Annotated in this window: 50 protein-coding genes, 1 pseudogene and 1 riboswitch (1 of these 52 cut by a window edge); of the genes and pseudogenes, 31 read left to right on the top strand and 20 right to left on the bottom strand. The window is 71.9% G+C overall.

Features of this window, described 5'->3' with window-relative positions; all coding sequences use genetic code 11:
- Positions 1–298: 298 nt before the first annotated feature.
- The 3 genes from ACZ7L5_RS34125 to ACZ7L5_RS34115 all read left to right on the top strand — a co-directional run bounded on the left by ACZ7L5_RS34125 (position 299) and on the right by ACZ7L5_RS34115 (position 5,143).
- Positions 299–2,758, top strand: coding sequence for a SpoIIE family protein phosphatase (locus ACZ7L5_RS34125; RefSeq protein ID WP_471521758.1), 2,460 nt, complete (start codon positions 299–301; stop codon positions 2,756–2,758).
- An 88-nt stretch (positions 2,759–2,846) separates the two neighbouring features.
- Entirely contained in the window at positions 2,847–4,079 is a 1,233-nt protein-coding gene (locus ACZ7L5_RS34120) for a PP2C family protein-serine/threonine phosphatase (protein ID WP_471521756.1), read from the top strand.
- Between the two features lie 323 nt (positions 4,080–4,402).
- The gene (locus ACZ7L5_RS34115) at positions 4,403–5,143 is read left to right on the top strand and encodes a lysophospholipid acyltransferase family protein (RefSeq protein WP_365054725.1); all 741 of its coding nucleotides are present in this window, start codon (positions 4,403–4,405) and stop codon (positions 5,141–5,143) included.
- A 15-nt stretch (positions 5,144–5,158) separates the two neighbouring features.
- Here ACZ7L5_RS34115 and ACZ7L5_RS34110 read toward each other — a convergent pair whose 3' ends face one another.
- From ACZ7L5_RS34110 to ACZ7L5_RS34080, 7 genes are all read right to left on the bottom strand, one after another.
- Positions 5,159–5,923 carry an urease accessory protein UreD gene (locus ACZ7L5_RS34110; RefSeq protein ID WP_471521754.1) on the bottom strand — a complete coding sequence of 255 codons (765 nt, stop codon included), beginning with the start codon at positions 5,921–5,923 and terminating at the stop codon, positions 5,159–5,161.
- The gene (gene ureG, locus ACZ7L5_RS34105; RefSeq protein ID WP_471521752.1) at positions 5,920–6,597 is read right to left on the bottom strand and encodes an urease accessory protein UreG; all 678 of its coding nucleotides are present in this window, start codon (positions 6,595–6,597) and stop codon (positions 5,920–5,922) included. The genes ACZ7L5_RS34110 and ureG overlap by 4 nt, the downstream gene beginning before the upstream one ends.
- 176 nt (positions 6,598–6,773) lie before the next feature.
- Entirely contained in the window at positions 6,774–7,448 is a 675-nt protein-coding gene (locus tag ACZ7L5_RS34100; RefSeq protein WP_471521750.1) for an urease accessory protein UreF, read from the bottom strand.
- Positions 7,449–7,534: 86 nt separating this feature from the next.
- Positions 7,535–9,256, bottom strand: coding sequence for an urease subunit alpha (locus tag ACZ7L5_RS34095; protein WP_471521749.1), 1,722 nt, complete (start codon positions 9,254–9,256; stop codon positions 7,535–7,537).
- The gene (locus ACZ7L5_RS34090; RefSeq protein WP_190050893.1) at positions 9,249–9,560 is read right to left on the bottom strand and encodes an urease subunit beta; all 312 of its coding nucleotides are present in this window, start codon (positions 9,558–9,560) and stop codon (positions 9,249–9,251) included. The genes ACZ7L5_RS34095 and ACZ7L5_RS34090 overlap by 8 nt, the downstream gene beginning before the upstream one ends.
- A gap of 10 nt (positions 9,561–9,570) precedes the next feature.
- Positions 9,571–9,873, bottom strand: a complete 303-nt coding sequence (locus ACZ7L5_RS34085; RefSeq protein ID WP_471521747.1) for an urease subunit gamma — start codon at positions 9,871–9,873, stop codon at positions 9,571–9,573.
- A 112-nt stretch (positions 9,874–9,985) separates the two neighbouring features.
- The gene (locus tag ACZ7L5_RS34080; protein WP_471521745.1) at positions 9,986–10,633 is read right to left on the bottom strand and encodes a TetR/AcrR family transcriptional regulator; all 648 of its coding nucleotides are present in this window, start codon (positions 10,631–10,633) and stop codon (positions 9,986–9,988) included.
- 108 nt (positions 10,634–10,741) lie between these two features.
- On the opposite strand from ACZ7L5_RS34080, the gene ACZ7L5_RS34075 reads away from it, so the two are divergent.
- Positions 10,742–11,758, top strand: coding sequence for an ABC transporter permease (locus tag ACZ7L5_RS34075; RefSeq protein WP_471521743.1), 1,017 nt, complete (start codon positions 10,742–10,744; stop codon positions 11,756–11,758).
- Between the two features lie 130 nt (positions 11,759–11,888).
- Here ACZ7L5_RS34075 and ACZ7L5_RS34070 read toward each other — a convergent pair whose 3' ends face one another.
- Positions 11,889–12,176, bottom strand: coding sequence for a type II toxin-antitoxin system Phd/YefM family antitoxin (locus tag ACZ7L5_RS34070; protein WP_328883121.1), 288 nt, complete (start codon positions 12,174–12,176; stop codon positions 11,889–11,891).
- A 67-nt stretch (positions 12,177–12,243) separates the two neighbouring features.
- Here ACZ7L5_RS34070 and ACZ7L5_RS34065 point away from each other — a divergent pair, with 67 nt between their 5' ends.
- The 3 genes from ACZ7L5_RS34065 (at position 12,244) to ACZ7L5_RS34055 (ending at position 14,225) form a co-directional block, all read left to right on the top strand.
- Positions 12,244–12,879 (top strand): ATP-dependent Clp protease proteolytic subunit, encoded by a 636-nt coding sequence (locus ACZ7L5_RS34065; protein ID WP_362378932.1) that lies wholly within the window; start codon positions 12,244–12,246, stop codon positions 12,877–12,879.
- Between the two features lie 7 nt (positions 12,880–12,886).
- Entirely contained in the window at positions 12,887–13,195 is a 309-nt protein-coding gene (locus ACZ7L5_RS34060) for a hypothetical protein (RefSeq protein WP_471521741.1), read from the top strand.
- 358 nt (positions 13,196–13,553) lie between these two features.
- A riboswitch (cyclic di-AMP (ydaO/yuaA leader) is annotated at positions 13,554–13,748 on the top strand.
- Between the two features lie 3 nt (positions 13,749–13,751).
- Entirely contained in the window at positions 13,752–14,225 is a 474-nt protein-coding gene (locus ACZ7L5_RS34055) for a C40 family peptidase (protein ID WP_471521739.1), read from the top strand.
- A 65-nt stretch (positions 14,226–14,290) separates the two neighbouring features.
- Here ACZ7L5_RS34055 and ACZ7L5_RS34050 read toward each other — a convergent pair whose 3' ends face one another.
- On the bottom strand, positions 14,291–14,905 hold the full coding sequence (locus ACZ7L5_RS34050; RefSeq protein WP_471521738.1) for a LysE family translocator: 615 nt from the start codon (positions 14,903–14,905) through the stop codon (positions 14,291–14,293).
- Between the two features lie 134 nt (positions 14,906–15,039).
- Here ACZ7L5_RS34050 and ACZ7L5_RS34045 point away from each other — a divergent pair, with 134 nt between their 5' ends.
- Complete coding sequence (locus tag ACZ7L5_RS34045) at positions 15,040–15,927, top strand: LysR family transcriptional regulator (RefSeq protein WP_471522096.1); 888 nt, start codon at positions 15,040–15,042, stop codon at positions 15,925–15,927.
- 15 nt (positions 15,928–15,942) lie between these two features.
- Here ACZ7L5_RS34045 and ACZ7L5_RS34040 read toward each other — a convergent pair whose 3' ends face one another.
- A complete protein-coding gene (locus ACZ7L5_RS34040; protein WP_328883115.1) occupies positions 15,943–16,401 on the bottom strand; it encodes an ATP-binding protein in 459 nt (152 codons plus the stop codon).
- Positions 16,402–16,614: 213 nt separating this feature from the next.
- Here ACZ7L5_RS34040 and ACZ7L5_RS34035 point away from each other — a divergent pair, with 213 nt between their 5' ends.
- Complete coding sequence (locus tag ACZ7L5_RS34035) at positions 16,615–17,484, top strand: helix-turn-helix domain-containing protein (RefSeq protein ID WP_365054696.1); 870 nt, start codon at positions 16,615–16,617, stop codon at positions 17,482–17,484.
- Positions 17,485–17,493: 9 nt separating this feature from the next.
- Positions 17,494–17,721, top strand: coding sequence for a DUF397 domain-containing protein (locus ACZ7L5_RS34030; protein WP_328429218.1), 228 nt, complete (start codon positions 17,494–17,496; stop codon positions 17,719–17,721).
- A gap of 82 nt (positions 17,722–17,803) precedes the next feature.
- Here the strand turns inward: ACZ7L5_RS34030 and ACZ7L5_RS34025 are convergent, their stop codons facing one another.
- Entirely contained in the window at positions 17,804–18,931 is a 1,128-nt protein-coding gene (locus tag ACZ7L5_RS34025; protein WP_471521737.1) for an 8-amino-7-oxononanoate synthase, read from the bottom strand.
- A gap of 146 nt (positions 18,932–19,077) precedes the next feature.
- On the opposite strand from ACZ7L5_RS34025, the gene bioB reads away from it, so the two are divergent.
- From bioB to ACZ7L5_RS34005, 4 genes are read left to right on the top strand one after another with little or no spacing between them, the layout of a single operon-like run.
- Positions 19,078–20,298, top strand: a complete 1,221-nt coding sequence (gene bioB, locus ACZ7L5_RS34020) for a biotin synthase BioB (RefSeq protein WP_328883112.1) — start codon at positions 19,078–19,080, stop codon at positions 20,296–20,298.
- Positions 20,291–21,589 carry an adenosylmethionine--8-amino-7-oxononanoate transaminase gene (locus ACZ7L5_RS34015; RefSeq protein WP_471521736.1) on the top strand — a complete coding sequence of 433 codons (1,299 nt, stop codon included), beginning with the start codon at positions 20,291–20,293 and terminating at the stop codon, positions 21,587–21,589. The genes bioB and ACZ7L5_RS34015 overlap by 8 nt, the downstream gene beginning before the upstream one ends.
- A gap of 2 nt (positions 21,590–21,591) precedes the next feature.
- Positions 21,592–22,308, top strand: coding sequence for a dethiobiotin synthase (gene bioD / locus ACZ7L5_RS34010; protein WP_471522094.1), 717 nt, complete (start codon positions 21,592–21,594; stop codon positions 22,306–22,308).
- Positions 22,305–22,805: a hypothetical protein gene (locus ACZ7L5_RS34005; protein WP_471521735.1), complete on the top strand. Its 501-nt coding sequence runs from the start codon at positions 22,305–22,307 to the stop codon at positions 22,803–22,805. Before bioD ends, ACZ7L5_RS34005 begins: the two co-directional genes overlap by 4 nt.
- Here the strand turns inward: ACZ7L5_RS34005 and ACZ7L5_RS34000 are convergent.
- Complete coding sequence (locus ACZ7L5_RS34000; RefSeq protein ID WP_471521733.1) at positions 22,802–25,720, bottom strand: helix-turn-helix transcriptional regulator; 2,919 nt, start codon at positions 25,718–25,720, stop codon at positions 22,802–22,804. The two genes, ACZ7L5_RS34005 and ACZ7L5_RS34000, sit on opposite strands and share 4 nt — an antisense overlap.
- A 108-nt stretch (positions 25,721–25,828) precedes the next feature.
- Between ACZ7L5_RS34000 and ACZ7L5_RS33995 the strand changes: the two genes are divergently transcribed.
- Positions 25,829–26,515, top strand: coding sequence for an esterase/lipase family protein (locus ACZ7L5_RS33995; protein ID WP_471521731.1), 687 nt, complete (start codon positions 25,829–25,831; stop codon positions 26,513–26,515).
- 96 nt (positions 26,516–26,611) lie between these two features.
- Positions 26,612–27,307: a class I SAM-dependent methyltransferase gene (locus ACZ7L5_RS33990; protein ID WP_471521729.1), complete on the top strand. Its 696-nt coding sequence runs from the start codon at positions 26,612–26,614 to the stop codon at positions 27,305–27,307.
- Here ACZ7L5_RS33990 and ACZ7L5_RS33985 read toward each other — a convergent pair whose 3' ends face one another.
- Both ACZ7L5_RS33985 and ACZ7L5_RS33980 read right to left on the bottom strand, forming a co-directional pair.
- Positions 27,308–27,682 (bottom strand): fic family toxin-antitoxin system, toxin component, encoded by a 375-nt coding sequence (locus ACZ7L5_RS33985; RefSeq protein ID WP_328429210.1) that lies wholly within the window; start codon positions 27,680–27,682, stop codon positions 27,308–27,310.
- 4 nt (positions 27,683–27,686) lie between these two features.
- The gene (locus ACZ7L5_RS33980) at positions 27,687–27,926 is read right to left on the bottom strand and encodes a toxin-antitoxin system HicB family antitoxin (protein WP_328883105.1); all 240 of its coding nucleotides are present in this window, start codon (positions 27,924–27,926) and stop codon (positions 27,687–27,689) included.
- A 240-nt stretch (positions 27,927–28,166) separates the two neighbouring features.
- Here ACZ7L5_RS33980 and ACZ7L5_RS33975 point away from each other — a divergent pair, with 240 nt between their 5' ends.
- The 9 genes from ACZ7L5_RS33975 to mug all read left to right on the top strand — a co-directional run bounded on the left by ACZ7L5_RS33975 (position 28,167) and on the right by mug (position 38,590).
- The gene (locus ACZ7L5_RS33975) at positions 28,167–29,048 is read left to right on the top strand and encodes an ABC transporter ATP-binding protein (protein ID WP_471521726.1); all 882 of its coding nucleotides are present in this window, start codon (positions 28,167–28,169) and stop codon (positions 29,046–29,048) included.
- A gap of 4 nt (positions 29,049–29,052) precedes the next feature.
- On the top strand, positions 29,053–31,626 hold the full coding sequence (locus tag ACZ7L5_RS33970) for an ABC transporter permease (protein WP_471521724.1): 2,574 nt from the start codon (positions 29,053–29,055) through the stop codon (positions 31,624–31,626).
- A 46-nt stretch (positions 31,627–31,672) separates the two neighbouring features.
- Positions 31,673–32,578: an LLM class F420-dependent oxidoreductase gene (locus tag ACZ7L5_RS33965; RefSeq protein WP_471521722.1), complete on the top strand. Its 906-nt coding sequence runs from the start codon at positions 31,673–31,675 to the stop codon at positions 32,576–32,578.
- Positions 32,579–32,634: 56 nt separating this feature from the next.
- Entirely contained in the window at positions 32,635–33,060 is a 426-nt protein-coding gene (locus tag ACZ7L5_RS33960) for a GNAT family N-acetyltransferase (RefSeq protein ID WP_362378904.1), read from the top strand.
- 183 nt (positions 33,061–33,243) lie between these two features.
- Positions 33,244–34,587: a hemolysin family protein gene (locus ACZ7L5_RS33955; protein ID WP_471521720.1), complete on the top strand. Its 1,344-nt coding sequence runs from the start codon at positions 33,244–33,246 to the stop codon at positions 34,585–34,587.
- Complete coding sequence (locus ACZ7L5_RS33950) at positions 34,584–35,597, top strand: hemolysin family protein (protein WP_471521718.1); 1,014 nt, start codon at positions 34,584–34,586, stop codon at positions 35,595–35,597. Before ACZ7L5_RS33955 ends, ACZ7L5_RS33950 begins: the two co-directional genes overlap by 4 nt.
- 60 nt (positions 35,598–35,657) lie before the next feature.
- Entirely contained in the window at positions 35,658–36,440 is a 783-nt protein-coding gene (locus ACZ7L5_RS33945) for an SGNH/GDSL hydrolase family protein (protein WP_363036891.1), read from the top strand.
- A gap of 145 nt (positions 36,441–36,585) precedes the next feature.
- Positions 36,586–38,028, top strand: a complete 1,443-nt coding sequence (gene purB, locus ACZ7L5_RS33940; RefSeq protein ID WP_471521716.1) for an adenylosuccinate lyase — start codon at positions 36,586–36,588, stop codon at positions 38,026–38,028.
- A gap of 13 nt (positions 38,029–38,041) precedes the next feature.
- Positions 38,042–38,590 (top strand): G/U mismatch-specific DNA glycosylase, encoded by a 549-nt coding sequence (gene mug / locus ACZ7L5_RS33935; protein WP_471521714.1) that lies wholly within the window; start codon positions 38,042–38,044, stop codon positions 38,588–38,590.
- Positions 38,591–38,610: 20 nt separating this feature from the next.
- On the opposite strand, the gene ACZ7L5_RS33930 is transcribed toward mug, so the two are convergent.
- The 3 genes from ACZ7L5_RS33930 to ACZ7L5_RS33920 are packed head-to-tail and all read right to left on the bottom strand — an operon-like array spanning position 38,611 to position 40,730.
- Positions 38,611–39,039 carry a hypothetical protein gene (locus ACZ7L5_RS33930; RefSeq protein WP_471521712.1) on the bottom strand — a complete coding sequence of 143 codons (429 nt, stop codon included), beginning with the start codon at positions 39,037–39,039 and terminating at the stop codon, positions 38,611–38,613.
- Between the two features lie 41 nt (positions 39,040–39,080).
- Positions 39,081–39,806 (bottom strand): ABC transporter permease, encoded by a 726-nt coding sequence (locus ACZ7L5_RS33925; protein ID WP_471521710.1) that lies wholly within the window; start codon positions 39,804–39,806, stop codon positions 39,081–39,083.
- 3 nt (positions 39,807–39,809) lie between these two features.
- Positions 39,810–40,730, bottom strand: coding sequence for an ABC transporter ATP-binding protein (locus tag ACZ7L5_RS33920; RefSeq protein WP_471521708.1), 921 nt, complete (start codon positions 40,728–40,730; stop codon positions 39,810–39,812).
- A gap of 109 nt (positions 40,731–40,839) precedes the next feature.
- Here ACZ7L5_RS33920 and ACZ7L5_RS33915 point away from each other — a divergent pair, with 109 nt between their 5' ends.
- The 3 genes from ACZ7L5_RS33915 (at position 40,840) to ACZ7L5_RS33905 (ending at position 43,976) form a co-directional block, all read left to right on the top strand.
- A complete protein-coding gene (locus tag ACZ7L5_RS33915) occupies positions 40,840–42,009 on the top strand; it encodes a sensor histidine kinase (protein WP_471521706.1) in 1,170 nt (389 codons plus the stop codon).
- A 14-nt stretch (positions 42,010–42,023) separates the two neighbouring features.
- A complete protein-coding gene (locus tag ACZ7L5_RS33910) occupies positions 42,024–42,686 on the top strand; it encodes a response regulator transcription factor (protein WP_328883091.1) in 663 nt (220 codons plus the stop codon).
- A 132-nt stretch (positions 42,687–42,818) separates the two neighbouring features.
- Positions 42,819–43,976: an ROK family protein gene (locus ACZ7L5_RS33905; RefSeq protein WP_328883090.1), complete on the top strand. Its 1,158-nt coding sequence runs from the start codon at positions 42,819–42,821 to the stop codon at positions 43,974–43,976.
- Positions 43,977–44,097: 121 nt separating this feature from the next.
- On the opposite strand, the gene ACZ7L5_RS33900 is transcribed toward ACZ7L5_RS33905, so the two are convergent.
- A complete protein-coding gene (locus ACZ7L5_RS33900; RefSeq protein WP_471521703.1) occupies positions 44,098–44,859 on the bottom strand; it encodes a GntR family transcriptional regulator in 762 nt (253 codons plus the stop codon).
- Between the two features lie 170 nt (positions 44,860–45,029).
- The gene (locus ACZ7L5_RS33895) at positions 45,030–45,914 is read right to left on the bottom strand and encodes an RNA polymerase sigma-70 factor (RefSeq protein WP_471521701.1); all 885 of its coding nucleotides are present in this window, start codon (positions 45,912–45,914) and stop codon (positions 45,030–45,032) included.
- 205 nt (positions 45,915–46,119) lie between these two features.
- Here ACZ7L5_RS33895 and ACZ7L5_RS33890 point away from each other — a divergent pair, with 205 nt between their 5' ends.
- Complete coding sequence (locus ACZ7L5_RS33890; RefSeq protein ID WP_467478394.1) at positions 46,120–46,950, top strand: alpha/beta fold hydrolase; 831 nt, start codon at positions 46,120–46,122, stop codon at positions 46,948–46,950.
- A 93-nt stretch (positions 46,951–47,043) separates the two neighbouring features.
- Here ACZ7L5_RS33890 and ACZ7L5_RS33885 read toward each other — a convergent pair.
- Positions 47,044–47,832, bottom strand: a pseudogene (locus ACZ7L5_RS33885) (EamA family transporter); the annotation flags it as partial.
- Between the two features lie 202 nt (positions 47,833–48,034).
- Here ACZ7L5_RS33885 and pdxR point away from each other — a divergent pair.
- Together pdxR and ACZ7L5_RS33875 are read left to right on the top strand one after the other, a co-directional pair.
- The gene (gene pdxR / locus ACZ7L5_RS33880; protein ID WP_471521699.1) at positions 48,035–49,450 is read left to right on the top strand and encodes a MocR-like pyridoxine biosynthesis transcription factor PdxR; all 1,416 of its coding nucleotides are present in this window, start codon (positions 48,035–48,037) and stop codon (positions 49,448–49,450) included.
- A gap of 154 nt (positions 49,451–49,604) precedes the next feature.
- Positions 49,605–49,624, top strand: the 5' end (the start) of a protein-coding gene (locus ACZ7L5_RS33875; protein ID WP_471521697.1) for an alkaline phosphatase D family protein. 1,555 nt of this gene lie beyond the right edge of the window; the window shows 20 of its 1,575 coding nt (coding positions 1–20); it begins with the start codon at positions 49,605–49,607; the stop codon falls past the right edge of the window.

Raw genomic sequence — 49,624 nt, 5'->3', positions numbered from 1 at the left:
CAAGTACACCCAACACCCGGCACCTCACGCGACTCCCGCCAACCGGCCCCACCCGGCCCGGCAACCGGGTTCCCGAAGGGGGGCAGGGCTACCGGCATCCCGGCCGAGCCCCTGGGGTTTCCGACCGAAAGGCACGCCGCGCAAGTGCCCCCAACACCGGCACAGGCACCGGCACACGGCCCCGCCAACCGGCCCCACCTCGCCCCCACCCGGCCCCCGCAAAGAGGCAACGCCCACCGGAAGGGTGAAGATGGGGACAAGAGGTGGTAGACCGCTCTAAGCGACAGAGAGGTCGGCCGTGGGCACACACGAGGAGCGGGGCGTTGCCCGGCAGTGGTTCGACGTGGCGGACGCCGCGCCTGTGCTGCTCGATGCGCAGGGTCGGGTGACGGGGTGGACCAGAGAGGCACAGCGGCTGCTGGCGTACGAGGCCGACGTGGCGGTGGGGCGGAACGTCGCCGAGCTGCTGAGCGCCGAGGACGCTGCACGGGTGCCGGAGGTGATGGAGCGGTGCCGCGCGGACGGCGGGTGGGTGGGGTTGCTGACGGGTCTGCGCGGGGACGGACAGACGGCCGGGATCATGGTGCGGATCACCGCGGCCCTCGACACGGAAAGCCCCTCGCGGTGGCTCGCCCTCCTGTCGGAGCTGGACGAGGCACCCGGCTGGGACATGAGCCGGGCGGTGCTGGAGCAGATGGTCGCCCGCTCCCCCGTCGGGATAGCGATCGTCGACACGGACCTGCGCTACGTCTGGTCGAACGCTGCCCTCGCCCAGTACGGAGGCGGCCCGCCCAGCCGCCGGCTCGGGCTGCGGCTCGCCGACATACAGCCCGGACTGGACTCCGAGTCCATCGAGGCGCAGATGCGCAGTGCCCTGACGACCGGCGAACCGATCGTCGGCTACGAGCACGTGGGCCACGCCCGTTCCGCGCCGCTGCGCGAGACCGCGCACATGATGTCGTTCACCCGGCTGGACGACGGCCACGGCCACCCCATGGGCGTGTACTACACGGTGGAGGACATCTCCGACCGGCACCAGGCCCGCCAGCGCCTGGCCCTGCTGGACCGGGCGGGCGAGCACATCGGCCGGACCCTGGACATCAACCGCACCGCCCAGGAGCTGGCGGACGTGGCCGTACCGGGCCTGGCCGACCTCGTCACCGTGGACCTGCTGGAGTCGGTGCTGCGGGGCGGTGAGCCCGCCGCCGGGCCGTTCGGCGACACGGAGCCGGTGACGCTGCGCCGCGCGGGGCATCGTTCGGTCACCGAGCAGGTGCCGGAGGCCGTCGTGGGCATCGGCGACCTGGTCACCTATCCGGCGGGCTCGCCGCCCATCCGCTCCCTCAGGACGGCCAAGTCCTGGCGCGAGGAGAGACTCGACCCGCTCGGTGAGGCCTGGACCGAGCACGCGCGCGGCGGAGAAGCCGCCATCTTCGTCGAACTGGGCCTGCACAGCGTGATGATCGTGCCGATCCGCGCGCGGGGCGTCACCCTTGGCGTCACCTCCTTCTTCAGGCGCCGTCGCCAGGAGGTCTTCGAGGAGGACGACCTGAACCTGGCCGAGGACCTCGTCTCACGGGCGGCCGTCTGTGTCGACAACGCCCGGCGCTACACGCGCGAACGCGACGCGGCGCTGGTCCTGCAGCGCAGCCTGCTGCCGCACGTCCTGCCCGACCAGGCCGCGCTGGAGGTGTCCGCCTGCTACCGGCCCGCCGACGAGCTGACCGGCCTCGGCGGTGACTGGTACGACGTCATCCCGCTGTCGGGGGCCCGCGTCGCCCTGGTGGTGGGCGAGGTGCCGGGCCACGGCATCGACGCCGCCGCGGCGATGGGGCGGCTGCGGACCGCCGTACGCACCCTCGCCCTGCTGGATCTGCCGCCCGAGGAGGTGCTGGCCCATCTCGACGACCTGGTCGCGAGGTCGGCCCGCGAGGAGGGCGTCCAGACGAGCGAGGGGGAGGCCGCCGTCGCCCAGTCCGTGGGGTCCGGGTGCGTGTACGTCGTCTACGACCCGGTCGACGGGCAGTGCACCATGGCGGCCGCGGGCCATCCGGCGCCCGCCGTCGTCATGCCCGACGGCGGCGTGGCCTTCGTCGATCTTCCGCAGGGTCCGCCGCTGGGCGTGGGCGGTCCCCCCTTCGAGTCGGTCGAGCTGGCCCTGGCGGAGGGCAGCACACTCGCGCTGCACACCGACGGGCTGCTTGCGCGCGGGGACGACTGGGCCGTGGACGCCGACCGGGACCGGCTGCGGCAGGCGCTGGAGCAGCGGGCGGCCTCGGTCGAACTGCTCTGCCGGACCGTGGTCGACGCCCTGACGCCGGACCGCCCGCACGACGACGTGGCCCTGCTGATGGCCCGCACCCGCCTCCTGGGCGCCGAGCAGGTCGCCGACTGGGATCTGCCCTCCGACCCCGCCGCCGTCGCGGACGCCCGCAAGACGGCCTCCCGGATGCTGTCGGAGTGGGGCCTGGAGGAGCTGGTCTTCACGACGGAACTGGTCGTCAGCGAGCTGGTCACCAATGCGATCCGGTACTCCGACGGCCCCATCCGGCTGCGTCTGATCAAGGAGCGCGCTCTGGTCTGCGAGGTCTTCGACGGCGGCGCCACGGCCCCACATCTGCGACATCCGCGCACCACGGACGAAGGCGGCCGCGGGCTGCTGCTGGTCTCCCAGGTCACGCAGCGCTGGGGCACCCGCTTCGTCCCCGACGGGAAGATCATCTGGGCCGAGCAGTCGCTGACGGATCCGGCGCCCTGAACTGTGGAATCTCGACAGATGTAGCACATCGGTACATACGACGCGCAGCATGGGAAACTGGTGTGATCCCGGTGGTGAGGCGGGAGCCATGAACGAGAAGCCGATCGACTACGAGGCGGTGTTCCAGAGCCTGCCCGGAATGGTGGCCCTGCTGACCCCGGAGCTGGTCTACGCCGACGCCAACGAGGACTTCCAGCGCCTGTCCGGGCGCGCCCGCGCAGAGCTGGTGGGCCGGTACATCTTCGACGTCTTCCCCGACAACCCCAACGACCCCGCCGCCACCGGCATGCGCGACGTCCGGGCGTCGATGCTGCGCGTGGTGGCCACCGGCGAGCGCGACACGATGGCGCTGCAGCGCTACGACGTCGAGGACGCCTCCCTGCCCGGCCACTGGGAGGAGCGCTACTGGAGCCCGATCAACGCGCCCGTCTTCGGCCCCGACGGGCAGGTGGCCTTCGTCGCGCACCGGGTCGAGGAGGTCACCGAACTCATCCGCCTGCGCGGCGGCACGAGCGGCGACAGCCGGGTGAGGGTCCTGGAGGCCGAGCTGTACACCCGAGCCCGGGAGCTTCAGGAGCTCAACGAACGGCTGCGGCAGTCCCACGCCCGCGAACGCGAGGTGGCGCTGGCCCTGCAGGAGGCGATGCTGCCGGCCCGCCGGCAGGTGGGCAACCACCGGGCCGCCGTGCGCTACCGGCCCGCGATGGGCGCGCTGAACGTGTGCGGCGACTGGTACGACCTGATCGACCTGGTGGGCGGCAACCGCATCGGCGTCTCCGTGGGCGACGTGGTCGGCCACGGCCTGGAGGCGGCCGGCGTGATGGGGCAGCTGCGCAGCGCGCTCAGCGCCACCTCACGGGTCGCCGACGGCCCGGCGCAGGCGCTCGACGTGCTGGGGAGGTATGCCCATGTCGTCGACGGCGCCGAGTCGGCCACCGCGGTCACGACGTTCATCGACTTCGACGCCCGCACCATCACGTACAGCAGCGCCGGCCATCCGCCGCCGGTACTGGTGCACACCGACGGCCGGGTGGAGTTCCTGGACCTGGCCACGGATCCGCCCCTGGACGCCCGCCCCGACCCGAAGCCGAGGCCCCAGGCCGTCACCACCTACTCCGAAGGTGCCACGCTCGCGCTGTACACCGACGGACTGATCGAGCGCCGCCGCGAGGACATCGACACGGGCCTGGGCCGTCTCGCCGACGCGCTCGTGCGCCATCGCACCTCCGCCCCCGAGTCCCTCGCCGACTCCGTCCTGCTGGAGCTGCTGCCGCCCGGGGGCGCGACGGACGACACGGCGCTCGTCATCGTGCGGCTGTGATGAACGAGCAGACCCGACGGCTCCCCGCAAGGGCGGGCCACCTGCCACGCGGCGATCGTGATCACGCCAAACCCCGCCATCGAGTTGCCGCACACCGACCCCGGACACCAGGCTGGTCCCGCGGTCCTCCCCACCCGCAAACCCCGCCGCCCGCCCACTACCTGACATCCACTCAGAACGGTCTTCGTCGGCCGGCATCCGCCCGTCCCGGCCCGGTTCCGGCCTGTCACCCCTGCGCCTACACTGGCAGCCCCACGGCACGCTGGTTGACCTGCCAGAACACGGCGGCCCAAGCTGAACCGCCGGAGTGAGGAGCGCCCCCCTTGTTCTACTACGTACTGAAATACGTATTGTTGGGACCTCTGCTGAGACTGGTCTTCCGGCCCCGAATAGAGGGCCTCGAACACGTACCGGCCACGGGTGCGGCCATCGTCGCGGGCAACCACCTGTCGTTCTCCGACCACTTCCTGATGCCGGCGATACTCAAGCGGCGCATCACCTTCCTCGCGAAGAAGGAGTACTTCACTGGCCCCGGCATCAAGGGCCGTCTGACCGCGGCCTTCTTCCGCAGCGCCGGCCAGATCCCGGTCGACCGCACCGGCAAGGAGGCGGGCCAGGCCGCGATCCGCGAAGGACTCGGGGTCCTGACCAAGGACGAACTCCTCGGCATCTACCCGGAAGGCACCCGCTCGCACGACGGCCGGCTCTACAAGGGCAAGGTCGGGGTCGCGGTGATGGCTCTCAAGGCGCGCGTCCCGGTCATCCCCTGCGCGATGATCGGCACCTTCGAGGCGCAGCCGCCCGGCAAGGTCATCCCGAACGTCCACCCGGTGAAGATCCGTTTCGGCGAGCCCCTCGACTTCTCCCGGTACGAGGGCATGGAGAACGAGAAGGCGATCCTGCGCGCCGTGACCGACGAGATCATGTACGCGATCCTGGCGCTGTCCGAGCAGGAGTACGTCGACCAGTACGCGGCCGTCGCCAAGGCGGAGCAGGAAGCCGCAGCCAAAGCCAAGGCCAAGGCGGGGAAAGACCGCAAGCTGCCGCGGCTGCCCATAAGCTGACGCGCCCCGGGGTACTCAGCCGAGCCGGTCGAGCGCCTCGTCGAGCACCCGGCGCAGCCGCAACGCGTCCGCCGCCACGGCACTCACCAGCGCGGCGGGCCCGGCGAGGGGCATGACAGCAGCGTTCTCCCCCAGCACCCGAGCCACCACCGGAGTCTGCGCGAACTCCGGCCGTACGACCACGAGTTGACCGACCGCCCGGAACCTGCCGAGCCCTGCGGGCCCGTCCCACCCACCCGGCGCGCCGGGCCCGCAGGCAAGCTCCTGATCAAGAACGACCCGCCCGGCAACACTCACCCGGATCCGGCTCCCGAGCCGCCCGGGCTCCTCCCCCACCCGCCCGAGCACCTGCTCCTCACGCAGCACGAGCCGACCGGTCGCGCCGACATCGACGCGGGTGGTCACACGCAGATCACTCCCCCGGGCGGAGATCAACTGCTCGGGAAGCCACCGCAGTTCACCCCCGTCGGCCACGGAAAGCCGTACATCGTAACGGGCCTCGCCCTTGCTCTGTCCCGGCAGCGCGATGGTGGCCGCGGCGGACCCGACACGCAGCCGGGCGCCGGCCTCCACGTCGGCCTCAATGGCGAACCGATCACCCCCGAGCGGCCCGCTCATCGCCCCGACGAGCACGACCCGCGCCTCGGCGCCGCTGCCCCGCGTCCGCCGGAGCGCCAGGGGCCCGTCGCCGTCGAGCACGGGCAGCGAGGTGCCGCCCCGCCCGTCGTCCCGGGCGACGATCCGCGCACGTGCCCGCACCTCACCGGTGGTGGCCGTCATGCCGTCCACGCCACGAGCCGCGCCCGCACCCAGTCGGCGACGTCGTTCACCCCGGGCTCGCTCCTCAGCGACTGGAACACGACCGGCAGTTCGGCCCGCTGCGCCTTGGCGTCGGCCGCCATCCGCGCCAGGTCGGAGCCGACGTACGGCGCGAGGTCGGTCTTGTTGACGACGAGCAGATCGGCGGTCGTCACCCCCGGCCCGCCCTTGCGCGGAATGTCGTCCCCACCGGCGACATCGATCACGAAGATCTGCGCGTCGACGAGCCCCTTGGAGAAGGTGGCGGTGAGGTTGTCCCCACCGGACTCCACGAGAATGAGCTGAAGCGGCCCGACCGCGTCCTCCAGATCCTCGACGGCTTCGAGGTTCGCGGAGATGTCGTCCCGGATCGCGGTGTGCGGACAGGCTCCCGTCTCCACCGCGGTGATCCGCTCGGGCGGCAGTACGGCCTCCCGCAACAGAAACTCGGCATCCTCGCGCGTGTAGATGTCGTTCGTGACAACGGCCAGGGCCAGCTCGTCACGCAGAGCACGGCAGAGCGCGGCGACAGTGGCCGTCTTACCGGACCCCACGGGCCCACCGAGCCCGATCCGCAGGGCACGCCGCGACCCGTCGGGACGGCGGGCGTCGGCACTGACGGCGGAGGGGCCGGGGCGGGAGTGGTCGAGGTGCATGGGGCGGCTCCTTCTTAGGCTTGGCTTCTCAGCTTTGAGGCTTGGCTTCTCAGCGCCGGTCCAGGCATTCCAGCCCGTCCGGCGTTTGAGGACGAGGCCGTACAGGCCGAAAGCGGGGGTCTGGGGGCGGCAGCCCCCAGGTACGGGACGGGTAGAGGCGGCGGGGGCGAAAACACTCAGGACGCAAACAACCGCACGCCCCAACCCGCGTGCACCTCCGCCCCCACCTCCAACAGCGGAGCAGAAGCGGCAGGCAACGCATCGACCCCGTCACCGACAGCACACCGCCCCGCCTCCACCGCCCGATCCACCACCCGGTCCACCTCAGGCGCCAACCGAGCCAGCACCCCCGTGGCGTCAAAGGGATCAAGACTCAGCAACCGCACCGTCGCGCTCGCCGGCCCACTCACACACTCGTAGGCCGCGCAGTAGGCCGCCTCCACGGCCCCCAACCCCGCGGCCCGAGCCACAACCCCCAGCACAACCGGCTGATGAGCCCCCTTGGGAAACCACCGAGCCAGCTCATCCAGCTCCCCGGACGGCCAAGTGGCCCGAGCGGCCCGCATCAACTGCCGCCCCAGCTTCCGGGCTGCGAGCCGCAATGCAGGCGAAGGCGTACGGGCGTCGGCAGCAGCGTCCAGGGCCACCGCATCACCCCCGAGCGCCGCCGCCGCGGCGAGCGAGCCCGCGACCAGCCCCGCCGTGTGCAACCGCCCCCGGCAGAAGTCCTCCAGGCTCGCGGCCCCGGTGATCCGCCCCGCCTTGACGGCGGCCTCGGCCCCACCGGAGTGCGCGTGGCCCCCGGCGGGAAATCGGCCGTCGGCAAGGAGGAGGAGTGCAGCTCGTGACATAAGAACCCAACCATCAGAACCCGAAAAACCTCAGAACCCGACCCGCAGAACCCGTCTCTCAGAACCTGACTCTCAGAACTCGACCCTCAGAACAGGAAGTACCGCTGAGCCATGGGCAGTTCGGTGGCAGCCGTGGCCTCGACCAGTTCCCCGTCGATGTGCACGGCGAAGCTGTCGGGATCGACCCGCACCTCCGGCCGCGCGTCGTTCTCCCGCATGTCGGCCTTGGTGACCCCACGCGTCGACTCGATGGCCACGAACCGCTTCCCGAGCTGGAGCCGCTCCGGCAGCCCGTCCTCGATCGCGAGCGGGGCGACGAAGTTGACCGAGTTCGACGCCGGCGCCCGTCCGATCGCACCGAACATCGGGCGGGGCAGGATCGGCTGCGGCGTCGGGATGGAGGCGTTGGCGTCGCCCATCTGCGCGTATGCGATCTGCCCGCCCTTGATGACGAGTTGGGGCTTGACTCCGAAGAACGCCGGTTCCCACAGCACCAGGTCGGCGAGCTTGCCGGTCTCCACGGAGCCGATCTCGCGGCCGAGGCCCTGTGCGAGCGCCGGGTTGATCGTGTACTTGGCCACGTACCGCCGCACCCGCAGGTTGTCGGCCCGCCCGTCCCCCGGCAGCGCGCCCCGCCGCCGCTTCATCACATGGGCGGTCTGCCAGGTCCGCATGACGACCTCGCCCACCCGCCCCATGGCCTGCGAGTCGGACGAGATGATCGAGATCGCGCCGAGGTCGTGCAGTATGTCCTCCGCCCCGATGGTCGACGGCCGGATCCGCGACTCGGCGAAGGCGAGGTCCTCCGGCACCGCCGCATTGAGGTGGTGGCACACCATCAGCATGTCGAGGTGTTCCTCGGCGGTGTTGACGGTGAACGGGCGGGTCGGGTTCGTCGAACTCGGCAGCACGCGCGGCTCGGATACGACGGTCATGATGTCCGGCGCGTGCCCGCCGCCCGCGCCCTCGGTGTGGTACGCGTGGATGCCCCGGCCGGCGATGGCGGCGAGCGTGTCACCGACGAAACCGGCCTCGTTCAACGTGTCCGTGTGGATGGCGACCTGGATGCCGGTCCGGTCGGCGACGGTCAGCGAGGCGTCGATGACGGCCGGGGTGGTGCCCCAGTCCTCGTGCAGCTTGAGGCCGAGCGCGCCACCGCGGATCTGGGACAGCATCGCCTCGTGGGAGACGGTGTTGCCCTTGCCCAGCAGGCCGAAGTTGACGGGGTGGCCCTCCATCGCCTCCAGCATCCGGGCCAGATGCCAGGGCCCGGGTGTCACGGTGGTCGCCTTAGAGCCCTCGGCCGGTCCGGTACCACCGCCGATCAGGGTCGTGATCCCCGACGCGAGAGCCTCGTCGGCGATCTGCGGGCAGATGAAGTGGACGTGCGCGTCGATGGCGCCGGCCGTCAGGATCCGTCCGTTGCCCGCGATGATCTCGGTCTCGGGCCCGATGACGAGGTCCGGGTGCACCCCGTCCATCGTGTCGGGGTTGCCCGCCTTGCCGATGCCGGTGATCCGGCCGTCGCGGATGCCGAGGTCGGCCTTGACGATGCCCCAGTGGTCGATGATCACGACGCCCGTGATGACGGTGTCCGGGGTGCCCTCCGCGCGGGTGGCCCGCGACTGGCCCATGGACTCGCGGATGACCTTGCCGCCACCGAACACCGCCTCGTCACCGGCGAGTCCGGGACCGCCGGAACGGTCCTCCTCGATCTCGACCAGCAGATCGGTGTCGGCGAGCCGGATGCGGTCACCGGTGGTCGGGCCGAACAGGTCGGCGTACGCGGCACGGGAGATCTCAGGCATCGAGGGCACCTCCGGTCTCCCCGCGCAGGCCGGGCACCACGCGGGCGCCGGTGAGCGGGACGAGTTCGACGTCGACGGGGATGCCGGGTTCGAAGCGCACGGCGGTGCCGGCGGCGACGTTGAGCCGCTTGCCGCGGGCCGCGGCGCGGTCGAACTCCAGACCGGGGTTGGCCTCGGCGAAGTGGTAGTGGGAGCCGACCTGGACGGGCCGGTCGGCGGCGTTGAGGACGGTCAGCCGGGTGACCTCACGGCCCTCGTTGTATGCGATCGGGCCATCGGCGAACAGGATCTCTCCGGGGATCATCGAGGCCCCCTCACACGATCGGGTCGTGGACGGTGACGAGCTTGGTGCCGTCCGGGAAGGTCGCCTCGACCTGGACGTCGTGGATCATCTCGGGGATGCCCTGCATGACGTCGTCCCGCGTGAGCAGCTTGCGTCCGGAGGACATGAGCTCGGCGACCGTACGGCCGTCGCGGGCGCCTTCGAGGATGTGCGAGGTGATGAGGGCCACCGTCTCGGGGTGGTTGAGCTTCAGCCCGCGGGCCCTGCGCTTCTCGGCGACGTCGGCCGCCACGTGGATGAGCAGCCGCTCTTGCTCGTGCGGGGTCAGTTGCACGTCCCACCTCAAGTCCTCGCTCCGGACCGTGCGGGGTCCGGTTGCCGCAGCCACGGGGCAAAGTGCCAGGTGGCGTGGATCGGCAGGCTAGTTGGACCGAGTTTCGGGCACGTTAACCAAGCTGTGATCCATCGGTCGCCCCGTGGTCGTCCCGCATGCTCATCAGTGCCCGCAGCCCGTCCCGGAGTACGTCGACGGGGGCGGGCCCGAAGAGGGACTGCTGGGCGATGAATCCCAGTACCGCGGCGATCATCGTGCGGGCCACATGGTCCGGCGCCGCGTCGGCCGGCATCATCCCGGCCTCCTGGTAGCCCTCGACGATCCGGGCCCAGGCCGTGCGCACCGAGCCGTAGCCCTCCCGCAGGATCGCCGCCAGTTCCTCGTTGCGCAGTGTCTCCGTCCACACCTGGATGACCAGCCGCGGAAACGCGGGCCTGCCGTCGACGACCAGGGACTCGCGGGCGGCGAGGGTCCTGCCGAGGACCGAGGCGACCAGTTCGTCCGGCGGCGGGGGCGGGCTCTGCCGTGCCGCCTCCTCGAAGGCACCGCGGACCGACCCGAGCACCTCGGCGACGATCGCGGCGATCAGCGCCTCCTTGCCGCTGAAGTAGCGGTAGACCGCCCCCGCCGAGAGGTCGACCTCCTTCAGCACGTCCTGCATGGACGTGGCGTGGAAGCCGTTGCGGGCGAAGCAGATCGCGGCGCCGTCGAGGATCTGCCGGCGGCGGGCGTCGAGGTGTTCCTGGGATACGCGGGCCATGGTCACAAAGTAAAACGAACATTCCTTCTTGACAAGGAGCGGCATCGGCAGGACGGTGGGAGCGTCATCAAAAACGAACGATCCTTCTTTTTAGCCGGGAGACCCCCAATGCCCACCCCGTCCGCTACGCCGCCCAGGTCCGCCGCACCCAGGCGCCTGATCGCGGTCGTCGTCCTCGTCCCCGTCCTCGCCGCCCTCGCCCTCTGGGCGTTCGCCTGGCCCGCCGCCCGCACCGCTCCCCGCGACCTGCCACTCGGGGTGGCGGGACCGGCCGCCGCCACGGCCCAGATGAAGAAGGAACTCGGCCGGCACGAGGGCGCGTTCGAGATCCACCGCTACGCGGACGCGTCCGCCGCCCGGGACGCGATCGAGGACCGGACCGTCTACGGCGCTGTCGTCGTGACCCCCCAGGGCCCCGAACTGCTCACCGCGTCAGCGGCGGGCCCGGCGGTCGCCCAGCTGCTGCAACAGGCCGTGACCCAACAGGCCGCCGCCGAGGGCACCCAGGTCAAGGCCGTCGACGTCGTCCCCACACCCGACAACGACCCGCGCGGTGCGGCCCTCGGCGCGAGCGTCCTGCCGCTCGCCCTCGCCGGCATGGCGGCGGGAGCCGCCGTGACCCTGCTCGGGCTGCGCGGCATCCGGGCCGTGAGCGCCCTTACCGGCGCCGCCGCCCTGATCGGCGTGGTCGCGGCCACGCTCGCGCACAGCTGGCTGGGGATCCTCACCGGCGCCTGGTGGGCGGAGGCAGGGGTGTTCGCGCTGACGACGCTGGCCGTGAGTGCGGCCGTCGCCGGGCTCGCCGCGCTGATCGGCAACGCGGGCATCGGCATCGTGTCGTTCACGGTGATGTTCCTCGGCAACCCCTTCTCCGGGGCGGCCTCGGCGCCGCAGATGCTGCCCGAGCCGGTCGGCGTCATCGGCCAGTGGCTGCCGCCGGGCGCGGGCACGACCCTGCTGCGCTCGGTGTCCTTCTTCGACGGCGCGGCGGCGATCGGTCCCGCCATGACGCTGACCTGGTGGGCCGCACTGGGACTGGGCGCCGTTCTGCTCGGGAACGCCCTGAGGTCCCGCACGCCGAGCACCGAGCCCGCGGCCGAGAGGGAGCTCGCCCCCGTCGGCTGAGCGGCCGCCCGACCACACCGAACCGACCGTGCACCCCCGCTGTAGCGGACGGGGGTGCATGGTCCTGTCGTTCCGGGGCGCGGCGGAGGGAAGTCCGAACGCCGGCTCGGCGTCCGGAGAGGCGGCAACCCTACGAGGGGCTCGACCCGCGGTGCTCCGCGGCGATACCGAAGCGCTGTCGTTCGCGGGGAGCGGACGCGACCTCGCGGACGCTGGAGACCGCGCTGATCACCTGCTCCTCGGTGAGCTCCGCCGGCTCCCCGAGTTTCTCCAGTCGTTCGAGGTCAGAGGCGGAGACAAGGGCGACGAGGGGCTTTCCGTGGCGCGTCACGACGACGCGCTCACCGCCGTACACCACGCGATTGATCAGTTCGGCGAGCTCAGCCCTGGCTTGCGTCACCGGAATCTCGTAGGCCATGCTCCCTACATTACGTCATGTACGTCCTGTACATTTTTTACAGGCACCCGACGAGGGAGCGTGAGCCATGACCCGACCGTCAGCCCGCTATGTACTGCCCGAGTTCACCGAGCGCACGAGTTCAGGCACCAGGACGCAGGATCCGTACTCGAAGCTGCTGGAGGAGCGGATCGTCTTTCTCGGCACGCAGATCGACGACATCTCGGCGAACGACGTGATGGCCCAGTTCATGTATCTGGAGCACAAGGACCCCGACCAGGACATCTCGCTGTACATCAATTCACCCGGCGGCTCGTTCAGCTCGATGTCGGCGATCTACGACACGATGCAGTACGTCACCTGCGACGTGGAGACGATCTGCCTGGGCCAGGCCGGCGCGTCCGGCGCGGTGCTGCTCGCCGCGGGCACGCCGGGGAAGCGGTTCGCCCTGCCCGGGGCCCGGGTGGTGATCCATCAGCCGGGGCTGCCCGAGCCGGTCGAGGGCCAGGCCAGCGATCTGGCCATCCAGGCCGACGAACTGACGAGGATTCGGGCCCGCCTGGAGGAGATGCTCGCCCGGCACACCGGGCGCAGCCGCGAGCAGGTGTCCAAGGACATCGAGCGGGACAAGATCCTGAACGCCCAGGAGGCGCTGGAGTACGGACTGGTGGACCGGATCATCCCCAGCCGCAAGGCGACCCTCGCGCCACCCACGGGGCGGTGATCGGCCGGTGCTGCCACCCGAGTTGCCGCCGCTGCCCGCGCTGACCCGTGCGGAGGGCGAGTTGATCGACCGTTATCTCGATGTGGTGGACCTGCTCGGCCGGATCAACCCGGCGCAGGACGGCGACACCTACCGCGGACTGCGTGCCGCCCAGGCGCTCGTCCGCAGAGCGGCCGAGCTGCGGGACGCGCTGGCGCTGATGCACCAGCGGGGCGAGACGGAGCTGCACGCTCCCACGCTCGCGCGTGCGCTGCGCGTGCTGGACGGGGAGCGCCGCACGGCTCGCGTCACGCTGCCGCCGCGCTCCGACAGTTGACGACGTGTACAGGACGGTCCCGGACGTCTCGATCCCACTGACGAGGCGTCCGGACCAAGGCTGAAACGGACCAAACGGCGTACCCCCTTTCGGCGTATCCGTGGCTCCTTTTGCGGGCCCGTCAGGGTTGCGCATCGGGCATGAGTCCAAGGCGGAACAAGGCGCTCCATCGCTGGTCCGGGACGCCTTCACCCTCTGGACACCCTCTCGAACACACGGGTACCCACCCGAACGGGTGAGTGGTGACTAACACCACAAATCACCGGTTCCGCTGGGTATTTCGCTCATCCGTGCACCAAGATCCCTGTCTGACGACAAGCCCCCGCCGCAGCGGCGGGGCGGTCCGGGCGGACGCCGAGTCCTGCCGCCGCCTGGATGACCGGTCGACAGGAGTGGATCGGCAGGAGTGGAGGACCCGAGCAAGACGGGTCGCCGGAGCGGACGTTCGTTCGATCCGAGCAGCCCTTGGGGTGAAGCCGCAGCAATGCGGCCGGGCAACTTCGCCAGCCCGAATCCGACAGGTCATCCTTCACAGGCGGCTGACGAAGGGTTGCGCATGACTGCGCTCAATCGTGTCCCGTCGCTCATGGCCCGGGCCGGTACGGCCTCGGCTCTCACCATCGCCGCGGTGGGCGGCTCGATAATGGCGCCCGGCTTCACGTCCGAAGCGGAGGCAGCCACACCGGCGACGAAGGCACTTCAGATCGCGGCCTCCAAGAAGGGCTCCCCGTACAGGTGGGGCGCCACGGGGCCGAACCGGTTCGACTGCTCCGGGCTGACGCTCTACTCGTTCAAGAAGGCGGGCAAGAAGCTGCCCCGTACGGCGGCCCAGCAGTACAACAAGACCCGCCACATCTCCGCCAAGAGCCGCAAGGCCGGAGACCTGGTGTTCTTCCACTCGGGGTCGTACGTCTACCACGTCGGCATCTACGCCGGGAAGGGAAAGATCTGGCACTCCCCCAAGAGCGGGGACGTGGTAAGGCTGCAGAAGATCTGGACCAGGAGCGTCTGGTACGGCCGGGTCAAGTGACCCACCCGGGGGTGATGGCGGCGGCCTGACACGCCGTCATCGCCCTCGGGGCACGAGAAGGGCCGTCAGACGGCCATCAGCGGCCCGGCGAGGAGCCCGACGCCGAAGGCCGTCAGCGCGACGCCGGTGACGGTCGTGACCGCCCGGGCGGCGCGCGGCCGGCGCAGCCACCGCCCGAGCCGGTCCACCAGCAGGGCGACCACCTGGAACCACACCAGTGCGATCGCGAGCACGATCAGTGCGAGCAGCAGCGTCCGGGGCAGCGCGGGAGCGCCCGCGGGCACGAACTGGGGCAGCACGCTGAGGAAGGTCAGGGACGCCTTCGGGTTGAGGGCGTTGGTGACGAAGCCCTGCCGCAGCGGTCGCCCGGTGGAGTCCTCGCCCGTGTCCGCCACTTCACTGCGCCGCTGCCGCAGGGTCTGGACGCCCAGATACAACACATAGACCCCGCCGACCACTTGGAGCGCGCGGAACAGCGCCGGTACGGCGGCCAGGACCGCGGCGACCCCCAGCACGGCCAGCGTCACATGCACCAGCAGCCCGGCCCCGATCCCGAGCGCGCACGCGATACCGGCCCGGCGGGAGACGAGGGCGTTGCGCACGACGACCGTGAAGTCGGCGCCGGGCATGGCGACGAGGCCGGCGGAAACCCCGGCGAAGGCGATGAGCTGAGCGTCCATGGCACCCAGCGTGCCGCGGGGAAGCCTTCAGCAGGTATGTCGAATATCCTGGGTCTGCCTAAAGCATTGCTTTAGGCAGACAGGCTTGGACGGACGAGGAGCCCGGCATGTAAGACCCGACCAGGCTCGCCGCCCTGGTGGCGGTCGCCGAGGCGGGCTCGATCACCCGGGCGGCGGAGCGGCTCGGCTACACCACACCTGCGCTCTCCCAGCAGCTGGCCAAGCTGGAGCGCGAGGCGGGCACCGCCCTTCTGGTACGGCATCACCGCGGGGCGCGGCTGACGGGTGCGGGCGAGCTGCTGGTGGCGCGGGCGCGGCGAGTACTCGACGAGCTGGAGCGGGCCCGGCACGAGCTGGCCCGGCTGACCGGCCTGTCGGGCGGCACGCTCCGGCTCGGCACCTTCCAGACCGCGGGCATCCATCTGCTGCCGCCGGCCCTCAGCGCCTTCCGGCGGGCCCATCCGGACGTGGAGCTGACGGTCGCCGACTACGAACCGTCGGCGGGTGTCGCCGCCGTGGCGGCCGGGGAGGTGGATCTGGCGCTGACGCACGCGTATGAGCCGGGCGACCCGATTCCGCTCGCGTCCTCGGTCCGCGTCGAGCCGATCCTCGTCGAGGAACTGGTCCTGGTGTCCGCTCCGGGCCACGCCCTCACCACCGGGACCGCACGGCTGCCGCTGGCCGAGCTCGCCGGGCAGCCGCTGATCAGCATGGCGCCGGACGCTCCGGCCCGGCGAGGGGTGGAGGCGGTGCTGGCCCGGGCGGGGGCCTGGCCCTCGGTGCTGGTGCCGACGCCGGGCTATCTCCTGGTGTGCGCGCTGGCCAGTGCGGGGCTCGGGGTCGCGGTCGTACCGGAGATGGTGGCGCGTACGTCGGTCACGCCGGTCGGGGTGCGCGCGCTGGAGGGCGCTGAGCTGCGCCGTACGATCTCGGTCGCCTTCCGGAGCGAGGAGGCGGCCCCGGCCGCGGATGCCTTCCGGGCTCTGCTGCGCGGCTCGTTCGGCCGGTCACGGCAGACCTGAGGGGCGGGCCTGCGGCTACGGTTCCTGGGGCCCTGCAGTCGGCACGGGTTCCGCGGGCACCGTCCACGGCAGTTCGATGGAGATGGTCTTGCCGCCCTCGCGGGTCGGGCGCACTCTCAGCTTGCCGCCGCATTCCGCGGTCAGCCAGCGGATGATGACCAGGCCACGGCCGTTGTCCTGCTGGACGGCTGCGGGCAGCCGCTTGGGGAAGCGCGGGTGGCTGTCGGTGACCCCGATGCGCAGGTGTTCGTCACGGTCGAGCACGAGGTCCACCGTGAAGGTGGGTGACTGGCCGAGGGTGTGCTGTACGGCGTTGGTGGTGAGTTCGGAGACGATCAGGCGGATGGTGTCGGCCACTTCCGTGTCCGGTGGCAGTCCCCACTCCGCAAGGGTGGTGACCACATAGGTCCGGGCCGCGGAGACCGAGGCGGGATCGCTCGGCAGAGTGACGGATGCTTCCAAATGGTCTGCCATGGCGATGTCGTCCCTTTCCCAACGGGACCGCAGTCCGACACAGAGCGGAGGGTTCGAGTACGGTCCCGGACTGGTGCTTCGTCGCCAGACTGCCATTACCAGGGCCGTCACGGTGCCGATCCCCCGAGATATGCATATATCTGTCGCTCGAAGCGGTGAACTCTGCGACGGCAGACCGTATTTGGACGGCTCGGTTGGAGTAAGGAGTTACGCATGCAGCACGGTCCCGCGGTGCGCCGCCGGAAACTGGGCGCGGAACTGCGTGCGTTGCGCACCGGGGCCGGGCTCACCAGTGGTGAGGCGGCCCGGCTGGTGGGCTGGCACCAGTCCAAGGTGAGCCGGATCGAGACGGGCGCCAGCGGGGTGAAACCGGCCGATGTGCGGTTACTGCTCGACGTCTACGGCGTACAGGATGCCCAACTACGCCAGTTGATGCTGGCGTTGGCGGGCTCCGACGAGGGTGACGGCCGGGATCACTGGTGGCACGCGTACCGCGGAGTGCTGCCGACGACGTACCGCGACTTCATCAGCCTGGAGTCCCAGGCGAGCGCGATGCGCACGCTGGAGACCTCCGTGGTGCCCGGGCTGCTGCAGACGCCCGAGTACGCCCGCGCGGTGACCCGGGCGGCGGTGGGCGGGCTCGACGACGACGCCGACGAACGTCTGGACGCGCTGGTCGCGGTCCGTCTGGCCAGGCAGGACGTGCTGCGCGCCGAGCCGCCGCTGGAGCTGAGCGCGGTGCTGGACGAGGCGGTACTGCGCCGGGAGATCGGCGGGCCCGAGGTGATGGAGCGGCAGCTGAGGCGACTGGTGGAGGCGGCGCGACTGCCGCAAGTCCGGCTGCAGGTCCTGCCGTTCGCGGCCGGCGAGCATATCGGCATCACCGGGCCTTTCGTTATCTTCTCATTTTCGCGCACTTCTGATCTGGATGTGGTTGTTCTCGACCACTTGACGAGTAGCCTCTACCTCGAACGGAAAGAAGACCTCCAGGCCTACACGGAGGCCTTCAACGCCCTTCGGATCCACGCCCTTTCGCCCGAGGAATCGATGGATTACATCGCCGCACTGGCTGGCGGCGCGTAAGGAGGCACCATGACCACCCTGCCTCGGAAGGTGAGTTCAAGCACCGAACTACCTGGTGCACGGTGGCTGCGCAGCAGCTACAGCACCGGAGCCAACAACTGCGTCGAGACGGCGCGGCCGCACTCGGGTCCCTGGACCGGGCTGCTCGCCGTGCGCGACTCCAAGGACCCGGCCGGACCCGCGCTGCTCTTCTCCCCCGAGAGCTGGGCGGGCTTCACGGCGGCGCTCCAGTCCTGACAGTTTCCCGATCAGCCTGACCGATTCCGATCATTTCTGATCGGTGCCGCCGGGCGCGACGGCAGGGCCGTGTCACGCCGACTCATGGTCGTGTCTCGCCGATGACCCGTACAGCGCGTTCGATCTGCCCCTCGGAGAGGTCCGCGCGGGCGGTCAGCCTCAGCCGTGAGATGCCGTCGGGGACGGAAGGAGGTCGGAAGCAGCCCACGGCCAGGCCCGCCGCACGGCACTCGGCCGCCCAGCGCACGGCCTCCTCCGGGGACGGCGCGCGCACGGAGACGACCGCCGCGTCCGGCCGTACGGCTTGATGGCCCGCCGCGGTCAGGCGTGCGTGCAGTTCGCTCGCCACCTCGCGGGCCCGTGCCGCGCGCTCCGGCTCGCGGCGCAGCAGTCTCAGTGCCGCCAGGGCCGCGCCTGCCGCCGCGGGGGCGAGGCCCGTGTCGAAGATGAAGGTCCGGGCCGCGTTGACCAGGTGGTCGATCACCCGGGCGGGGCCGAGCACGGCGCCGCCCTGACTGCCGAGCGACTTGGACAGCGTGACCGTGACGACGACGTCGTCGGCGCCCGCGAGCCCCGCCGCGTGCGGGGCCCCGCGGCCGCCGGCCCCGAGCACGCCCAGGCCGTGGGCGTCGTCGACGACCAGCCCGGCGCCGTGGTCCCGGCAGGCCTCGGCGAACCGGGCCAGCGGGGCCGCGTCGCCGTCGACCGAGAAGACGGTGTCGGCCACGACGACGGCAGGCCCGTCGTGCGTCTGGAGCGCCTTGCGCACGGCATCCGGGTCGGAGTGCGCCACGACCTGTGTCGTGCCGCGCGCCAGCCGGCAGCCGTCGATCAGCGAGGCGTGGTTGCCCGCGTCGGAGACGATCAGCGAGCCGTGCGGTGCCAGCGCGGTGACCGCGGCGAGGTTGGCCGCGTAGCCGGACGAGAAGACCAGGGCCGCCTCGACGCCGCAGAAGTCGGCCAGCTCGCGCTCCAGCTCGGCGTGCAGCTCCGTCGTGCCCGTCACGAGCCGGGAGCCGGTCGCGCCGCCGCCCCACGCCCGGGCGGCCCGCGCCGCACCCTCGGTGACCTCGGGGTGGCGGGCCAGGCCCAGGTAGTCGTTGCTCGCGAGGTCGAGAAGCGGCGATTCGGCGGGGCGGGGGCGCAGCGTCCGTACGAGTCCGGCGCGGCGGCGCAGCTCCGCCTGCTCGTCGATCCAGCCGAACGCCATGACTCCTCCGGGCTTTTGTAGGCAGTGGACAGACACTAGCCGCAGCGGCGGGCCCCCACGGTGTGGCAATACCCACACATCGAATGGACAGCGTTGTGCAAACTCTCCTTGGCTCGGAGCCCCTCCGTACGTCAGGATCAGCTCCCATGGACCTGCTGAACACGCTGGTGGACAAGGGGCTTCGGCGCGAGCTGCCGACCCGCGAGGAAGCCTTGGCCGTCCTCGCCACTTCCGACGACGACCTGCTCGATGTGGTGGCCGCGGCCGGGAAGGTGCGCCGGCAGTGGTTCGGCCGACGGGTGAAACTCAACTATCTCGTCAACCTCAAATCGGGCCTGTGTCCGGAGGACTGCAACTACTGCTCCCAGCGGCTCGGCTCGACCACCGGCATCCTCAAGTACACCTGGCTCAAGCCCGACGAGGCCTCCCAGGCCGCGGCCGCCGGTTTGGCGGGAGGCGCCAAGCGCGTCTGCCTGGTGGCGTCCGGGCGCGGCCCCACCGACCGTGACGTGGACCGGGTCTCCAAGACCATCAAGGCGATCAAGGACGAGAACGAGGGCGTCGAGGTGTGCGCCTGCCTCGGCCTCCTCTCCGACGGCCAGGCCGAGCGGCTGCGCGAGGCGGGCGCGGACGCCTACAACCACAACCTCAACACCTCCGAGAGCACCTACGCGGACATCACGACCACGCACACCTACGCCGACCGCGTCGACACCGTGAACAAGGCGCACGCGGCGGGCCTCTCCGCCTGCTCGGGTCTGATCGCGGGCATGGGCGAGAGCGACGAGGACCTGGTTGACGTCGTCTACTCACTGCGCGAGCTGGACCCGGACTCGGTCCCGGTCAACTTCCTGATCCCGGTCGAGGGCACCCCGCTCGCCAAGGAGTGGAACCTCACCCCGCAGCGGTGCCTGCGCATCCTGGCGATGGTGCGGTTCGTCTGCCCCGACGTCGAGGTCCGGATCGCCGGTGGCCGCGAGGTCCATCTGCGCACGATGCAGCCCCTCGCCCTGCACCTGGCCAACTCGATCTTCCTCGGCGACTACCTGACCACCGAGGGCCAGGCGGGCAAGGCCGACCTGGAGATGATCGCGGACGCCGGCTTCGAGGTGGAGGGCACCGACCAGGTGACGCTGCCGGAGCACCGGGCGACGGCCGGGGGCGGGTGCGGCTCGCACGAGAGCGCGGGGTGCGGATCGCACGAGGGTGCCGGATGCGGATCGCATGAGAGCGCCGGGTGCGGGTCGCACGACGGTGGCGGTGTGTGCGGCACGGCCGACCCCGCCGCTCCGGTCGGCGAGCCGCGCACCGACCTGGTCGCCGTGCGCCGCCGGGGTGCCGGAACGGACCTCGCACCCAATGCCTGACCCGCGCCCCGTGGCCGACCTGACCGTGCCCGAGCTGCTGGAGCTGGACCGACGGCACGTCTGGCATCCGTACGGCCCCATGCCCGGCCGTGTCGAGCCGCTCGTCGTGGAGTCGGCGAGCGGGGTGCGGCTGACCTTGGCCGACGGCTCGGGCGAACTGATCGACGGCATGTCGTCCTGGTGGTCGGCGATCCACGGCTACAACCACCCGGTGCTCAACGAGGCCGTGCGCGAGCAGCTGTCGAGGATGAGCCATGTGATGTTCGGCGGGCTCACCCACGAGCCCGCCGTACGCCTGGCGAAGCTCCTTGTCGACATATCGCCCGAGGGCCTGGAGCATGTCTTCCTCGCGGACTCCGGGTCGGTGTCGGTCGAGGTCGCGGTCAAGATGTGCCTGCAGTACTGGCGTTCGCTGGGCCGCCCCGGCAAGCAGCGGCTGCTGACCTGGCGCGGCGGCTACCACGGCGACACCTGGCAGCCGATGTCGGTGTGCGACCCCGAGGGCGGGATGCACGAGCTGTGGACCGGGGTGCTCCAGCGCCAGGTGTTCGCGGATCCGCCGCCGGCGGAGTACGAGGAGTCCTACGCCGATCAACTGCGCTCGCTCGTCGAACAGCACGCCGACGAACTGGCGGCGGTGATCGTCGAGCCGGTCGTGCAGGGCGCGGGCGGGATGCGGTTCCACTCCCCCGCGTATCTGCGGGTGCTGCGGGAGGCGTGCGACGCGCACGACGTGCTGCTGGTGTTCGACGAGATCGCGACCGGGTTCGGGCGTACGGGTGCGCTGTTCGCGGCGGATCACGCGGCGGTGACGCCGGATGTGATGTGCGTGGGCAAGGCGCTGACGGGCGGCTACCTGACGATGGCCGCGACGCTGTGCACGTCCCGCGTCGCCGACGGGATCTCGCGGGGCGAGGTACCGGTGCTGGCCCACGGCCCGACGTTCATGGGCAACCCGCTCGCCGCCGCGGTCGCCTGCGCCTCGATCGAGCTGCTGCTCGGCCAGGACTGGCCGGCCGAGGTCAAGCGGATCGAGGCGGGGCTGCGTGAGGGGCTCGCCCCCGCGGCGGATATTCCGGGCGTGAAGGACGTACGGGTCCTCGGTGCGATCGGGGTCGTGCAACTCGACCACGCCGTCGACATGGAGGCGGCGACGGCGGCGGCCGTGCGCGAGGGCGTGTGGCTGCGGCCGTTCCGGGACCTCGTCTACACGATGCCGCCGTACGTCACGGGCGACGTGGACGTGGCACGGATCGGTCGCGCGGTGTGCGCGGCAGTGCGGGAGGGATGAACGTGCCGATCCTGGTGATCACGGGGACGGGCACGGAGGTCGGCAAGACGGTCACGACCGCCGCGGTCGCCGCGACGGCGCTGGGCGCGGGCCGGTCGGTGGCGGTGCTCAAGGCCGCGCAGACCGGCGTCGGGCCGGACGAGTGCGGGGACGCGGAGGAGACGGCGCGGCTGGCGGGCGCCGTGACGACCGCCGAACTCGCCCGCTATCCCGACCCGTTGGCTCCGGCGACGGCGGCGCGACGGGCCGGCCTGCCTCCGGTGCGCCCGCAGGAGATCGCCGAGGCGGCCGCCAAGCTGGCCACCGAGCACGACCTGGTGCTGGTGGAGGGGGCGGGCGGGCTGCTCGTCCGCTTCGACGAGACGGGCGGCACGCTGGCGGACGCGGCCGAGCTGATGGCGGCGCCGGTTCTCGTGGTGGCGTCGGCCGGCCTGGGCACGTTGAACACGACGGAGCTGACGGCGCGTGAACTGCGCTCACGCCGAGTGGACCTGCTGGGCGTGGTGATCGGCAGCTGGCCCACGGCACCCGATCTGGCGTCGCGCTGCAACGTCGCGGACCTGCCCGAGGTGGCGGGGGCGCCCCTGCTGGGTGCGGTGCCGGCCGGTGCGGGGGCGCTGGCACCGGCCGACTTCCGTGCTGCGGCGCCGGGTTGGCTGGCGCCACGGTTGTACGGGACCTGGGACGCGGAGGGGTTCCGAGGGCGGGAGACGCCGTGACGCCTGCCGCTTCCGCCGAGTGGGACGACTTGTTCGACACGTGGGACGAGATCCGCGAGGGCTACTACCTCGGCGATGCGCCGGAGGCGGTACTGGCATGCGCGAGAAACCTTGAGGCGAGCGTCCGGGCCGACAGTCCGGACACCGCTCTGTGGACCCTCGGACTGGTGCTGACAGGGCCTTACGTGATCTACGCCCGCCCGGATGCGGCGGCCGAGGCCCGTGTGCTGCGGGCGATGGGCGCCGTCGAGCAGGCTCTCGGAGGGGCGAGCTGCGCCCATGACGAGCATCCGTGTGACGCCATGCCGCTCGACGACGAGCTGGACGGCCTTCGCGGTGTCCTGGACATGCTGGCCCACCCGGAGCGGGACGGTGCAGCCGACGATCCCTCTCCCGACGACGAGTCGGACAACTGGTTCGAACACCGGATGACGCGGGAGATCTGGGCCTGCCCGCGCAACCTCGCCGGGCTCGCCCGGGCCTTCGTCGGCGCCTAGCCGGTCGTACCTCCCTCACCCTCGTCGACCTCGGCAATGAGCCGCACCAGCTCGATACGGGAGCGGATCCCCAGCCGACTGAAGACGCCCCGCAGGTGGTGGTCGATCGTGCGCGGGCTGAGGGCGAGGCGATCGGCGATCTCGCGGTTGGTGGCTCCCTCGGCGGCCATACGGGCGACCAGGAGCTGCTGGGCCGTGAGGCGGCCGGTCGGAGTGTCGGGGCCGGTCCGCTTGGGCCCGGCCGGGGTGCCCAGGGCGCGCAGTTCGGAACGGGCCTGGGCCGCGCAGTGCGGAGCGCCGAAGGAGCCGAACGCCTCCAGGGCGCTGTGCAGGCGGTCGCGTGCCTCCGTACGGCGGCGCAGTCGGCGCAGGGTGCTGCCGAACAGCAGCTCCGTGCGGGCCCGTTCGAAGTCGCGGGTGCCGTGGGAGTGCAGGTCGAGGGCCACGCGGTAGTGGTCCACGGCCTCCGCGCCGGGCGCGAGGAGGGCTCGGCAGCGGGCGCTGAGGGCGAGGTCGTCGGGGCTGCGCACGGCGCTTGCCCACCGGTGGTAGTCGGCGTGCGCGACGCGGGCGACCCGGGTGTCCCCGGCGCGGACGGCGGCCTCGACGTAGTGCGGGGCGGCCAGGTGGCGGATGGCCCGGTGGCCGTGCCCGGGGCCGAACCCGGCCAGGGCGCGCAATCGGGCGGCTGCGGCGGCGAAGCGGCCGCTGCTCAGGTCGAGGTAGGCCAGCGCCCACTGGGCGAGGGCGGCGGGCAGGCCCAGGCCACGGGCGAGGGCGTACGACCGTGCGCTCGCGGCGCGTTCGTGGCAGAGGTCCGCGTCTCCGGTGAGCGCCGAGAACATGGCCAGGGCCGCCTGCAGATGACAGGCGCCGTTGTCCTGGCCGGTGGCGTGGGCCTGCAACAGCGCGTCCGCCGCGGCGGCCTCGCCGACCCGGGGGCGTCCGGTCCAGAAGTCGGCGTACGCACGGAACTCCATCGCCTGCGGCACGGTCACCGGTGTGCCGCGAGCCCGGGCGGAGGCGGCCGCGCGGAGGGTCGCGGTGACGGCACGGGTGTGGTCGCCGAGGAGCAGGGCGGCGATTCCGGCGTGGATCAGAACGGTGGGATCACCCCCTGGCCCGCACCGCCCGGCCGCCGCCTCCAGCAGCTCCCGCGCATCCTCGTACCGCCCCTCGAACGCCGCCACGAGCCCGCCCAGCGTCCCTGGCGAATCGACCCCGAGCCGATCGGCCACCCGCGCGGCCTCGCGCAGGCGACGCAGGTCTCCGGTGTAGATGGCGGCTTCGGTGGCTCGGGCGAGGAGGTGGGCGGCGGGGGCCGGGGGGCGTGGGGCGACGGTGGCTGACGTGGTGGGCGCGGGGGCGACGGTGACTGATGTGGTGGGGGCAAGGGCGACAACGGGGGGTGTGGGGGCGGGGGTGGCGACAGCGGCTCGGGGCGCTGAAGCCGGGCTGACGACGGCAGCCGCGGGCGCCGAGGGCGTGGCCTTGGCGCCCGAGGGCGCGGAGGCCGGGATGGCGACGACGGCCGACGGCGGGGCGGGAGGGGCGGTGAGAGCAGCCGACGGCGCAGGGGCACGGGCAGAGGCAGGGGCAGGGGCAGGGGCGACAACGGCAGCCGACGCGACCGGTGCTGGGCCGGCAGGAGCCGCCGCGGCCCCGGGAGGAGTGCGAACCCTGGACAGGGAAGCCCTGTTGGCGGCGACTCCCGTCGGCCGCGAGCGGCCCTCGCCCTCGCCCTCGCCAACGGGACTCGCCGGGAGGACGCCCGCCGAGTCGGCGGCGCCCGGCGGAGTGCCCCCACCGGGCACAGCTACCGTCGGCCGCGGACCCGCCCCGGGATCGGCCTCCGCCGACACCGCGGCCGACCCCGCACCAGCATCCGTGGTCGGCGAACCCGGCCCCGGACCACCCTCCCCAGGCACCGGGCCGGCCCCCGCACCACCCGCCGCAGACTCCCCACCCTCCACGGCACCGATCCCTGCACCCCCCGAGGCAAAGGACCACGCCCCGCCCGCCCCGGCACCAGCGGCCCCCACTCGCACCACCGCCGACACCAACGCGTCGAACGCCTCTCCCGCATTCCCCGCCCGCAGAGCAAGCACCCCCGTCAGGGCGTCCTCGGAGCCGGCTGCCGCCAGTCGCCGTGCCCGTTCCCCGTCGCCGGCTCGCCAGGCGTACCCGGCTGCCCGGCTCAGCAGGCGGGCCTGCTCGGACGGTTCGGGGCACAGGGCGGCGGCCCGTTCCGTCAGCGCCCGCGCCAAGGGGAGCCGCCCCGCGGTTGCTGCCTTGCGCGCGGCGGTGCCGAGTTCCGCCGCGAGTCGGCCGCTGGGGCCGGGCGCGCCGGCGCCCCGGTGCCACGAGCGCCATGGTGTCTCGCCCGCGCCGCCCAGCACGCGGGCCAGCAGGCGGTGGACGTCGCGGCGGTCGGCCGGTGAGCCCGTTTCGTAGGCCGCGATCCGCGTCCACGCGTCGCGGAACACCACCCCGCCCGCACCCGCGTGTGCGATCCCGGCAGCCTCGGCGGCATCCAGGGACCCGGTGTCGAGGCGGGCGGCCATGACGGCGCGCAGGAACGCGTCGGTGGGGACCGGGTACTGATCGGCCGCGGCGAGGAGCAGGAGCAGGCGGGTGCTGTCCGGCAGCGCCCGTATCTGTGCGCGGCGTTCACGCAGCAGGGACGGGGCCAGCTCGGCGGGGTCCGTGGGCAGCGGGTCCAGGCCCGTCGCCTGGCGGCCGGTCAGGCGCGGGACCAGTTCGGCGGCGGCGCGCGGATCGCCGTACACGGCGCGCAGCACCCGTACGCGGACACCGTCCGCAAGGGTGGCGGCCAGCTCTCGCCACGCGTTTGTGAGCTGCGGTGGCGAAGTGCGGTCAAGAGGTGGGGGGTTCACCGGTGTCACCACACACATGACGTTACTGGCGAGTTATTTGAACCGTAAAGACCGGCGATTTCACCGATGCGGCGCGCGTAGACCCGGCTGACACTCCTGACAACCCCACACGCTTCAGGAGGCATCATGCAGCGCCACAAGCGTCGCATCGCCACGGCCGCCTCGGCCTTGGCCGCATCGCTCCTGCTGTCACTGTCCCTCTCCCCCACAGCCGCGCACGCCGCGGCCCACGACCCCGTCGTCTTCGTGCACGGCCTGAGCAGCTCGGCGAGCAGCTGGGACGACTGGGCCGGCTACTTCCGGGCCGACGGCTACACGGCCGCCGAACTGGACGCCTGGTCCTACGACTGGGCCCAGTCGAACGCCACCACCGCCCAGCAGCTCGGGACCGAGATCAGAAACGTGCTCGCCCGGACCGGCGCCTCGAAGGTCGACCTGGTCGTCCACTCGCTCGGCGCGCTCAGTTCCCGCTACTACCTCAAGAACCTCGGCGGGACGTCGTACGTCGACGACTTCGTCTCCACCGCCGGGGTGAACCACGGCACGTCCACCGCCTCGTGGTGCTCATGGCTGTACACCTCCTGCGCGGAGATGAACACCGGCAGCTCGTTCCTGACCGCCCTGAACTCCGGCGACGAGACCCCGGGCAGTGTGTCGTACGCCAGCTACTGGTCGAACTGCGACGAGGCACTCACCCCCGACACCACGGCGATCCTGAGCGGCGCGACGAACGTCGAGGTCGGCTGTGTCTCGCACACCGACATGAACAACGACCACGGCGTGTACGAGCAGGTCCGGGACTTCATCGGCTGAGCCGGCCCGGAACGACAGCCACCGCAACGGCGGGGGGTGCGTCGGGCCCGTACGGGGGACAATCAGGGTGAGCCCCGTCCCGCCCGGGAGGTCCCCATGGCCCTACGGTCCCCACGGTCCGCCGCCTCAGGCAAGGTGCCACGGGATGCCGTGCACCACCCGCTGTTCGCCCGCTTCTACGCCCGGACCAGCGTCACCGCCGAGACCCGGATGGGCATGGGCGGCGTCCGCGAGCGGCTGCTGGCCGGGCTCTCCGGCCGGGTGATCGAGATCGGCGCGGGCAACGGCCTGAACTTCGCCCACTATCCGAGTGCCGTCTCGGAGGTCGTCGCCATCGAACCGGAACGTCTGCTGCGGCAGTTGGCGGTGGAGTCGGCGCTGCGGGCGGGCGTGCCCGTGGACGTCGTGCCGGGCGCGGCGGAGGCGCTGCCGGTCAAGAGCGAGGCCTTCGACGCGGTCGTGCTCTCGCTGGTGCTGTGCAGCGTGCGGGACGTTCCGCGGGCGCTCGGTGAAGTGCGGCGGGTGCTGCGGCCCGGCGGCGAGGTGCGGTTCTTCGAGCACGGCCGGGGCGGCGGACGCGCCATGCTCCTCACTCAGCGCGCCCTGGACCGGTCGGTGTGGCCCTTGGTGAGTGGCGGCTGCCATGTCTCCCGCGACCCGGTCGGGGCGCTGCGCGGGGCCGGCTTCGAACTCGGCCCCGTTCGGCGGGTGATGATGCCGGAGAAGGGGCCGGCGTTCCCTTCGTCGTACTGCGCGCTGGGGACGGCGTGGCGACCGCGGATCAGCGACTAGTCACAGGCTCCACTGGCGCAGTTCCCTCGCGATGTCGTGCACGGTGGCCTCGCCGCTCTTCACGAGCCGGGCCAGGTCGCGTACCTGCTCGGGCGAGGTGACGACCTTGAGGCCGCTGGCGACGAGATAGGCGTAGGCGACGGCGGAGGCGAACAAGGCGTTGGAGCGCTCCAACGCGGGGACGTGGATGAGGAGTTGGAGCAGGGAGGCGGCTCTGGTCTGCGGGCTGTCGTAGACCGGGACGTCGAATATCTCGGCCTCATGGCGTGCGACGGCGGCGACGAGGGCTCCCCAGTCGGTGACCTGGGGGTCCCCCGGCGTGTTCTGTTCGGCGAGCATGAGCAGCCAGGCGAGGTCGATGTTCAGATGGCTCAACGGATCAGTGGCGACCTTCGCGCGTGCCCTCGCGGTCCGCGCCGAACTCCTCGGCGAACACCGACTCGTACTGCTTCATGAAATCGGCGGCGGCCTCCACGAAGGTGTTGCCGACCTCACCGGTGTCCTGCTGGACCAGTTCCTCGATGTAGCGGTTGACGCTCACGCCTCGGGCCAGCGCGCGTTCGCGGGCGGCGCGGGCCGTGCCCTCGTCCACTCTCACGTTCAACTGGGTCTTCGCCATACTTCGAAGCTAGCGCGATCGCGCTAGCACGGCAAGGGTCCGCCCCCCGGGGATCAGCCGGGGATCGAGGGCCGCCCCGGATCGGCGAGTGCCCCTTACATCGATATCAGGGACCCGACCTGGGGCGGAGACCGACCGGGACCTCGGGGGGATACCAGGTGTGCGGTGGATCACATTAGTCTCGGCGGTGACGACAGTCGTTCCGTCGAGTCGTCCCGTCCGTTCCGTGAGGAGGCGGTCTTGTCCACAGCAGCTGCCCGGTACGCCCCGGGGCCCGCGTCGGCCGACGGCATCGCGGCCCGCGCGCGCGGTCTGACCAAGGCGTACGGCTCGGGTGAGACCACGGTGCTCGCCCTCGACTCGGTGGACGTGAACATCGCGCGCGGGCGCTTCACCGCGGTCATGGGGCCGTCGGGTTCCGGGAAGTCCACGCTGATGCACTGTCTGGCGGGCCTCGACAACGTCTCGGCGGGGCAGGTGTGGCTCGGTGACACCGAGATCACCGGGCTGAAGGACCGGGAGCTGACCCGCCTGCGGCGGGACCGGATCGGGTTCATGTTCCAGTCGTTCAACCTGATCCCGACCCTGAACGCGGCCGAGAACATCACCCTGCCCATGGACATCGCGGGCAAGAAGCCCGACGAGAAGTGGCTGAACCAGGTCATCGACACCCTCGGGCTGCGGGACCGCCTCAAGCACCGGCCGTCCCAGCTCTCGGGCGGCCAGCAGCAGCGCGTCGCCTGCGCCCGCGCGCTGGCCTCCCGGCCGGAGCTGATCTTCGCGGACGAGCCGACCGGAAACCTCGACTCGCGAGCAGGCCTGGAGGTGCTCGGCTTCCTGCGGGAGGCCGTCGACCAGCTGGGGCAGACCGTCGTGATGGTCACCCACGACCCGGGCGCCGCCGCCCACTCCGACCTGGTGCTGTTCCTGGGCGACGGGCGGATCGTCGACGAGATGGAACGGCCGACGGCGGAAGCCGTACTGGAGCGCTTGAAGCGTTTCGACGTGACCCGCGGCCCGTTCGACGGCGGCGGCCCGGCGCCGGGGGCGGTACCGGACGACCGGCCGTCGTCAGCCTCGCCCGCACCGTCCGAGTGGCCCGCCCCGCCCGAGGAGCGCTGACCCGGTGCTCAAGGCGACGCTCAGGAGATTCCTCGCCCACAAGGGACGGCTGCTGCTCTCCGCCCTGGCGGTGATCCTGTCCGTCGCGTTCGTCACGGGCAGCCTGATCTTCTCGGACACCGTCAGCCGCACCTTCGACCGGCTCTTCGCCTCGACCGCCGCGGACGTCACCGTCACCCCGAAGGAAACCCTCGACGAAACGATCCCCTCCGGGCAGACCTTGACCCTCCCGGCCTCGCTGGCCGACCGGCTGGCGCAGATCGACGGAGTCGCGGCGGCCCGCCCTGACGTGGACGTCGAGGGCCTCACCGTCGCCGACAAGAACCGCAAGTCGGTGGGCCCGACGACCGGCGCCCCGACCATCGGCACCGCCTGGAACCCGACCGAGCGCAGCCCCGTGGAGCTCACCTCCGGACACGCGCCCAAGGGCGATGCGCAGGTGCTGGTCGACGCGGAGACCGCCGACAGCAAGGACGTGGGGATCGGCGACCGGCTCACGGTCATCGGGCAGGAAGGCTCCTTCCCGGTCGAGGTCGTCGGCATCGCCACGTTCACCACCACCAACCCCGGCGCCGCACTGGTCTTCTTCGACACCGAGGCCGCGCAGACGAAGCTCCTGGGCGATCCGAAGGCGGCCACCAGCATCTCGCTCGACGCCGCCGAGGGCGTCAGCGACGCGGACCTCAAGCGGCGCGTGGCCGACGCGCTCGGCGGCGACACGGGCGCCTACGAGCTGCGTACCGCGGACGAGCAGGCCGAGTCGGACGTCGAACAGCTGGGCGGGTTCCTCGACATCATCAAGTACGTCATGCTCGGCTTCGCCGGCATCGCCGTGCTCGTCGGCGTCTTCCTGATCGTCAACACCTTCTCCATGCTGATCGCCCAGCGCACCCGTGAGCTGGGCCTCCTGCGGGCCCTCGGCGCGGACCGGCGCCAGGTGCGGCGCTCGGTCCTCACCGAGGCGCTGCTGCTCGGTCTGGTCGGCTCGACGCTGGGCCTCGCGGCCGGCATCGGGCTGGCCGTCGCGCTCATCGAGCTGATGGGCCTGCTGGGCATGAACATCCGGGCCGCCGAGATGGTCATCGGCTGGGGGACGCCGGTGGTCGCCTACGTCGTCGGCCTCGGTGTCACCTTCGTCGCGGCCTACCTCCCGGCCCGGCGCGCGGCGGGCGTCTCGCCGATGGCGGCCCTCGCGGACGCCGAGATCGCCGACATCGGACGGCCGCTGCGGCTGCGGGCCGTCGTGGGCGCGGTGGTCGGGGCGGGCGGTGCGGCGGCGCTCGTGGGCTGTGCCATGTCGTCGAAGACGTCGACGGCGGCCTCCCTCCTGGGCCTCGGCGTCATCCTGACGCTCATCGCGACCGTGATCGCCGGACCCCTGCTCGTACGGCCCGTGATCCGGGTCCTCGGCGGGGCCTTCCCTGCGGTGTTCGGTTCGATCGGCCGGATGAGCCAGCGCAACGCCCTGCGCAATCCGCGCCGCACCGGTGCCACGGCCGCCGCCCTGATGGTGGGCCTCGCCCTGGTCGGCGGGATGTCGGTGGCGAGTGCCTCGATGACCAAGTCGTTCGACCAGCAGATCGACAAGACGCTGGGCGCCGACTTCGTCGTGCAGAACAGCAACTTCGTGCCGTTCCCGCGGGAGATCACCGACCGGATCCGGGACACCGAGGGCGTGGGGCTCGTCGTGCGCTCGCAGTTCACCACGATCGCGGTACGCCTGCCCGACGGCGACCGGGTGCAGACGACCGCCGCGGCGTACGAACCGCAGCTCGACGAGGTCGCCAACATCACCTACGCCCGGGGCGACAGCGCGGCGGCCCTCGCGGACGGGCGCCTCGCCATGGACAAGGACTTCGCCGAGGACCACGGCGTACGCGTCGGCAGCACCCTCCCCGTCGAGTTCCAGGGCGACCGGCGGGCCGAGCTGACGGTGGGCGCACTGACCGACCAGGAGTCCGCCGACGGGTTCGGCTCCCAGGGCGGGATCTACTTCGGCCTGGCGACGCTGGAGAAGTACGCCCCCGGTGGGCAGGACGCCGCCGTGTACGTCAACGCCGCCTCCGGCACGAGCGCGGGCGACCTGCGGGCCGGCCTGGAGAAGACGCTGGACCCGTATCCGCAGGTGCAGGTCCGGGACATCGCCGACTACAAGCAGCTGGTGCACGACCAGATCGCCGTGCTGCTCTACCTCGTGTACGCCCTGCTCGGCCTCGCGATCATCATCGCGGTGCTCGGCGTGGTCAACACCCTCGCGCTGTCGGTCGTCGAGCGCACCCGGGAGATCGGGCTGCTCAGGGCCATCGGGCTCGCCCGCCGGCAGCTGCGCCGGATGATCCGCCTGGAGTCGGTGGTGATCGCCGTGTTCGGCGCGGTCCTCGGGCTCGCGCTGGGGCTGGTGTGGGGTGTGTGCACGCAGCAGGTGCTGGCGTTGCAGGGCATGACGGCGCTGGCGATCCCCTGGGGCACGATCGTCGCGGTGGTGATCGGGTCGGCGGTGGTGGGTGTCGTGGCGGCACTGCTGCCCGCGTTGCGTGCATCGCGCATGAATGTGCTGGCGGCCATCGCGCACGAGTGATGGAATCGCGGCAGGCACTCAAGTCCCCTGAAGGTGAGGAGAGTTCATGTCGCGACCGGTGGGCCCGCGTCCGTTCCGTTTCGGCGTCAACCTGATGACCTCCGCCCCTGCCGACGAGTGGCGCGCCAAGTGCCGCCGGGCCGAGGAGCTCGGCTACGACGTGATCCTGGTCCCCGACCATCTGGGCATGCCGGCGCCGTTCCCGGCCCTGGTAGCGGCGGCCGAGGCGACCGAGCGGCCACGCCTGGGCACGTTCGTGCTCAACGCGGGGTTCTGGAATCCGGCCCTGCTCGCCCGGGAGGTGGCGACGACCGACGCACTGACGGGCGGGCGGCTGGAACTGGGGCTGGGCGCGGGCTATGTGCAGGCGGAGCACGATTCGGCGGGTCTGCCGTTCGGCACTCCTCGACAACGCGTGGACCATCTGCGTCGCACGGTCGAGGAGCTCGATCGGCTGCTCGGGAATGAGAGTTACCAGCCGCAGCCGACGCAGCAGCCGCGAGTGCCGCTGCTGGTCGGCGGCAACGGCGACCGCGTGCTGCGGCTGACCGCCGAGCACGCCGACATCGCGGCGTTCGGGGGCGCCTACCCGGACCCGAAGAGCTCGACCGGGCGACTGCTCCCCGTCACGGCCGAGCAGCTCGACGAACGGGTGGCCCGCTACCGGAAGTTCGCAGCGGGCCGGCCGGAACCCGCCGAGCTGAACCTGCTCCTCCAGATGGTGACCGTCACGGAGGACCGCGAGGCCGTGCTCCAGCCGCTCCTCGACCGGGTACCGGAGCTGACCCTGGAGCAGGCCCTGGAGCTGCCCATCGTCCTGACCGGCAGCCTGGACCAGATCACCGCGCAGGTGCTCGCCCAGCGCGAGCGGTACGGGTTCTCGTATCTGACGGTCCTGGAGCCATACATGGAGGCATTCGCTCCGGTAATGGCGCGGCTGCGCGACAAGTAGCCGTCCGGATACTGGAATTCCGCTTCCTGTTCCGCCGCCCGTGATGGGATCACGGCATGACTGATCTGCGGATACGGCCCGCGACGGCCGACGACCTCGACAGTGCGCTGGCCTTCTGGAAGACGGCCGCCGAGGGCACGAGCATCAGCGACGACCGGGACGGCGTGGAGCGGCTGGTCGCCCGCGATCCCGAGGCGCTGATCCTGGCGGAGCTGGACGGCGAGCTGGTCGGCACGGTGATAGCGGGCTTCGACGGCTGGCGCTGCCATCTGTACCGGCTGGCGGTGCACCCGCAGCGCCGTCGCCGGGGCATCGGCTCGGCGCTGCTGGCCGCCGCGGAGGAACGGTTCGTACGGCTGGGAGGGCGCCGCGGCGACGCGATGGTGCTTCAGCGCAACGAGAACGCGCACCATGCCTGGCGCGCGGCCGGGTACTCGCCGGAGGATCACTGGCGGCGGTGGGTGAAGCCGCTGAACGACTGATTCACCTCGGACAGGGATCACACACGGATCACATACCGAATCACTTTGCCCGTCCTTTACTATTGCTGGACCACTTCGGTCCTCCAAGGAAAGGTGTGAGCGTCCGCCCATGGGCGAGCCTCCCAGTACCCGACATCGCGCGATCCTCCCCACCCTGTCCGACCATGGGACGGAGGTGACCCGATGACCGAAGTGCTCCTCCTGCTGGTGGCGATCCTGCTGTCGCTCGCCTGCGGTGCCTTCGTCGCGGCGGAATTCTCGCTGACCACGGTCGAACGCAGCGAGCTGGAGCGCGCCGTGGAACGCGGCGAGCGGGGCGCGTCCGGTGCCCTGAAGGCCGTACGGAACCTGACGTTCCAGCTCTCCGGCGCACAGCTCGGCATCACGGTCACCAACCTGGTCGTCGGCATGCTCGCCGAGCCGTCGATCGCGCGGCTCATCGCGGGCCCGCTCGAATCGCTCGGCATCTCCCACTCGGCGTCCAGCTCGATCGCGCTGGTGATCGGTACGGCGCTGTCGACGATCGTCCTGATGGTCGTCGGCGAGCTGGTGCCCAAGAACTGGGCGATCTCCTCGCCCCTGGCCGTGGCCAAGCGGGTCGGAAACGCGCAGCGCTGGTTCAGCGCGATCTTCCGCCCCTTCATCACCCACCTGAACAACACGGCGAACCGCATCGTGCGCCTCTTCGGTGTGGAACCCACCGAGGAGCTGGCCGCCGCGCGCGGCCCCCAGGAGCTGGCCGCCCTGGCCAGGCACTCCGCCCGTGAAGGCGCCCTGGAGGCGGACACCGCCGAGCTCTTCGTGCGGACGCTGAACCTGGCCGACCTGACCGCGGAGAACGTCATGACCCCGCGCGTCCAGGTCGTCGCCCTCGACGCCCAGGCGACCTGCGAGGACGTGGCGAACGCGACCCGGGCGACCGGGCTGTCCAGGTTCCCCGTCTACCGCGGCAGCCTCGACTCGGTCGTGGGCACCGCGCACATCAAGGACATCCTGGCGGTGCCCGCCGAGAGCCGTCCGCGCGTCTCCGTCGCCGAGCTGATGCGCGAGCCGCTCCTCGTCCCCGAGACACTCACCGTCGACCGGCTCATGGACCGCCTGTCGGGCAAGCGCACCATGGCCGTGGTGATCGACGAGTACGGCGGTACGGCGGGCGTGGCGACTCTGGAGGACATCGTCGAGGAGGTCGTCGGCGAGGTGCGGGACGAGCACGACCCGCACGAGACACCCGACCTCGCCCAGGCGGGCAAGGACGACGACGGCCGGACCCTGTACTCGGCCGACGGCTCGGCGCGCGTGGACCAGCTCGCGCGCGTGGGGCTGAGAGCGCCCGACGGGCCGTACGAGACCCTGGCCGGTCTCGTCGCGACGGAGCTCGGCCGCATCCCCGCGGTCGGGGACTGCGTCGAGGTCGCCGGCTGGCGCCTCGACGTCGTGGACGCCGCGGGGCGCAGGGCCGCGCGTGTGCTGATGCACGCGCCGTCGGCCGACGAGGCGGACCAGGACAAGAAGGAGGGCGAGCGATGACCGCCGTACAGCTGCTCATCGGTTTCGCGACGCTGGTCGTGAACGCCTTCTTCGTGGGCGCCGAGTTCGCGCTCATCTCCGTACGACGCTCGCAGATCGAGCCGTACGCCGACCAGGGCGACCGGCGCGCCAAGAGCGTGCTGTGGGGCCTGCAGCACGTGTCCGCGCTGATGGCCGCGGCGCAACTCGGCATCACGCTGTGCACGCTGGTGCTCGGTGTGGTCGCGGAGCCCGCCATCGAGCACCTGCTGGAGCCTTTGTTCCACGCGGTGGGCGTGCCGGAGGGCGCGGGGCACGTGGTGTCCTTCGTGATCGCGCTGGCGCTGGCCACGTATCTGCACATGCTGCTCGGCGAGATGGTGCCGAAGAACATCGCGCTGGCCGAGCCGGTGCGCAGCGCCCTGGTCCTCGGCCCGCCGCTGGTCACCCTGTCGCGGGCGCTGCGGCCGGTGATCTTCACGATCAACGCCTTCGCCAACGCGCTCCTGAAACTGATGCGGGTCGAGACCAAGGACGAGGTCACCGCCACCTTCTCGGACGCCGAACTGGCTCGCCTGGTGCGCGACTCCGGCGAGGCCGGCCTCATCGACGAACGCGCGCGGGAGCGGCTGCACGACGCCCTGGAACTGGGCCGCCGGCCGGTGCGCGACGTGGTCCTCCCGCTGGAACATGTCGTCTACGCGCGCGTGGGCGTCACTCCGGAGGAGCTGGAGGGCCTGTCGGCCGAGTCGGGCTTCTCCCGCTTCCCGGTCGTCGACTCCGGCCGCCACATCGTCGGATATCTGCATGTGAAGGACGCGCTGGACGCCTCCCCGCGGGACGTGCCCTTCCAGGTGGACGACATGCGGCCCATCGCGCGTGTCCGGGAGAGCACGCCGCTGGACGACGTGCTCACCGCCATGCGCGGCAGCCGTACGCATCTGGCGGCCGTGCTGGGGAGCGACGGACGACTGGGCGGGGTGGTGACCATGGAGGACGTGCTGCGGGAGCTGTTCGGACAGCGGGCGTAGGTCCGGCGAGGGAGGCCGACCGACCGACGGGTATGTGCACGGGATACTATTTCTGTCGCCATGCAGAAGAACCCCACCTACAGCAGCCTGGTCGCGGTCGGCGACTCCTTCACCGAGGGCATGTCGGACCTGCTCCCGGACGGCTCCTACCGGGGCTGGGCCGACCTCCTCGCCGGCCGGATGGCCGCTCAGACGCCCGGCTTCCGGTACGCCAATCTCGCGGTGCGCGGGAAGCTGATCGGCCAGATAGTCGACGAGCAGGTCGAGGTCGCCGCGGCCATGCAGGCCGACGTGATCACCCTGGTCGGCGGGCTCAACGACACCCTGCGCCCCAAGTGCGACATGGTGCGCGTGCGCGCTTTGCTGACCGAGGCCGTGGAGCGGCTGGCCCCGTCCTGCAAGCAGCTGGTCCTGATGCGCAGTCCCGGCCGCCAGGGCCCCGTGCTGGAGCGGTTCCGGCCGCGTATGGAGGAGCTGTTCGCCCACGTGGACGAGCTGGCGGCGAAGCACGGAGCCGTCGTCGCCGACCTGTACGGCGCCCCGTCCCTCAGGGACCCGCGACTGTGGGACGTGGACCGGCTGCACCTCTCGGCCGAGGGACACCGCAGGGTCGCGGAGGCCGTGTGGCAGACGCTCGGGTACGACCCCGAGGACACCGAGTGGCGCACGCCGCTGCCGGCCACGCTGCCGCCGGGGTGGACCTCGCGGCGGGTCGCCGACGCACGGTTCGCCCGGCAGCACCTGCTGCCGTGGATCGGCCGCCGTCTGACCGGCCGCTCCTCCGGCGACGGCCGCCCGGCCAAGCGGCCGGATCTGCTGCCGTACGAGGAGACTGCGGAGTAGCCCCGGCTCTGGTTGCGGGAGGCCGCTCACCCACCCTCTCCGGCTGACGGGGCACGACTCGTCGGGACGTGACGCACGTCTCGTACATTCAACCGAACCGGGCCGCGGCGCTGGCCTGCACAAACCGCCAGTAGAATCTGGACACGTGACTTCTGCGCCCGCCAAGCCCCGCATCCCGAACGTCCTCGCCGGACGCTACGCCTCCACCGAGCTCGCCACGCTCTGGTCCCCCGAGCAGAAGGTGAAGCTGGAGCGGCAGCTCTGGCTCGCCGTGCTGCGGGCCCAGAAGGACCTCGGCATCGAGGTGCCGGACGAGGCGCTCGCCGACTACGAGCGTGTCCTCGACACCGTCGACCTGGCCTCCATCGCCGAGCGCGAGAAGGTCACGCGGCACGACGTGAAGGCGCGGATCGAGGAGTTCAACGACCTCGCCGGGCACGAGCACGTCCACAAGGGCATGACCTCGCGCGACCTCACCGAGAACGTGGAGCAGCTGCAGATCCGGCTCTCGCTGGAGCTGATGCGCGACCGCACGGTGGCCGTGCTGGCGCGCCTGGGCAAGCTGGCCGGCGAGTACGGCGAGCTGGTCATGGCCGGCCGCTCCCACAACGTCGCCGCCCAGGCCACGACGCTCGGCAAGCGGTTCGCGACCGCTGCCGACGAGCTGCTCGTCGCGTACGGCCGGGTCGAGGAACTCCTCGGCCGCTACCCGCTGCGCGGCATCAAGGGCCCGGTCGGCACCGCGCAGGACATGCTGGACCTGCTCGGCGGCGACGCGGCGAAGCTGGCGGAGCTGGAGAACCGGATCGCCGGGCACCTCGGCTTCGCGCAGGCGTTCACCTCGGTCGGCCAGGTCTACCCGCGCTCCCTGGACTACGAAGTCGTGACCGCGCTGGTGCAGCTGGCGGCGGCGCCGTCGTCGACGGCGAAGACGATCCGGCTGATGGCCGGGCACGAGCTGGTGACCGAGGGCTTCAAGCCGGGTCAGGTCGGCTCGTCCGCGATGCCGCACAAGATGAACACCCGCTCCTGCGAGCGCGTCAACGGCCTGATGGTCATCCTGCGCGGCTACGCCTCGATGACCGGCGAGCTGGCGGGCGACCAGTGGAACGAGGGTGACGTGTCCTGCTCGGTGGTGCGCCGGGTCGCGCTGCCGGACGCGTTCTTCGCACTGGACGGCCTGCTGGAGACGTTCCTGACGGTGCTCGACGAGTTCGGCGCGTTCCCGGCGGTCGTGGCCCGTGAGCTGGACCGCTACCTGCCGTTCCTCGCCACCACCAAGGTGCTGATGGGCGCGGTGCGCGCCGGCGTCGGCCGTGAGGTCGCGCACGAGGCGATCAAGGAGAACGCCGTCGCCTCCGCGCTGGCGATGCGCGAGCAGGGCGCCGAGCGCAACGAACTGCTCGACAAGCTGGCCGACGACGAGCGCATCCCGCTCGACCGCGCCGACCTGGACGCCCTGATGGCCGACAAGCTGTCCTTCACGGGCGCCGCGGCCGACCAGGTAGGCGTCGTCGTTGGCCGGATCGAGGAGATCGTGAAGCAGCGCCCGGAGGCCGCCGGTTACACGCCGGGGGCGATCCTCTGACGTCAGGCACGGCATGACGCGCTTCACCGCCGAGGAGTTGGAGGCCGCCAGCGACCGTCTGGTGCCGGACGTCGTCGGGGACGGTCTCCAGGTGCTGTTCTGCGGCATCAATCCAGGTCTGATGACGGCCGCGACCGGTCATCACTTCGCCCGCCCGGGCAACCGTTTCTGGCCGGTCCTGCACCTGTCCGGGTTCACGCCGAGGCTCTTGAAACCGTCGGAGCAGGAGGAGTTGCTGTCCTACGGGCTCGGCATCACGAACGTCGTGGCGCGGGCGAGCGCGCGAGCCGACGAGCTGAGCGCACAGGAGTACCGCGACGGCGGGCGGCTGCTGGCGACGAAGGTGGCTCGGCTGCGGCCGCGTTGGCTGGCCGTCGTCGGGGTGACCGCCTACCGGGCGGCGTTCGACGACCGCAAAGCGTCGGTGGGGCCGCAGGAGCGGGTGATCGGGGACACGCGCGTGTGGGTGCTGCCGAACCCGAGCGGGCTGAACGCGCACTGGACGGCGCAGACGATGGCGGAGGAGTACGCCCGGTTGCGGAGGGCGGCGAAGCAGGCCTGACAGCTCGGGGCCCCAACAGCTCAGGGTGGGGCGACGTCCGTGACCACGGCCAGGAGTTGGACGTAGGCGGCGGGGTCCCGGTCGGCGACGGCCACCGCGATCCAGCGGCCCGTCCCCTGCGCCTCCCAGAGGTGGGCGACGGCGGCGCCGGAGCTGAGAGACCGCCAGGGCTCGGGTATGTCCTCCCGCTCGGTGCGCAGTAGCGTGGTCTGCAAGTTCAACGGATGCGTGTGCCGCCACTGGGGCGCGTACACCTCGTACAGGGCGTCCCGGTACTTCTCGAACTGCTCCACCGTCGCCGCGCGCGTCCCGCAGTCGTCCTCGCTCCTCTCCAACACCACGACGTGATACCGCGGCCCCCCGTCGCCGACGTCCGACGGGCCGTGCTCCGCCGGAAAGGGGCGGAAGCACAGCTCGTCGATGAGGGCGATGTGCCGTGCGATGTTCATGGGTCCCAGTAAACCCGGCCGCACTGACAATTGGCGTGCCGTCAGGCGTCCCGGCGCCGCACGCTCCACGCCCCTGCCAGCAGCGCCGCCGCCGTCCACAGCGCGGTCACCGCGAGTCCCGACCAGGGCCCGAGGGTGCCGTCGTAGGTCTGGTGAAGGGCGATCTGGCCCGCCTTGTCGGGCAGGAGGTCCGCGGCGGTGCCGGCGGCGTCGCCGATCACGAACGACACGACGAGGATGAACGGGATCAGGACGGAGAGCGTGGCGACACCGCTGCGCAGCACCGCGGTGAGGCCCGCCGCGAACAACGCCATCAGCATGAGGTAGATCCCGCAGCCCACGACTCCGCGCACCTGCTCGGCCGAGGTGAGCGCGCCGGCCGCGGAACCGAGTCCCGCGCGTGCCACCACCAGCGCGGTGAAGGCGGTGACCAGTCCCACGAGCAGTGCCGGCACGGCGATGGCTGTCACCTTCGCCGCGAACCAGCGTCCGCGCTGCGGGACCGCCGCGAGCGACAGTCGCAACGCACCCCCGTGGTACTCCGACGACACGGCCAGCGCCCCGAACGCGATGGCGGCGATCTGGCCGGGCAGGATCCCGAACATGGCCGTGAACAGCGGGTCGAACTCCGGGTCGGAGCTCCCGTCGGTACCGGCCAGGGCGGAGAACGCCGTGGTCACGGCGAACAGCGCCAGCAGTGCTCCGGGCAGCGAGCGGAGCGTACGGATCTTGAGCCATTCCGAGTGGAGTACGGGCGCGAATGCCATGGTTCAGGCCTCCTGAGGCTGTGCGGTGAACTCGGCCTCGGCCGCGGTCAGATCGAGGTACGCCTGCTCCAATGTGCCCTCTTCGGCCGCGAGTTCGAGGATGGGGACGCCTGCCTCGGACATGAGGCGGCCGATGTCGTCCACGCGCGCTTGGTGCACACTCCAGTGCCCGTCGTCGTGCTGGACGGCGTCGTGACCGTGGCGGGCGAGGACGGTCTTGAGCGCGGTGGCGTCCGAGGTACGGATACGGACGCGGGGTTCCACGCGTGCGTGGATGAACTCCCGCATGGGGGTGTCGGCCAGCAGGCGCCCCCTGCCGAGGACCACGAGGTGGTCGGCGAAGGACGCGGTCTCGTTCATGAGATGGCTGGAGACCAGGACCGTTCGCCCCTCCCCCGCGAGACGGCGCAGCAACCCGCGGATCCAGATGATGCCTTCGGGGTCGAGGCCGTTGGACGGCTCGTCCAGCAGGACGACCTCGGGGTCACCGAGGAGGGCCGCGGCGATACCGAGCCGCTGGCGCATGCCCAGGGAGTACGTCTGCACCCTGCGCCCCGCCACCGACGCGAGCCCCGTCTCCTCCAGCGCCGTGTCGACGCGCCGGTTCGGGATGCGGTTGGTCGCGGCCAGGACGCGCAGATGGTCGCGGCCGGTTCGGGAGCCGTGCGCGGCCCGGGCGTCGAGCAACGCGCCCACCTGCCGCAGGGGTTCGCTCAGGGTGGCGTAGGCGTGACCGCCGATGGTGGCGGCTCCCGAGGTCGGCCGGTCGAGTCCGAGGACGAGCCGCATGGTGGTGGACTTTCCGGCGCCGTTGGGGCCGAGGAAGCCGGTGACTCGGCCGGGGAGGACGGTGAAGGTGAGGTCGTCCACGGCTCGCCGGTTGCCGTACTCCTTGGTGAGGGCTTGGACTTCGATGCTGGTCATGGCAATAACCCTGGCCGCCGGGGGTGGGTCGGCTCCTCCCCCGCCCGTGGAGATCGTCTCCCCCACGCGGGGGAGGTCCGTTGTCAGTGGCGGCTGGCACGATGACGAAATGGTCCGCTTGCTGCGCCCGTTGGGTCGGGCGGTGACGTACACACGGCTGCTGCATCTGTTCATCGGCATCGTGTGGCCGAGCATGTGGCTGTTCGTGCAGGAAGCGTGGTGGATCTGGCCGGTGGCCGCCGCCGCGCTCGCCCCCGCCGCACTGGTGCCCGCGATGCGGACCGCGGAGGGGCTCCAGGCGAGGCTACTGCTGACCGGGCACCGGCACGACCACGGGAGCACGAACATCGTGGTCGCGCCGTCGGCATCCTGGGGCGACCGGGGACGGCTCGTCGTCTGGCTGGAGGCACGGCTGCTGCTGGGCTACGCGACCGTCACATGCGTCGCCCAACTGCTCTTCGGCACGGTGCACCTGCTGTCGGCGCCGTTCGACCGGGACTTCGAGGAGGGTGGACTGTTCACCCTCGGTGTCCGCGGCTGGTGGAACGTCCTGCTGGTGCCCCTGCTGCTGGTCGCACTGGCGGCGACGGTGGTCGCCTCCGGCCACCTCATCACGGCACTCGCCCGCCGCCTCCTGGGCCCCACGCCCGCCGAGCGCCTCGCGGCCATGGAGGAGCGCACCGAACAGCTCCTGGAACGCACGCGTATCGCCCGTGAACTGCACGACTCCATCGGCCATGCCCTGACCGTCGCCGTGGTGCAGGCGGGCGCCGCCCGCGCGGCCCGCGACCCCGCCTTCACCGACCGGGCCCTGGACGCCATCGAGGAGACCGGCCGGGCCGCCCTGGAGGACCTGGAGCGGGTTCTCGGCATCCTGCGCGAGTCGGAGCGGCCGGTCAGCAGCCGACCGACGCTGACGGACGCGGACCGTCTGCTGGAGTCCGCGCGGGCGTCGGGCGCGAAGGTCGACGTCGAGCTGACGGGACCCTTGGACACCGTGCCCGGCCCGGTCTCCCGCGAGGGCTACCGCATCCTCCAGGAATCGCTGACCAATGTGCTGCGGCACGCGGGCGCGGTCCCGGTCGGGGCACGCATCGCCGTCGCGGACGGCACGCTCACCCTTGAGGTCCGCAATCCGCTGACCGCCGACATACCCGGGCCCGGCCGGGGCAGTGGCCTGCGCGGGATACGCGAGCGCGCTGCCTTGCTGGGCGGACAGGCGCGGACCGGCCCCGACGAGGGTGACTGGCAGGTACATGTTGAGCTGCCGCTGAGTTGATCTAGGCTGGCCGGATGCCGGTCACCGTCCTCCTCGTCGACGACGAACCCCTCGTACGCGCGGGTCTGCGGGCCGTGTTGGAGGCGCAGCCCGACATCGAGGTGGTCGGGGAGGCCGCCGACGGGGCGGCGGTGATCCCACTGGTGCGGCAACTGCGGCCCGATGTGGTCGCCATGGACGTACGGATGCCGCTGCTGGACGGGATCGAGGCCACGCGCGCGGTGCTGCGCACGGTCGACGAGCCGCCGAAGATCCTCGTCGTCACGACCTTCGAGAACGACGAGTATGTGTACGAGGCGCTGCGGGCCGGTGCCGACGGGTTCCTGCTGAAGCGGGCCCGGCCAGCCGAGATCGTGCACGCGGTGCGGCTGGTCGCCGAGGGCGAGTCGCTGCTGTTCCCCGCGTCGGTGCGGCAGCTGGCCGCACAGTACGGCGACGACGGCGGCAACCGGGCGGCGCGCGCGGTACTGGAGCGGGCCCGGCTGACCGAGCGGGAGGCCGAGGTGCTGCGGCTGATGGCACGCGGACTGTCGAACGCGGAGATCGCGGCCCGGCTGGTGGTCGGGACGGAGACGGTGAAGTCCCATGTGAGCGCCGTCCTGGCCAAACTGGGGGCGCGGGATCGCACGCAGGCGGTGATCACGGCTTACGAGTCGGGGTTCGTGGCGCCGGGGTGAGCCCTCCCCCGGACCGGGGCGCGGACAGCCGGACGGACCGACCAGTAGGTCCGGGGGGTGCCCGACACTCGCCCGGGTTCGCCACTGCGAGTACCATCCGCCCAACATGCGCACGAGCTGGGAGGACGGACGTTGGGGCCACTGACCGGCGGGGATCCCTCGCTGCTGCGAAGGATCAACTCCGCGGTGGTGCTGCACGCGCTGCGTGCCACGGACGCCGCCACGCTGACGGAGATCACCCGGGTGACCGGGCTGTCCCGGCCCACCGTCGAGGGCGTCGTCGAGGGGCTCATCGAGGCGGGGTACGTCGTCGAGAAGGCGGCCGACGAGAGTGTCGTGCGGCGCCAGGGCCGGCCCGCGCGCCGGTTCCGGTTCCGGGCCGAGGCCGGTCACCTGCTCGGCGTGGAGATCGGATCGCATCGGGTCGCCGCGCTCCTTGCCGACCTGGACGGCCGGATTCTCGGCGCCATCGCCAAGGACGTCGACGAGACGGCTCCGGCCGACGAGCGCCTCGATCGGGTGCGTACGGGCGTGGTCGAGCTGCTGCGCAGGGCCGGTGTGGCGCGCAGCTCGCTGCGGGCTGTCGGGGTCGCGACGCCGGGCATCGTCGAGGCGGACGGGACCGTGCGGCTGGGCGCCGCGCTTCCAGAGTGGACGGGGCTCAGGCTGGGCGAGCGGCTGAGCCGTTCCTTCAAGTGCCCGGTCCTGGTGGAGAACGACGCCAACGCGGCGGCCGTTGCCGAGCATTGGAAGGGCTCCGCCACCGAGTCCGACGACGTGGTGTTCGTCCTGGCCGGGCTGAGCCCCGGCGCCGGTTCGCTGATCGGCGGTCAGTTGCACCGGGGTTTCGGCGGCGCGGCCGGTGAGATCGGCGCACTGCATCTGCTGGGCCGCGAGGCGACACCTGAGACGCTGCTGTCGACCACGGACGAGCCCCTGCGCCCCCTGGACGAGCACGCCGTCGCCAAGGTCTTCGCCCAGGCCCGCGACGGCGACCAGCAGGCCCTCGCTGCCGTCGATCGCTTCATCCAGCGCCTCGTCCACGACGTGGCCGCGCTCGTCCTCGCCCTCGACCCCGAGCTGGTCGTCGTCGGCGGCTGGGCGGCCGGCCTGGACGGCGTACTGGAGCCGCTGCGCCGCGAACTGGCCCGCTACTGCCTGCGTCCGCCGAAGGTCGCGCTGTCCCTCCTCGGCGAGGCCGCCGTGGCGACCGGCGCACTGCGGCTCGCTCTCGACCATGTCGAGGAGCAGCTGTTCGCGGTCGAGGGGACCGTGACGGGGCGACGCTGACGGTCACCCGGTCGACGCCGGTCCGGCGCGCCGCCGGCAGGCAGCGGCGCGACCTCTGCGCCACCCAACGCGACGCGCCCCGGAGTCGATCCGGGGCGCGAGGCATGTGCCGGTACGACGGTCAGGACGCCTGGCGCTCCGGGCCCTGGTGGATCTCCACGCCGCCGGAGTCGCCGAAGGTCAGCCGGCAGGTGTCCGCGCGGTACGTGGCGACGGAGAGCGCGGCGGTGCGGCCGTCGGCGAGGTAGCGGGTGGTCACGACGAGGACGGGCGCCCCCGGGAGGCGGTCCAGCTCCTTGGCGTCGTCCGCGCGGGCCGAGCCCAGCTCGACGGCGCTGTCCTGGCCCTCCAGCTCCAGGCGCTGCAGCTCGCGCAGCACGGCACGCGCGCGTGCCGCTCCGGCCGGGGCGTCGATGGCGGAGAGGTCGGGCACCGAGGACTGCGGGATGTAGAGCAGTTCGGCGGCGACGGGCTGGCCGTGCGTCACGCGGGAGCGGCGCACGGTGTGCACGGCCTCGTCCCGGCCGCTCTCCAGGGCGTCCGCGACGGACGCGGGCGGCACCGCCAGTGCGCAGTCCGCGGGCTGCCAGACGTCGTCGGTCGCCCCCGGCCAGGCGTGCTGCTCGCCCCCGACGGACACGCCCACGCGCGGCGGCGCGACAGTCGTACCGACACCGCGGCGGCGCTGCAGCCTGCCTTCCAGTTCGAGCTGTTCCAGGGCCTGCCGGAGCGTGGCCCTGGCGACGCCGAAGCGGGCTGCCAGGTCGCGTTCGTTGGGCAGAATCTCGCCAACGGTGAACTCGGAGTCCAGTGCCTCACTGAGCACGGTCCTCAGATGCCAGTACTTCGGTTCCGGCACCGTTTCCAGCTGCGTGGTCCCCACCCTGTCCTCCGCAATCGCCGTGGCCCGTCGGCGTTTTAGCGCCCTTGTTTATTAAAGGTTGTTGCACTTATCTGCGACCATAGGGCGGCCCCCACCCTTGGTCAATACCAATCGCCGGGAACGTTCACGGGACGGCTCGCGCCGCCACCGCCGGGACGGGGCGGTGAGAGCTACGCCGTCGCCAGCGACGTCAGCTTGTCGGGGTTGCGGATGATGTAGACCGACTGGATCTGCCCGTCCAGGACGTCCAGTTGGAAGACGCTGTCGGGCTTGTCGCCGGACCGCACCAGCACCGCGGGGCCACCGTTGATCTCCAGGAACCGGAAGGTGACATCGGGGACGCCGTTCCGGGTGACGCCCACGAGGAAGCGCCCGACCTTGTCGGCCGTCTCAAGGACGCGTACCGGCGCCTTGGCCTTGCCGCCGCTGTCGCCGACGAGACGGACGTCCGGGGCCAGCAGCAACATGAGGCCCTCCAGGTCGCCCTCCGCCGCCGCGGCCAGGAACCTTTCGGTGAGATCGCGTCGCTGGGCGGGGTCGACCTCGTACCGCGGCCGCCGCTCGTCGACATGCTTGCGGGCCCGCCCGGCCAGCTGGCGCACCGCCGCCTCGCCGCGGTCGAGCATGGCGGCGATCTCGGCGTAGGGGTAGCCGAACGCCTCCCTGAGAACGAACACCGCCCGCTCCAGCGGCGACAGCGACTCCAGGACGACAAGCACGGCGAGGGAGACGGAATCAGCGAGGACGGCCCGCTCGGCGGTGTCCGGGACGGCGTCCCCGAAGTCGGTGACGTACGGCTCCGGCAGCCAGGGACCGACGTAGGTCTCGCCTCGCGCCTTGACCTGGCGCAGTCGGTCGATGGCGAGCCGGGTCGTGATGCGCACCAGGTAGGCGCGCGGTTCGCGCACCTCGGACCGCTCGGCGCCCGACCAGCGCAGCCAGGCCTCCTGCACCACGTCCTCCGCGTCGGCCACACGGCCGAGCATGCGGTAGGCGACCCCCAGGAGGACGGGGCGGTGCTCTTCGAAGACGTCGGTCTCGGTGTCGGTGGTCACCGCTCCATCCCAGCCGACGCGTCCGGCCGTGTCCAGGCGAAATCGGCGCCCTCCACCCCGTGTCGTTCAACCTCGGTGGGCGCGGGGCGCGTTGGGGAGCACGCGAGCCCGATGTCCGCGACGGTCAGGGTCTACCCGTCGGTAGCAATTGCTGACAAGCTGTCTACGGCCGTCCGTCAGCGTGTCCCAGCCGAGGAGCAACCCCATGTCCGCCACCGTCTCCTTCCAGGTCGCCTCTCCCCACGGCCCGCAGAGCGTGAGCGTCGACTACACGCGCGTGGGCAGCGGCGAACCGCTGCTCCTGCTGCACGGGATCGGGCATCACCGGCAGGTCTGGGAGCCGGTGATCGACATCCTCGCGACCGAGCGCGATGTGATCTCCGTGGACCTGCCCGGCTTCGGAACGTCCCCGGGCCTGCCGAACGCCCTCTCCTACGACCTGGCGACGACGACGGCCGTCTTCGGTGCCTTGTGCGAGGCCATGGAGCTCGACCGGCCGCATGTGGTGGGCAACTCGCTGGGCGGCCTGATCGCACTCGAACTCGGCCGCGAGAAGCTCGTGCGGTCCGTCACCGCCCTCTCCCCGGCCGGGTTCTGGTCGGAGGCCGAGCGGCGTTACGCCTTCGGCGTGCTGCTCGCGATGCGGCAGATCTCCCGCCGGTTGCCGCTGCCGCTGGTGGAGCAGCTGTCCCGGTCGGCGGCCGGCCGTACGGTGCTGACGAGCACGATCTACGCCCGTCCCGGCCGCCGGTCACCCGACGCCGTGGTCGCCGAGACCCTGGCGCTGGCGCGTGCCACGGGCTTCGACCAGACCCTCGACGCCGGCCGGGCCGTCCGGTTCACCGACGACATCCCCGGGATCCCGGTCACCGTGGCCTGGGGCACCAGGGACCGGCTGCTCGTGCGCCGCCAGGGCGTGCGCGCCAAGCAGATCATCCCCCGGGCGCGCCTCGTCAGGCTGCCCGGCTGCGGCCACTGCCCCATGAACGACGACCCGGCCCTGGTCGCGCGCGTCATCCTCGACGGCAGCCGCTGACCCACGCGGGGCGCGCGCCAACGCGCCCGACCCCAGGACGACTCCGGCGCCGACCAGGGCGCTGCCCAGCGCCTGTACGGCGCCGTAGGAGCCGGTTCCGACGAGCGGGGCGGTGCAGGCGGCGGCCACCGGGATGAGGCCGGAGAAGAGCGTGGCGCGCTCGGCGCCGATCCGCTGCATGCCCATGTACCAGCACACGAAGCCGACCACGGTCACGACCACCGCCTGCCACAGCAGAGCGGCCGCCTCGGTGGTGCCGGGCCGGCGCAGCCACGCGGTGCCGTCCAGGAGCAGTCCGGCCGCCGCGGACTCGACCGCCGCGACAGCGCACACCGCGGCGGACAGCAACCGCGGGCCCAGCGGGCGCAGCACGGGCACGGCTAGGACGGCGAAACCGACCTCGCCGACCAGCGCACAGGCGGAGAAGGCGATGCCGGCGCCGTCCGTACGCCCCCAGCCCTGGACCGTGACCGCGCCCGCCGCGACCAACAACGCCCCGTAGAGGACGGTCCGTTGGGGGCGGCGCTTGTCCAGCAGGGGGACGACCACGGCCACGACCACGGGCGCGCAGCCGACGAAGACTCCGGGAACCGCCGGTTCGGCCGTGCGCTCGGCGGCGATCACAGCCAGGTTGAAGCCGACCATACCGACGGCGGCGAGTACCACGAGGCGGGCCCACTGACGGGCCGCGAGCGCGCGCAGCCGGGCCAGGGCGCCACGCCCGGCCAGCGGGATCAGCAGGAGGCAGGCGAGGGCGTAGCGCAGGAACTGGCCGCCGGCGTACGGGTAGTCGCCGAGGAGGCTGTTGGCGGTGAAGGATCCCCCGACGAGGACGCAGGCGAGCGCGGCGAGCAGGGCTCCGCGCGTGGTGGTGGCGTTCATGGCAGCGACGGTAGGAAGCGCAGCGGCCCGGATTAAGGTCCACTTTCATGACGCCATCGCAGACCAATCCGGCCGGGAGGGCGGCACGGCACGCCTCGGAGGCCTCGGAGGCCTCGGCAGACGGTTCCTCGGGACGGGCGAGCGGCCCCAGCGGGCGGGCGCAGCCTCAGCGGCGCCGACCGCAGGTGGCCCGCAGCCTCCCGTGGACTCCGCGGCCTGGGAGTTGCTGCTGCCTGCCGCGTCGGCGCCGGCACGCGCGCGTGGGCGTTCGCTGCAGGCCGCGCTGCGTGAGGCGGTGCGGTCGGGGCGGCTGGCGCCGGACACCCGGCTGCCGTCGAGCCGGGATCTCGCGGCCGATCTCGGTGTGTCGCGCGGGCTGATCACCGAGGCGTACGAGCAGCTGACGGCGGAGGGATACCTGCGCAGCGGCCGGGGTGCCGGAACCTGGGTGGGCAGTGCCGTACGGGCCGCCCGGCCACGCGCGCGTGATCTCGCTCCACGCGCCACCGGCGCCCACGCCGACTTCGTACCCGGGACACCGGACATGTCCCTGTTCCCGCGCGCGGCGTGGGCTGCCGCGCAGCGCGGGGTGCTGGCCGAGCTGCCGCACCACGAACTCGGCTATCCCGACCCGCGCGGGCTGCCCCGGCTGCGTACCGCGCTGGCAGAACTGCTGGCGCGCCGCCGGGGCGTGGTCGCGGACCCCGAGCGCATCGTGGTCGTCTCCGGGGTGGCGCAGGCGACGACCCTGCTCGGGTTCGTGCTGCACGCGCGCGGGATGCGCGAAGTGGGCGTGGAGAACCCCGGGAGCCCGCAGCACGAAGCGCTCTACGCGGCAGCGGGGGTGACCACCGTGCCGCTGCCGCTGGACGACGAGGGGCTCGCCGTCAGACCGTTGCGGGAGTCCGGCGTACGGTCCGTCGTCACGACCCCGGCGCACCAGTTCCCCACCGGCATCGCCTATTCCGCGCGCCGCCGTGCCGAACTGCTCGACTGGGCGCGGTCCTTCGACGGATTCGTCCTGGAGGACGACTACGACGGCGACTTCCGGTACGACCGTGCGCCCGTCGGCGCGCTCCAGGGGCTCGACCCCGAGCGCGTCGCGTACGCGGGATCGGTCAGCAAGTCCCTCGCACCTGGCCTCCGGCTCGGCTGGCTGCTCGTGCCGGAGGCGCTGGCCGAGGATGTCGTCGAGCGCAAGCGGACCATGGATCTCGGCCATCCCACCCTCGATCAGGCGCTGTTCGCCCGGTTCCTGGAGCGCGGCGACTACGACCGCCAGCTGCGCCGGTGCCAGCGCGCGTACCGGGAGCGCCGCGACACCCTCGTATCCGCCCTGGAAAAGCACTTCCCGGGCACGGAGGTGACCGGGATCGCCGCGGGCCTGCACGTCATCGCCGCGCTGCCGGAGCGGTACGGGCCCCAGGAGCGGTTCCTCGCGCGCGCGGCCGCGGCCGGGGTGGCGGTGCGGCCTCTGACGGACTACACACACGCGCGTGCCGGGGAGGGCGGCCGGCCGGGTGTGCGGCTGGTCCTGGGATACGCGCATCTGTCGCCGACGCGGATCCGGGCGGGTGTACGGCTCATGGCCGAGGCGGTCGTTGCGAGTCCGCGCTGATCGGCACTGCACGGGCGCCGCACGGGCACTGCACCCGGCACGCCGGTTACCTTGCGGATGCGGTCGGTTGTTCACTTGTGGTTTCCGTGTGCGCTGCGGCGCACCAGTAGTTGTGGCACTGCACACTGGCCGGATCCCGCCTCTGGAGGCCTTCATGTCACACCATCCGTCCCC

This window comes from Streptomyces sp. NPDC107528 (assembly GCF_055639295.1).
The sequence above is the reverse complement of the archived record's forward strand: the minus strand, read 5'-3'. Positions and strand labels throughout refer to the sequence as shown.

What these genes read in the sequence shown, in the direction of transcription:
- ACZ7L5_RS33950 (WP_471521718.1), top strand. Translation starts at nt 34,584, where the DNA reads ATGACCGCCGTACAGCTGCTCATCGGTTTCGCGACGCTGGTCGTGAAC.
- ACZ7L5_RS33915 (WP_471521706.1), top strand. Translation starts at nt 40,840, where the DNA reads ATGGTCCGCTTGCTGCGCCCGTTGGGTCGGGCGGTGACGTACACACGG.
- bioB (WP_328883112.1), top strand. Translation starts at nt 19,078, where the DNA reads ATGGACCTGCTGAACACGCTGGTGGACAAGGGGCTTCGGCGCGAGCTG.
- ACZ7L5_RS34055 (WP_471521739.1), top strand. Translation starts at nt 13,752, where the DNA reads ATGACTGCGCTCAATCGTGTCCCGTCGCTCATGGCCCGGGCCGGTACG.
- ACZ7L5_RS33930 (WP_471521712.1), bottom strand. Translation starts at nt 39,039, where the DNA reads ATGAACATCGCACGGCACATCGCCCTCATCGACGAGCTGTGCTTCCGC.
- ACZ7L5_RS34120 (WP_471521756.1), top strand. Translation starts at nt 2,847, where the DNA reads ATGAACGAGAAGCCGATCGACTACGAGGCGGTGTTCCAGAGCCTGCCC.
- ACZ7L5_RS33995 (WP_471521731.1), top strand. Translation starts at nt 25,829, where the DNA reads ATGCAGCGCCACAAGCGTCGCATCGCCACGGCCGCCTCGGCCTTGGCC.
- ureG (WP_471521752.1), bottom strand. Translation starts at nt 6,597, where the DNA reads ATGCACCTCGACCACTCCCGCCCCGGCCCCTCCGCCGTCAGTGCCGAC.
- ACZ7L5_RS33955 (WP_471521720.1), top strand. Translation starts at nt 33,244, where the DNA reads ATGACCGAAGTGCTCCTCCTGCTGGTGGCGATCCTGCTGTCGCTCGCC.
- ACZ7L5_RS33925 (WP_471521710.1), bottom strand. Translation starts at nt 39,806, where the DNA reads ATGGCATTCGCGCCCGTACTCCACTCGGAATGGCTCAAGATCCGTACG.
- ACZ7L5_RS34000 (WP_471521733.1), bottom strand. Translation starts at nt 25,720, where the DNA reads ATGTGTGTGGTGACACCGGTGAACCCCCCACCTCTTGACCGCACTTCG.
- ACZ7L5_RS34110 (WP_471521754.1), bottom strand. Translation starts at nt 5,923, where the DNA reads ATGACGGCCACCACCGGTGAGGTGCGGGCACGTGCGCGGATCGTCGCC.
- ACZ7L5_RS33960 (WP_362378904.1), top strand. Translation starts at nt 32,635, where the DNA reads ATGACTGATCTGCGGATACGGCCCGCGACGGCCGACGACCTCGACAGT.
- ACZ7L5_RS34035 (WP_365054696.1), top strand. Translation starts at nt 16,615, where the DNA reads ATGCAGCACGGTCCCGCGGTGCGCCGCCGGAAACTGGGCGCGGAACTG.
- ACZ7L5_RS33890 (WP_467478394.1), top strand. Translation starts at nt 46,120, where the DNA reads ATGTCCGCCACCGTCTCCTTCCAGGTCGCCTCTCCCCACGGCCCGCAG.
- ACZ7L5_RS34075 (WP_471521743.1), top strand. Translation starts at nt 10,742, where the DNA reads ATGCCCACCCCGTCCGCTACGCCGCCCAGGTCCGCCGCACCCAGGCGC.
- ACZ7L5_RS33990 (WP_471521729.1), top strand. Translation starts at nt 26,612, where the DNA reads ATGGCCCTACGGTCCCCACGGTCCGCCGCCTCAGGCAAGGTGCCACGG.
- ACZ7L5_RS33965 (WP_471521722.1), top strand. Translation starts at nt 31,673, where the DNA reads ATGTCGCGACCGGTGGGCCCGCGTCCGTTCCGTTTCGGCGTCAACCTG.
- ACZ7L5_RS34065 (WP_362378932.1), top strand. Translation starts at nt 12,244, where the DNA reads ATGACCCGACCGTCAGCCCGCTATGTACTGCCCGAGTTCACCGAGCGC.
- ACZ7L5_RS34050 (WP_471521738.1), bottom strand. Translation starts at nt 14,905, where the DNA reads ATGGACGCTCAGCTCATCGCCTTCGCCGGGGTTTCCGCCGGCCTCGTC.
- ACZ7L5_RS34040 (WP_328883115.1), bottom strand. Translation starts at nt 16,401, where the DNA reads ATGGCAGACCATTTGGAAGCATCCGTCACTCTGCCGAGCGATCCCGCC.
- ACZ7L5_RS34015 (WP_471521736.1), top strand. Translation starts at nt 20,291, where the DNA reads ATGCCTGACCCGCGCCCCGTGGCCGACCTGACCGTGCCCGAGCTGCTG.
- ACZ7L5_RS33920 (WP_471521708.1), bottom strand. Translation starts at nt 40,730, where the DNA reads ATGACCAGCATCGAAGTCCAAGCCCTCACCAAGGAGTACGGCAACCGG.
- ACZ7L5_RS34090 (WP_190050893.1), bottom strand. Translation starts at nt 9,560, where the DNA reads ATGATCCCCGGAGAGATCCTGTTCGCCGATGGCCCGATCGCATACAAC.
- mug (WP_471521714.1), top strand. Translation starts at nt 38,042, where the DNA reads ATGACGCGCTTCACCGCCGAGGAGTTGGAGGCCGCCAGCGACCGTCTG.
- ACZ7L5_RS34095 (WP_471521749.1), bottom strand. Translation starts at nt 9,256, where the DNA reads ATGCCTGAGATCTCCCGTGCCGCGTACGCCGACCTGTTCGGCCCGACC.
- ACZ7L5_RS33980 (WP_328883105.1), bottom strand. Translation starts at nt 27,926, where the DNA reads ATGGCGAAGACCCAGTTGAACGTGAGAGTGGACGAGGGCACGGCCCGC.
- ACZ7L5_RS33945 (WP_363036891.1), top strand. Translation starts at nt 35,658, where the DNA reads ATGCAGAAGAACCCCACCTACAGCAGCCTGGTCGCGGTCGGCGACTCC.
- ACZ7L5_RS34030 (WP_328429218.1), top strand. Translation starts at nt 17,494, where the DNA reads ATGACCACCCTGCCTCGGAAGGTGAGTTCAAGCACCGAACTACCTGGT.
- ACZ7L5_RS34100 (WP_471521750.1), bottom strand. Translation starts at nt 7,448, where the DNA reads ATGTCACGAGCTGCACTCCTCCTCCTTGCCGACGGCCGATTTCCCGCC.
- ACZ7L5_RS33910 (WP_328883091.1), top strand. Translation starts at nt 42,024, where the DNA reads ATGCCGGTCACCGTCCTCCTCGTCGACGACGAACCCCTCGTACGCGCG.
- ACZ7L5_RS34070 (WP_328883121.1), bottom strand. Translation starts at nt 12,176, where the DNA reads ATGGCCTACGAGATTCCGGTGACGCAAGCCAGGGCTGAGCTCGCCGAA.
- ACZ7L5_RS34080 (WP_471521745.1), bottom strand. Translation starts at nt 10,633, where the DNA reads ATGGCCCGCGTATCCCAGGAACACCTCGACGCCCGCCGCCGGCAGATC.
- ACZ7L5_RS34025 (WP_471521737.1), bottom strand. Translation starts at nt 18,931, where the DNA reads ATGGCGTTCGGCTGGATCGACGAGCAGGCGGAGCTGCGCCGCCGCGCC.